Source organism: Andreesenia angusta (assembly GCF_001855385.1).
GTDB lineage: Bacteria > Bacillota > Clostridia > Tissierellales > Gottschalkiaceae > Andreesenia > Andreesenia angusta.
The window spans coordinates 57,672-115,202 of sequence record NZ_MKIE01000006.1 but is presented as its reverse complement, the minus strand read 5'-3'; the positions used below and the strand labels follow the sequence as shown (position 1 = coordinate 115,202).

Sequence of the window (57,531 nt, the reverse complement as noted above, 5' to 3'; positions counted from 1 at the left end):
TTTTCACCTCCTCTATCGACTTTCTTACGCAAAATAAGACTTCCATATAGAAAGCCTTATTTTTTAGTTTGCTATACGATTTTTTTCTTCAGTGTTCTTATCTCTATTTCATGCTCTCCGACCATTTCAGCTATGCTTATCTCTCTTTCTTCCAAATAGCTAAGCTTGCTTTCTGTCTTTGATTTGAATTCCGTAAGACAGGCAGTCTGGTCCAGTAGCATATTTATATCGCCCTTCATTTCTATTATTTCATGCTTTATACTGCCCATATCTTCTTTTAGCGTTCCTATTTCGACTTTCATACTACCTATCTCATTTTTCATCGTGACTATATCGTCCTTGATGCCACTTATCTCGTCTTTCATCGTGACTATATCGTCCTTGATGCCACTTATCTCGTCTTTCATCGTGACTATATCGTCCTTGATGCCACTTATCTCGCCTTTCATCGTGACCATATCGTCCTTGATACCACTTATCTCGTCTTTGATCCCACCTAGCGCTTCCAGCACAAGCATTTGAAACTCTTCGTTATTCACTGTGTTCCCCTCCATTTGATTTAAAAACCTCGCCATTTAACTAACAACATTATATCATGTAAGCACTTGCATTTGTGCATAAAAAAAGCTACCCATATGATGAGTAGCTTTCTGTGTATTCTTATTTAGTTTTTACGTCTAGGAAAAGCTCTAGCAGGTTTTCCATAAGCATTGCGTTTGTAGTAGTTCCAACTCCACCTGGCACTGGAGTTATAAGCGAAGCTTTTTCTGAAACCGCGTCGAACTCTGCGTCTCCAACTATACTTCCGTCTTCCAGCACGTTTATAGCGGCATCTATTACCACTACACCCTCTTTCACTGCAGCTCCAGGTATAAGTCCAGCACGTCCTGCAGCTCCTACAACTACATCTGCGTTTGAAAGATGCGCCGCAAGATCTTTTGTCTTAGAGTGGCAAACTGTAACTGTAGCATTTTGCTGAAGCAGAAGCTGAGTTATCGGTCTTCCAACTGTACGGCCATTTCCTACAACGACTACATCTTTTCCAACTAGGTCCACGCCTGACTCTTTAAGTATTCTCATCATTCCCTTTGGAGTGCAAGGCACCATTCCCTTGATTCCCATAAGCAGTTTCCCAAGGTTCTCGGAAGTCACACAGTCTACGTCTTTCGCTGGCGAAAGCACGTTTGCTATCCTGTCTGAGTCTATATGAGCTGGAAGCGGATACTGAACTATAACTCCGTGAACAGAGCTGTCTGCATTCAGCTTCTCTATTTCAGCCACTAGCTCGTCTTCAGTTATGTTTTCATCGTACTGCGAGAACTTGTGGTTTACATTCATATTGTCACAAGTCTTTATTATGCTTTTAACATACGATACAGACGAAGGGTGAGCCCCCACCTGAACTATCTCAAGAAAAGGTTTTTCTCCATACTTTTCTGTCGCCTTTTCTATATCCACCTTTATCTCTTCTCTTAACTTTTTAGCTATTGCTTTACAATCTATCGTTGCCATTTGTTCCCCTCCTTAAAAGTCATTCCGTAATATATTATATATCAAATTATGCTTTTTTGTAATTAATTTAGGGTATACATTCCATACACTTCTATAGAAAAATAAGGCCAAAATCTTCACAGCGCATTTGCACTTAGAGATTTTGGCCTTACCTTAGGTTCTTTCAATTTGCAGAAAATGAAAATGTCATAAGCACGACACAGAATCATGGAGATTTGATTGAAATACAGAACAAGTGAAAGCACGCTGGAATCCGGTGTCTAAGCGACAGCGAGTTCCGGATTTTGTGCTTGAACGGTTCTAGTTTATTTCCCAAATCGTAGTGTACTGTGGAGTTTATGATTTTTCATCTATTTATTTTCCAAAAGCTTCTTTTCTTAGTATCTCAGCCTTGTCTGTCTTCTCCCAGCTTACGTCTAGGTCTTCTCTTCCGAAATGTCCGTATGCAGCTGTAGCCTTGTATATAGGTTTTCTAAGGTCAAGGTCTCTTATTATAGCCGCTGGTCTTAGGTCGAAATGCTTAGCTACAAGTTCTTCTATCTTCTCTTCTTCTATCTTAGCTGTTCCAAAAGTCTGAACAAGTATAGAAACTGGCTTCGCAACTCCTATAGCATACGCAAGCTGAACTTCACATTTATCTGCAAGTCCTGCCGCAACTATGTTCTTTGCAACGTATCTTGCAGCGTAAGCTCCAGATCTGTCGACTTTAGTCGCGTCTTTTCCAGAGAAAGCTCCACCGCCGTGTCTAGAGTATCCACCGTAAGTGTCTACTATTATCTTTCTTCCAGTAAGTCCCGCATCTCCCTGAGGTCCTCCAACTACGAATCTTCCAGTAGGGTTGATGTAGTACTTTGTCTTGTCGTCTAGAAGCTCTGCAGGCACTACATTTCCTATTACCTTCTCTTTAAGGTCTCTTTCGATCTCCTCTAGAGTCGCATCCGGGCTGTGCTGTGTAGATATTACTATAGCGTCCACTCTGGCTGGCTTGTCGTCGTGGTACTCTATAGTCACCTGAGTTTTCCCATCCGGTCTTAGGTATGGAAGTGTTCCGTTCTTTCTAACTTCTGTAAGCCTTCTTGCAAGCTTATGCGCAAGCGAGATCGGAAGAGGCATTAGCTCCTTAGTCTCGTTGCAGGCAAATCCGAACATTATACCTTGGTCTCCTGCACCTATCTGGTCTAGCTCGTCTCCACTGTTTTCTCTCTTCTCGGTAGCTTCGTCAACTCCCTGAGCTATGTCTCTCGACTGCTCTCCTATTGAAGTTATAACTCCGCAAGTCTCTCCGTCAAATCCGTACTTGGCTCTGTTGTAGCCTATGTCTAGTATAGTGTTTCTAACTACTCTAGGTATGTCCACATAGCAATTTGTAGTTATCTCTCCAGCTACAAGCACTAGTCCTGTAGTTACTGAAGTCTCGCAGGCAACTCTTGCAAGTGGATCTTTTTCAAGTATCGCATCTAGTATAGAGTCTGATATTTGGTCGCATATTTTATCTGGGTGACCTTCTGTAACCGACTCTGAAGTAAAGAACCATTTTTTCATTTTATTTCATTTCTCCTTTCAATTTCAAATCTATAAAAAAAGCCCTCTCAATAAGAGGGCTGTATCTTCTTTTGCACCCTCATCTTCCGGACATAGCTATCCGTAGGAATTAGCACCGCTTTTAACGGTTGCTGGGCTTCATCGGGCCTGTCCCTCCACCTCTCTTGATAAGGCAATTCTGTAAACTTAACGAACTTATGTTATCATATATGGTTTTGCTAGTCAACGATTTCTTAGCTTATCTTCGACTTAATGTCTACTATGTCGCTCCAGTTGTCGGCAGTGGCCTTCTCTATTCTAGAGATGCTTTTTTTCAGGCTCGCTATTTCGCCTTGAGAGTCCACTAGCTTTTCTTCTATATTTTTCAACACAGCTGAATTGGTGGTCGATCTGTCTTCCAATGCACTAAGCAGCTCCCTCTGTCCTTCTACTCTGGATTCCAGGCTGTCGAATCTAGTATCTAGTCCATCAAACCTACCCTCCAGAATATCGAATCTTGTCTCTAGTCCGTCGAATCTAGACTCTAAGCTGTCCAGCCTTGTACCAATTTTGCTTACTTCGTCTCTGATTGGGTCAAGCTTAGAGTCTATCATATCCGATATGGCTTTCAACAGTTCCTTATTGTCCATCTCAATCACTCCCTTTCTGTCATTGTACCACTATTGTACCTGCAATTCCACTTGTACGCTCTGCAGTATTTTACCTTTGTCTAATACTGAGATATATGAATTTATTTAAGTCTAAACTCTGTTTAAGCCTGTTTTTCAGCCTTAACCACCTTTTTAGAGCTTTGAACTTATGCCATCTGTTTTATATAATGTGGTAGTTGAGTTTTTACGGGGTGTAGCGCAGTTTGGTAGCGCACATGGTTTGGGACCATGGGGCCGGGGGTTCGAGTCCCTCCACCCCGACCACATAGACAAAGCCTGATTCTTTTGAATCAGGCTTTTTTCTATTTATATATGGCAACTATAGGATCTAGCTTGGCCGCCTTAGAAGCTGGGATTATTCCGAATATCAGGCCTGTGAGGACAGATATAGAAGAAGCTCCCAAGAAGTTCTTGAGCGTCATGACCGGCGGAAACGGAAGGAATGCTCCGACTGCCATTGAAAACAGATATCCGAAAGCTATGCCTATTATCCCCCCAAGTCCAGTTATGAATATGGACTCTATCAGAAACTGGACAAGTATGTCCTTCGGCTTTGCGCCTATGGCCCTTCTTATGCCTATCTCCCTTTTTCTCTCGGTGACCGAAACGTACATTATGTTCATTACGCCTATCCCTCCAACAAGAAGAGAAATGCCTGTCACAAAAGCCACAAACAGCGTTATATTTCCGATTACGCTCTGCATAGACTCTATTATCTTCTCCATGTCAAACTCCATATACTCTCCCTGTATATCTGGATGGAGCTCGTATAACTTGTCCTTCACCTCGGTCAAGACCATGTCCTTATCTCCCCCAGGCTCTAGAGCCACACTTATATTCCATATCTGGTCTGTCTCTTCTTCGCCGAAGTCAACCTTGCTTGGTATGGTGCTTGCATTTGGATCAGAAAACTCCATGCTGAAGTTTAGGCCCATGTCCATTGCGACCTCCTCTTTGACTCCGACCACTTCGAAAACCTCGCCTTTTACAGTTACACCTTTACCTATGGCCTTTTCCGGGTCATCAAACAGCTGCTTTGCCATCTCGTAGCCTAGAATTATAACTCTGCTGTCACTCTCGGCTTCTGCTTTTGAAAATCCCCTGCCGAATCCAACATTGTTTTTTGCATCCTTTTCGCTGTAGTTGTTGACCTCTCCAGCTGTAGACTTGTCAAAGTAGCTCATATCCTGGTATGTTCCCATCAGAAAGTTGTTCTGGTTGTCGTTCATGGTGACATCCTTCACGCCTTCTATCTTCTTTATCTCGCTTATGTCGCTTTCCTCAAAAGGAGTGGCGCTTGCGTCCTCCTGTCCGCTTGGAGGCATGTACTCTATTGTCACCTTGTTCAAGTTGGCAGATTCCATCGAAGAAGACGCCTCGGCTTTAAGCCCCTCTCCTATAGCCAGTATGGCCGATACCGAGGATATACCTATGATTATGCCTATCATGGTGAGGAATATCCTGAGCTTGTAGGCCCTTATGCTGTACCATGCGGTTCTTATGAAGTTGTAGAAATTCATATGGCATCCTCCCCTGCAAACTCACCATCTTTGAGAAATACGTCTCTGGTGGTGTACCTTCTGAGGTCGCTGTCGTGGGTGACCATAACTATAGTCTTCCCAGAGTCGTTCAGCTCCTTCAGCAGCGCCATTATGTCTTTGCTGGTCTCCGAGTCAAGCGCCCCTGTAGGTTCGTCTGCCAGTATTATATATGGGTCTGTCACAAGGGCTCTGGCTATGGCTATCCTCTGCTGCTGTCCCCCTGACAGTTCAAACGGCTTGTTCATTCGCTTTTCGTAAAGCCCCACCTGTCTGAGTTTCTCCTCTATGGCCTTTTTTCTAGACTCTTTGGATCCGCTCTTCCTGTAGAGAAGTGGGATTTCTATGTTTTGGTAGACCGTGAGCGACTCTATAAGGTGAAACTGCTGAAATATAAATCCCATATTGTCGTTCCTGAACTCAGACTTCCTGTTTTCGCTGAAAGTGGTTATGTTCTCTCCACGAAATACGTACTCTCCTCCGTCAAACCGGTCAAGCAAGCCTATCAAGTTGAGAAGCGTCGTCTTTCCGCTTCCAGACTTGCCCATTATGGATATGAACTCCCCTTCCGAAATATCCAGGTTTAAGCCTTTCAACACTGGGAACTCTCCAGCTGGAGTCCTGTAGCTCTTCTTTATGCATTCCAAGCTTATTAGATTATTCTCCAACTATATCACCATCCTTCAGCTCCTCCGGTGGATTCACCACAATTTCGTCTCCTTGCTTCAGCCCCTTTTTCACAACCATATTGGACTTCTGTCCTTCCTGCACATCTGCTTGGATCTCTTTCCTCTTGGCTGCGTTGTCCTCTATCAAAAATACATACTGCTTTCCGTTTTCCTTCACCAGTGATTCTGCCGGGATTATAGTTCTGTCCTCACCGTACACTATTTTAGCTTGCACATGGAAACCCTGCTTTACACCTTCTATGCTCTCAAGCTTTATTATAACCTCGTACTCTGAAAGCGATTGACCGCTGCTCATTCCCATGCCTTGAGTATCTATCTGCCCTGCGCCGTCGCTTGGTCTTGTACTTATAGACTCCAGTGTTCCGCTTAGCTTCTTGTCATTTGAGACCGCCGTTATCTCAGCCTCCAGACCCTCGCTCAGCTTCAGCACGTCCTTCTCGCTCACAGTTCCCCTGACGACATAGTCGCCGCTCTGCACAGTTATTCGCTCTGTCTTTACTCCCTCTGGCGAGTCTATCTCCTCAATATATACTCTGCCGCCTATGCTGGCATTTTCAGTTACATACTCATTGTCCTTAAGGTCTTTTATCTGGCTTTCCAGCCTCTTTATCTGAGAGTCGTAGTTGGTTGAGGCTGCCATGTCAGCTACAGCTTCAAGGCCGGAATCGTCAGACGGCTGGCTGTTCTTTGCAGCCTTTGCGTCATCTATCTGGTACTGCAGCTCCTTTATCTGGCTCTCCACCTCTTCTCTCCTGTAGGTCACAATCGGAGCTCCAGACTCTATGCTCTGTCCATCTACTACATGTATCTTATGTACCTTTCCTTTAGATAAATCTACTCCAAAAGATTCACTGTTCCTTGGCTCTATCTTCCCATTTACAAACACATGCTCCCTCGGGGGAATCGTATGCCTTTCAACCTGCACCACGCTTTCTTCAGCCTCACCGCTCCCTTTTATGGCGTATATAGACATACCCACCACTAGAATCGCCACTAGTCCTATCATTCCAAAACCTATCTTCTTCTTTCTGCTCATGTAAATTCCTCCCTAGAAAAGAGACAGCGCCCCGAACACAGCCATATTTGGCACCATCCTGTTGTCCTCACCGTCAAGCAAAATAAAATTCAACCCCGTTATCAGAAAAAGCTTTACCGCTATGCCTATAGTAAGCGGCAGAACTGTCTGGTCTTTGAATACAAAAGAGCTCAAGAACAGCGCTATAATGCTCCCTATGTATAGCATCGCCATATTGCTGAAATATATGCCTTGGAACCTGTCAACCATGATCTGGTTGTCGCTGTTTATCTTCTTGTAGACAGCTCTGTAGATAAAGTAAGTGGCTACGACAAACACCACAGTGCCGATTATGCTGAACCCAAGAGTAACACCTCTTATCATGCCTATTCCTTCAGCGATTCCACCTGTATCGGACTGCATCAGCTCATTAGCTATATTCATTGACATATAGAGCTTGAAAGCCAAATACCCAATAAGCCCCATAAAAAATACTAGCTTCGAGTTTTTTTCAAAAGATTTCATTTTATTCCTCCTCATTTTGTATGTTGTATATTACCTACACAATACACTTATGGGAATATATTGTCAACGCAAATTAAAAAAGAACCCTTTCCGGGTCCCTTTAGACACTCCCAAAAAACTTGAGCGTATTGTATATAACAGTCGCAGCTTCCGCCCTTGTGCTTGAGTCGTTCGGCAGAAATCTGTTTCCAGTCCCACCCTTCATTATGCCGTTTTCAAGCGTATAAGCCATATCGTCTTTAGACCAGTTCGGCATGCTCCACCTGTCTGCAAATACGTTCGCTATCATATGCCTTCCATTTGCAGGGTCCTGGCTTCTGCTCTTAACTATCCTACCCATTATAGCCGCCATTTCGGCTCTGCTTATCTTGTCGTTTGGCCTAAATTTTCCGTCACTCCCCTTTATCCAGCCCTTGTCGTAGGCCGTCTGTATAAACACAGAGTGCCATTCGCCATCCTTTATATCGCTGAAAGTGCCTCTGTAGCTGTTTCTGTCGAAAGTTCCAGACCTCACAAGTATGGCAGCAAACTCCGACCTTGTGATGGAGTTGTTGGGCTTGAATGTCCCGTCCTTGTACCCAGTCACAAAACTTTTCTCTACCATCCACTCTATGTTCTGTTTGGCCCAGTGGCCAGAGATATCGCTTAAAGTCGTCGCACTGGCCATCGACCCTCCCAGCATAGAAAACGCTATGACCGCTGACGCAAGGCGCTTCGCTAACTTTTTAAATCTCATGCTCTCACTCCTCTCTTTAGGTATTATCGACAAAGAAAAAGCCTTCTTTGAGTATAAGCGGATTGTTTCTAGACAAAGTCATAAACTCCAAGGCACACTCCGATTCAGAAAATACATTAGAACCGTTCAGATTCAAAATCTGGAACTCGCTTGCGCTCAGACACCAGATTAAAACGAATTTTCACTTGTTCTGTATTTTCATCAAATCTCTATGATGCTTGTCATCCTTATGACTTTACTAGAACTTATTTCTTATCCCAGTTTTTAAAAAACAAAGCCCCCTTAAGGGGACTTTATCTATAATCTATAATCTATATGCTCTTTGCAAGCTCATCTATTTTGTCTTTTATATCCTTTACCCTCTGCTCTGCCACTTCTTTTCTTGTATCCGTTGCATATACGTAGAACTTTATCTTAGGCTCTGTTCCAGAAGGCCTTACAGCGTACCATGCACGGTCTTCAAAGATGTACTTGAGCACATTTTCCCTTGGAAGCTCTATGTCTATGCTTCCGCCGTCCAGCTTCTTGGTCTTTCCTTCCTTGAAGTCCATGACCTCTGTAAGTCTAAGCTCTCCTATTCTCATAGGGTAGTCGTCTCTGAAGAGCTCCATAAGCTTTGCTATCTTCTCCCTGCCCTCTTCTCCAGGCATGGATATGGAGTAGAGGCTCTCTGCAAAGTAGCCAAACTCCTGGTATATCTCGTCTAGTTTTTCAAGCACAGCCTTGCCTTCACTCTTGTAGTATCCTGCCATCTCTGCGATCAGCATAGCTGTAGAGACTGCGTCCTTGTCTCTTACGAAAGTCTCTGGAAGGTAGCCTATGCTCTCCTCATATCCAAACACATAAGAGTAATCGCCTTCATTCTCTAAGTCCCTCATGGCCTCAGCTATATTCTTGAAGCCTGTAAGCGTATCTATGACTTTAAGGCCGTATTTCTCGGCTATTCTGTCAGCAAACCTGTTGGACACTATTGTCTTTATGAGCACTCCCTTTTCAGGAATCTCACCTCGCCTGTCTTTCTCTCTCAGTATATAGTCCATAAGAAGTGCCCCGACTTCGTTTCCTGTGAGCTGCACATAGCCAGTTTCGCTTTTTGCCATGACACCTACCCTGTCCGAGTCCGGGTCAGTGGCCATCAGTATGTCGGCCTTGACTTCAGTGCCCTTGGCTATGGAGTATTCAAAGGCGTCTGCCGCCTCCGGGTTTGGGTATCTGCTTGTAGGAAAGTTCCCGTCTGGCTCAAGCTGCTCTACAACAGGGTGTACATTTGTAAACCCTCTCTCGCCAAGCACTCTCATAACGCTCTTTCCGCCTACGCCGTGCATGGCGGAGTAGACTATGCACACGTCCTTGTCTATATCGTCTCTCAGCGCTAGAGAAAGCACATTCTCTATATACTCTTCGTCCACTTCGTTTGGACCCGAGATTATGAGTCCCTTCCCTCTGGCTTCATCTTCAGACATCATCTTCACATTAGAGTATCTTCCTACAGCGTGCGCCTTGTCTATTATACGGCTTGCATCGTCTGTAGTGTACTGGCTTCCATCGTTTCCATACGCCTTGTACCCGTTGTACTCAGGCGGATTGTGGCTAGCCGTTATCATCACCCCTGTATCAGCTTTAAAATGTCTGACTGCGAAAGAAGCAAAAGGTGTAGGCCTTACGCCTTCAAATAGATATGTCTTTATCCCGTTGGCTGCAAACACCCTTGCAGTTATAAGGGCGAACTCGTCCGACTTTATCCTGGAGTCGTATGTCACTACAGCCGAAGGCTCAGAACTCTCTGTAGTCTCTAGCACGTAGTCTGCAAGCCCCTGCGACGCCTTGGCCACAGTGTAGTTGTTCATCCTGTTGGTGCCAGCTCCTATTATGCCCCTAAGCCCTCCTGTACCGAATTTAAGCTCCTGATAGAATCTCTCTTTTATCTCCGTCTCGTCATCTTTTATAAGCGCAAGCTCCTGCCTTGTCTTCTCGTCAAAGTAGCTGTCTGTCATCCATTCCTGATATATCTCCATGTAGTCCATATTCAGTCCCCCGTTTCTAAACAGTAATTTTTTCTAACTCTTTTTTCCCTATTATATTGTTTACCCAGTCTAGCCCCTCTGAAAAATATTCTTCCCCGCTGTAGTCAAAATTGGGCTCGAATATTATGGGTATTTCCCTCTTCTGCTCTTTTATGATCTCAATGCTCTTCTCTATGTCTATCCAGCCCTCTTCTGGACTTTGAGAAGGGTTCACCGGTATATAGCCAAATTTGTCCAGGTCGCTTTCGTCCCTTGTATTCCAGATATGAACCGCATTTGTATACGGCAGTATATCTCTTAGCTTTTCATGGAAGTCCAGCTTAAGCGCCTTGCAGTTTGTAAAAAGCTGACCTATATCAAGACATATCCCCACGTCACTCTGGTCTTTTACAAGCTCTATCCACTCGTCTGGATCCCTGAACTTCTCGTCATAGCTTGCATACTCTATATTCACCTTCAAGCTGTACTTTTCAGCCAGTTTTCCCAGCCTCTTTACGCTCCTTCTGGCTATCTTCATCATTTCCTCGTAGGAATCGTAGCTCTCATCTTTCATAGTCTTAGACGTGAAGTGTATTACGACGTATTCAGACGGAAGGCACTGGGCCATCTTCATATTTATCTCGAGTATCTCGAAAGTGGCCTCTCTAAGCCTGAAGTTCTTGCTCAAATAGTAAGTGGCTGCATGGTCCACCTGGTGAAAAATAGGCGCGTGAAAGCTTATCTTTATCCCCTTTTCCCTAGACAGCTTAAGTAGAGAAGTCACGTCCTCTGTTTTAGAAAACTTCTGGCATATCTGTACTCTCTTAAATCCCCTTTTTCTTACGTATTCCGTATCTACACCGTGAATACTTATTCCAAGCTGTGAATGCATGTCTCAAAAGTCCCCCTTGCTGTTTCCTGTTCTGTATATAGTTTTTTTCTATATCTATATACCCAGATTCGCTAGCTCTTAATTAATTATTTCTTTCTGATCTTTCGCTTGCCCTTGTCCAATATCTTGTCTTTGTAGCCTTTTGCAGCTCCGCTGACTCTGAGTAAATAGCAAAGGTTTACGTATATTATCACGGCTATCAAGACTATCGCACCCAGTACAGCAGCACTCATCATAAAGCTGTCTCCCATGACTATATGTCTAGTATATCTATATGCTCCGTATACAAAAGCGCCCATTACGCTAGACGCAAAGAGTATCTTTAAAAATCCCACTCCGTAAGACCTAAGCTCGAAGCCCTCAACTCTGCTTCTAAGCCCTGCAAGCAACATGGCCGAACTGAGTATGCTTGAGATGCTTGTGGCAAGCGCAAGTCCTCTATGCTGAAGGGGCACTATAAGCGCTAGGTTTAGAACCACGTTTAAGATCATGGCGAATAGTCCGTTTACAGTCGGAGATTTGGTGTCCTGTATAGAGTAGTACACCCTTGTAACCATAAGCCTCATGGCCATTCCCACCATTCCCAATGAGTAGAAGAAAAGAGCCTGATAAGTCATCTTTGTAGCTTCGCTGTCGAAAGCTCCTCTCTCGAAGAAAAGCTTCACCACAGGCTCTGCAAGTATCATAAGCCCTATAGTCGAAGGTATGGTTATAAGGAATATAAGCATACTCCCTTTTTTAGTTATTCTCACAAGCGACTTTATGTCTTTCTGTGTAGCGGCCTTAGACAGCACTGGAAATACAGCTGTAGTTATTGCCGTTACAAATATCCCGAGTATTATCTCGTTTACTCTGGCCGCATAGCTGAGCGAGGATATACTTCCCTCGACCAGTCTTGAAGCAAGCGCTCTGTCAACTATTATATTCACCTGCTGTATGGCCGTTCCAAGCATTACAGGTAGCGTCAAGTATAGCATCTTTCTTACATACTTGTCTTTTGTGTCGAATACCCACCTGTACTTGAATCCCTCTTTTATCGCAGGAGGTATCTGTATTACAACCTGTCCGAATATGGCTAGCACAAGTGCCACCATAAGCCCTTCTATTCCGAAGACTGAAGACAGTGTCAGCAGGAATAGTATTTGGACTATGTTAAACGGAAATCCCGTGGCGGACGGTGCAAAAAACCTCTCTCTGCTCTGGAGAAATCCTGAGAATATAAAAGAGAAGCTCATCCCAAGCACTATCGGAAGCCCTATTCTGTTAAGCTTCACGGCCAGTTCAAACTGCTTGCCTTCAAAACCGTTTCCAAGAATAGATATAGCAACTGGAGACAGGAAGTAGAATAAAACCATGGCCCCAATCGAGATAAAAAACATTATATTTAGTGTGTTGTTCAGAAATTTTACGCTTCTCTCTTTTCCATGTACCTCATCTATCTCTGAGAAAATAGGCACGAGCACTGTGTTGAAAGCTCCCGCCACCATTCCCATTATGAGATATGTGGCCGTCATCGCCACTATGTAGGTGTCGGTCTCATACCCCGACCCAAACTTTGAAGCTATGAATATCTCTCTGAAAAAACCTAGAAATTTACTAAGCAGTGTGACTATAGCCATCATTGAAGCTGATTTAAACAACTTACCTGTAGTACTCAAATTCCATCAGTCCCATCTTTTTAAATTAGTCCAAACATTATAGTGCCCTTGCAAGCCAGCTCGTCTCCGACGTATGCTGACCCTTCAGCTACGCCTATCCCTCTTTTTATCTTTACAAGTTCCACTTCTATTCTAAGCGTATCTCCAGGCACAACCTGCTTTTTAAACCTCACTCCGTCTATCCCTGCGAACACGCCAAGCTTGTCCTTGTACTCGTCCATACTCTTTAGCGCTATAAGCCCGACCTGCGCCATAGCCTCCACTATGAGAACTCCTGGCATTATGGGGTTCCCCGGGAAATGCCCTTGGAAGAAAGGTTCGTTTATAGTCACATTCTTTATCCCTACAGCTCTCTTACCCTCTTCCACCTCAACTACCTTGTCTACCAGCAAAAATGGATATCTGTGCGGTAGAAGCTCCTGAATCTTTATATTGTCTAACATATCTTTTCCTCCTCTGAACTCTGTTCATTTTTAGTCATACTCCCTCATTATACCTTGAAAAGCATAGAAAATAAATAAAGGATAAACGGAATAGTGATCACATTTAAAAGCGTAGACAGAAAAACGCCCTGCGATGCCAGTTCGTAGTCAGAATCGTACCTTCTGGCAAATATAGCTATGCTTGAAGCCGCCGGCATACTCTCCAGTATAAGCAGTATTCCCGTAAGTATAGGCGGTATCTTTAGCATGAATAGTATAGCCATAAATATAATCGGAAAAACCAGTATCCTCATCATAGAGGCAAGTGCCAGCTTCTTGTTTTTAAAAAGCGTCTTTATGCTTGTGTTCACCAAAAGCATACCTATCGTCATCATTGCGAGAGGTGTCGTGCTCTCACCTATCATCTGAAGTGGTCCTTTTATGACTTCTGGAATCTCCACCGGCGCTACAAAGAGCACAGCCCCTATAATCACGCTGGCTATCCCTGGATTTTTAAGAAGAGTCTTTGCGCTCGGCTTAGTCTGCTTGCCGTTATGCCTTGAGATTATATTGACCCCAAGGGTCCAGATGAAGATATTGAAGCTGACGTTTATTATGGCGGCGTAGAAGACGCCCTCCTCTCCGTAGAGCGCCTTTACAACTGGAAAACCCATGAATCCAGAGTTAGAGAAGAGTATCATCATCTCGTAGATTGCGCTCTCTGGCCCCTCTACTTTAAAGACTTTTGTAAACCACTTGGCTATTATGTTCTTGAATATGTAGCTTAAACTGCTTATTCCAAACATTATGGCGCTGAACACAAGCTTCTCTCTTGAAAACTCCCTAGACATGGAAACCACTATCATTATAGGCATTGTGACCTTCACTATGAGCTCTGAAATTCCCTTTACGTCACTGTCCCTGACTACATCTAGCTTTTTGACTATATATCCTATTATTATAAGCAAGAAAAGAGCCACCGTCTGTGTAAGCACGTTCTGTATTGCCAAAAAATCACCTCCATAAAAAATAATCCCACACAGTTGTGTGGGACTTTGTATTCTGCTATCTATAGGCTTTTGACGCCTTCATCTGGCTGTAGAGCGTGTCTGCCAGCCCGAAGCCCGAGTTCGTCTTGCCCATAGTCATCTGCTTGGCCAGCTCCTCGTCTCTCATGCTCTCAAACATCTCTGTTCCAGCGCTTTTAGGTATAAGTGAGTCTTCGTCGTTCACCGACTCTCTCATGGTTTTGAGCATCATATTTACAAATATGGACTCAAACTCCTGGCACACTTCTAGGAGCTTTTTGTCTTCTGCATTTGCAGTGTCCACTTTGCTCAAGCTCTCAGCCTTGTTCTGCGTATAGTCTGAATATGAATTTGAAATCAGGCCGTTAATAGGCATTCTATATCATCCCCTATCTCTTGAGGTTGTTGGCCGTCTGGAGCATGTCGTCTCCAGTCTGTATAGCCTTTGAGTTTATCTCGTACGCCCTCTGGGCTGTTATCATCTTTACCATCTCGTCTACTACCTGTACATTGGAGCTCTCAAGATATCCCTGTATTATGCTGGCGTCCATCTCCTCGCCGTCCACGTCTACAGCTTCTCCTGAGGCGTCCGTAGCCGCATATAGGTTTCTTCCTTCAGCCGAAAGACCCTGATTGTTCACAAACTGCACAAACCTAAGCCTTCCAAGCTCCACTACTTCTCCTGCTTCGTCTCTTACAGTCACAGTCCCGTTTTGAGCTACAGTAAAGTCGGTCGTTCCCTCCGGAATAACTATGTTGTCTCCGTCTTCTGTCAAAAGATAATACCCATCCGAAGTCACAAGCGTAGACTCTCCGTCTTCTACGCTCAGCTTGAAGCTTCCGTCTCTTGTGTATCTCTCCTGTCCGTTTGGAAGCTGGACTGCAAAGAACCCATCTCCGTCTATAGCCACGTCGAAAGGATTCTGCGTGTCTAGAGGCGTTCCATTTTGGAATTCCTTAGTCGTTGCAATCATCATGGCTCCATGACCAAACTGAAGGTTCACAGGCGATTCCTCGTTCGGCTTCTTTATGCTGCTGTAGAGCAGGTCCTTGAACTCCGCTCTCTGCTTTTTATACGAAGTTGTATTTACATTCGCAAGGTTGTTTGAAATTACATCTATATTCCCCTGCTGCGTCTTCATTCCAGTCGCAGCTGTCCACATTCCTCTAATCATCTATCTCTCTCCTTTACACTCTTCCAAGCTCGTTCACCACTTTTGAAAGCAGCTCGTCTTGATTAGTGATTACTTTTTGGTTTGCCTCGTAGTTTCTATAGGCCGTTATAAGCTGAACCATCTCTTTTACTGCGCTTACGTTCGACCCTTCTAAGTATCCTGACATAACTTCGCCCTGAAAAGGAGCTTCTTCTGCTTCAAAGCCCTCTTCCATGGTGAAAAGATTGTCCCCGTGCTTTCTCATTTCGTGCTTGTTCTCTACAGTCACTATGTTCAGCTGGCCAACCTGCTGATTGTCCACGTATATAGTTCCGTTTCCGCTCAGCTCGAAAGTGCCGCCGCTTGGGATGGTTATCGGGCCGTTCGTTCCAACTACAGTGTAGCCATCTTTTGTGATGAGAACACCCTGCTGGTTTAAGGTGAACGATCCGTCTCTTGTGTAGAATTCATTTCCCTCTGCGTCGACTACTTTGAAGAACCCCTCTCCTTTTATGGCAAAGTCAAGGTCATTCTCCGTATTTATATAGGTCCCGTCAGTGAAATCGCTTGCCACCCTTGAAAGCCTGACTCCTCCGCTCGTAGTTCCGATTACGTGGTTTGCCGGAAAATGAACTATATTTCCAGCCACCTGGCCTCCCGAGACTATATTTCCATTGGCTGTAATCTGAATATCTCCTGGATTTCCCACTCTTATAGGCTGTCCCGACCTGTCCAGCACAAAGTTCTCTCCCACCGTCTGGCGCTCTAAGTCTGTGTCCCTGCTGAAAGTCCTTAAGTATCCGTCTTCGTTGACTACAAACTTAAGCTCTCTGTTATGGCTTATGCCAGCCGGTGTTCCAACTTTAAAGTACCCCGAATTTATGGAAAGAGAGTAAACTCCCTCTTCATTAACTTCGTTCTGCACCACTCCCCTGAATGGCTGATGGTTTATAGTAGTTCTCTCGCTGTCGTTTATCTTGCTCAAGAGAACTTCGGGAAACGACTCTGCAACTGTGACATCACGCTTGAATCCTGTTGTATTTGCATTCGCAATATTGTTCGATATAGCGTCTACAGCCCTCTGATTGTATATCATTCCGGTCGTGGCCGTATAAATCCCTCTATTCAAAGAAAAACCCCTCCTGTCTTATGTACATAGTTATACTATAACATTTATCGACACGAAAGGGGTCCCATTTTAAACAAATCTACATATTCTGCTCTAAAACTTCTATATTCTCCAGCGACTTTCCTGTTCCTATTGCAACACAAGATATAGGCTCTTCTGCTATTCTGACGTTTATACCTGTTCTGTCCTGTATAAGCTTGTTCAGCCCGTTTAAGAGTGATCCTCCGCCTGTCATGACCATTCCCTGGTCACTTATATCTGCCGCAAGCTCCGGTGGAGTGTTCTCAAGCACCGAGTGCACTGCCTCCGCTATCGCAGTCACAGGCTCTTCAAGCGCCTCGAGCATCTCTGTGGAGTTCACCTTTATGACTTTAGGAAGCCCTGTCATAAGACATCTTCCCCTGATTTCAGTGGACTGTTCCTTTACCCTAGGATATGCAGATCCTATCTCTATCTTCAGCTGCTCTGCACTTCTCTCTCCTATTATCACATTGTATTTCTTTCTTATATACTTGGATATGGCCTCGTCGAAAGTATCTCCAGCCACTTTTATGGACTTGCTTACAACTATCCCTCCAAGAGATATAACTGCAACGTCTGTAGTTCCTCCACCGATGTCTATTATCATGTTTCCATTAGGCTCTGTTATGTCTATCCCAGCTCCTATTGCAGCCGCTATAGGTTCTTCTATCACATAGGCTCTTCTTCCACCAGCCTGAGTGCTCGCCTGAATTACAGCTCTCTTCTCTACCTCGGTAACTCCCGAAGGCACGCATACAACTATTCTAGGTCTGAGTATAGACTTTCCAGAAGCCTTCTCTATAAAGTACTTCAGCATTCTCTGTGTAACCTCGTAGTCTGATATTACTCCGTCCTTAAGAGGTCTTATAGCCACTATGTTTCCTGGAGTTCTACCGAGCATCCTTCTGGCCTCTTCGCCTACTGCAAGCAGCTTGTTTGTGTTTTTATCTATGGCCACAACTGAAGGCTCCTGGAGCACTACACCTTGCCCTTTTATATATACAAGAACACTTGCAGTTCCAAGATCGATTCCTACGTCCGATTTAAAAAACAAAATTGATCCTCTCCTTTTTAATCTCTATCCGATGTATATGTATTTTCTGATTTTCCAATCTTTATTATATATTATAATCTAATAAGTGTCTATTTTATTTATTCGTTTTTAGTTATGAAAATAGAAGAGCCTTTCGGCTCCTCTATTTTACTTTCTATATATAATAGCTCCAAGCGACCTGAACTTCTCCTCTATATCGCTGTATCCTCTGTCTATATGGTATATGTCCTTTATCTCGGTCTTTCCCTCTGCTACAAGCCCAGCAAGTATTAGAGACGCCCCGCCTCGCAAGTCTGTCGCCCTTACAGGCGCACCCTGTAGCCTTGACTTTCCCTCGAGTATTGCAGACCTTCCGTCGATCCTTATGTTTGCGCCCATCCTGAGTAGTTCGTCTACATGCATAAACCTGTTTTCAAAGACTGTCTCGACCATGACGCTTGTGCCCTCTGCCACAGACATAAGCGTCATAAACTGCGACTGCATATCTGTAGGGAACCCTGGATATGGGAGAGTCTTTATGTCTACAGCTTTTATGTCTTTTGAACCTATTACTCTTACGTAGTCGTCTCCCTCTATGACCTCTATTCCAGCCTCATGAAGCTTGGCTATAACAGGCTTTATGTGGTTTGTAAGTACGTTTTTGACCGTTACATCACCTTTGGTCACAGCCGCTGCCACCATAAAAGTCCCAGCCTCTATTCTGTCCGGAATTATCTGGTGCTTGGCTCCACCAAGGCTCTCCACGCCTTTTATCTTTATCGTGTTGGTGCCGGCACCTTTCACATTCCCCCCCATCTTGTTTATAAAGTTGGAAAGATCCACGATCTCAGGCTCCATGGCCGCATTCTCTATTATGGTCTCTCCCTCTGCGAGGGCGGCCGCCATCATTATGTTCTCTGTAGCTCCAACGCTTGGAAAATCTAAGTATATTTCTGCACCTCTGAGCCTGTCTGCCGAAGCCTCCACATAGCCCTGTCCTATATCTATGGTGGCACCGAGCGCTTTAAACCCCTTTAAGTGAAGGTCTATAGGCCTTGTACCTATGGCGCATCCGCCTGGCATGGATATCTTCGCTTTCCCAAGCCTCGCCAGAAGCGGCCCCATCACTAGGAAAGACGCTCTCATCTTGGCCATAAGCTCATATGGCGCTTCGTATCTCTCCAGTCTTGATGCATCTATCATAAGCTCTTCTCTGCCTATCTTCTCTACTTTGGCTCCAAGTATTTCAAGCACCTCCGAGATTATAGATACATCGTTAAGCCTAGGTACGTCTTCCAGCATGCAGCTCTCTGAAGACAGAAGCGACGCCGCTATTATCGGAAGCGCCGAGTTTTTAGCTCCGCTCGTTCTTACAGTACCCCTAAGTGGTGGACTCTGCTCCACTATTATTCTATTCAAATTAAATACCCCCTCCAACTGTTCTAGCTTTTGCATATAAGATCATTCTATATCTTTTCCGAATATAATGCTAGTCTTTGTTAACTTTTATTTGTCTTTTAAAGTTACCCTCTATATCATTATCGGAAACTCTCACTTTTTATTTATACCCAAATCGCTATGTACTAAATTAAAAACATAAATAAAAAAGCTAGTAAGCTAGTGCTGCCACTAACCTACTAACTTTTTAATTGTCTTTTGCTTCTATTCTGTTTATAGCCCTTCTAAGCGCCATTTCAGCTCTTGCAACGTCTGATGAGTCTTTCTCAGCTTTAAGACGTTTTTCAGCTCTTTCTCTGGCTTTCTTAGCTCTTTCGAGATCTATCTCGTCTGGCCACTCTGCCGCATCCACTATAATAGTGGTCTTACCTTTAGTGACTTCCATATATCCAGAGGAAATAGAGGCTTTCTTAGTATCTCCATCTATCTTCAACTTTATTATGCTTATCTCAAGCGGTGTTACAAGAGGTATATGGTTGTTAAGTATGGCTATGTCTCCAGTCACACTTCTAGCCACAACCATTTCCACTTCACCTTCGAAGAATTTACGTTCAGGAGTAACTATCTCTAAATTAAATTTAGACATTATTCCTCACCTCCATTTTCACGAAACAGTTTCTAGTTTTCGCCCATCTTCTTAGCTTTTTCTATAGCCTCTTCTATCGTTCCAACGAATAGGAAAGCTGACTCTGGAAGGTCGTCGTGCTTTCCGTCAAGGATCTCTTGGAATCCTCTTATAGTCTCTTTTATTGGAACGTAAGCTCCTGGCATTCCTGTAAACTGCTCAGCAACGCTGAATGGCTGTGAAAGGAAACGCTGTATTCTTCTTGCACGAGCAACTGTAAGTTTGTCTTCCTCAGAAAGCTCGTCCATACCAAGTATAGCTATGATATCTTGAAGCTCTTTGTATCTCTGAAGTATTTCCTGAACTCTACGAGCTACATCGTAATGCTCTTGTCCAACTATAAGCGGGTCAAGTATTCTAGATGTAGAGTCTAGCGGGTCAACGGCTGGGTATATACCAAGCTCTGATATCTGACGCGAAAGAACTGTAGTAGCATCCAGGTGACTGAATGTAGTCGCTGGCGCTGGGTCAGTAAGGTCGTCCGCAGGTACGTATACGGCCTGAACCGATGTGATAGATCCCTTCTTAGTTGAAGTGATTCTCTCCTGAAGCGCACCCATCTCTGTAGCCAGTGTAGGCTGGTAACCAACAGCACTAGGCATACGTCCAAGTAGTGCAGAAACCTCAGATCCTGCCTGAGTAAATCTGAATATATTGTCTATGAACAGAAGTACGTCCTGTCCTTCTTGATCTCTAAAGTGCTCAGCCATAGTAAGTCCAGTAAGGGCAACCCTCATCCTCGCTCCTGGTGGCTCATTCATCTGACCGAATACTAGAGCTGTCTTGTCGATAACTCCTGAGTCCTTCATCTCATAGTAAAGGTCATTTCCTTCTCTAGTTCTCTCTCCAACTCCGGCGAAAACTGAAAGTCCACCGTGCTCTGTAGCTATGTTGTTTATAAGCTCCTGGATAAGAACCGTCTTACCAACTCCGGCTCCTCCGAATAGACCTATCTTTCCACCTTTAGCGTAAGGTCCTATAAGGTCTATTACCTTTATTCCAGTCTCGAATATCTCAGTCGCTGGCTCCTGCTCTTCGTACGAAGGCGCTTCTCTGTGTATAGGCGCTGTACTTGAGTCAGTTATCTGAGGCTCGTTGTCTATAGTCTCTCCAAGTACGTTGAAAAGTCTTCCTAGAACTTTCTCTCCAACCGGTATAGTTATAGCCGCTCCAGTGTCTACAGCGTCCATTCCTCTTACAAGGCCGTCTGTTGAAGACATAGAGATACATCTAACTGTATCGTCTCCTGTATGCTGAGCAACCTCTGCAATTATTACCTCTTCTCCGTTTTCTATGCGTATAGCATTTAAGAGTTCAGGTAGATTGTCTTCGCTAAATCTTATATCCAACACAGGTCCAATTATTTGAACGAGTTTACCTATGTTTTCTTTAGCCATTTACTTCACTCCTCTACTTAAGTCTGTCTATCTTACTTAAGAGCTTCCGCTCCACCAACTATCTCTGAAATCTCTTGAGTTATAGATGCCTGACGTGCTCTGTTGTATACAAGTCCAAGCGAATCTATTATGTCCTCTGCATTGCTTGTAGCAGATTCCATCGCCGTCATCCTGGCACCTTGCTGACTCGCTGCCGATTCAACAAGCGCCCCGAATATAGCTCCGTTTATATACTTCGGTACAAGGTAGTCTAGCACTACCTCTGGAGAAGGCTCGTACTCGGTAAGTGTATTCATTCCCTTGTCGTCAACTGCTTCCTCTTTTTTCTCAACCTGTACAGGCAGAAGAGTCAACACAGCTGGCTCCTGTGCAATCATGCTCACAAACTTGGTGAACACAAGCTTTACCTCGTCTATCTCTCCATTTTTGTACTTCTCTATAACTGAATCTCCAGACTGTCTAGCGTCTACATACTCAGGCTCTTCAGTGACTCCCGTAAGGAAGTTGCTCACTTCGTAGCCCCTCTTTGTAAAGTAGTCTCTACTCTTAGATCCGTATGCTATTATCTCCGCCTTAGACTTGTCCTCTATTATGCTTTCCGCCAGTTTAAGTACGTTTGAGTTGTATCCTCCTGCAAGCCCTCTGTCAGCAGATATGACGATGTACGCCGTCTTCTTGACTTCACGCTTTTCAAGGAATGGATGGCTAACTCCCTTCGCACTTCCCAGCACTCTCTGTATACTGTCTACTATAGTCTCAGAGTAAGGTCTAGTTGTATCGACTCTTTCACGAGCTTTTCTCAGCTTTGCAGATGAAACAAGGTACATGGCCTTGGTGATCTGCATAGTACTGTTGACACTCTTGATCCTTCTCTTGATATCTCCCATTTGAGCCATAAGTTCACCTCCCTAAACCAGTTTTTCAGCTTTAAGCAAAGCTCTTCTTGAATTCCTCTAGGGCCTTCTTAAGCTCAGCTTCTGTCTCATCCGAGAATTCCTTAGTTTCTATTATAGCCTTACCTACGTTAGGGTAGTTCTGCTCCATAAAGCTTAGGAATTCAGATTCGAATTGGCTAACCTTGTCCACTGGTACGTCAGAAAGGTATTTCTTACTTACAGCGTATATTATCATAACTTGCTTCTCTACTGAAAGCGGGCTGTACTGTGGCTGCTTCAGTATTTGAAGTATTCTCTCTCCCTGAGAAAGCTTTTCTTGAGTGTCCTTGTCCAGGTCAGATCCAAACTGCGCAAACGCAGCAAGCTCTCTGTACTGTGCAAGCTCAAGCTTAAGTCCTCCAGAAACTTTCTTCATGGCCTTTATCTGTGCAGATCCACCAACACGAGATACTGAAAGTCCAGGGTTAACCGCTGGTCTCTGTCCAGAGAAGAAAAGCTCTGACTCTAGGAATATCTGTCCGTCTGTTATAGATATAACGTTTGTAGGGATATATGCAGAGATGTCTCCCGCAAGTGTCTCTATTATTGGAAGCGCTGTTATAGACCCGCCACCGTAGTCTTTGTTGACTCTAGCCGCTCTCTCAAGAAGTCTTGAGTGAAGGTAGAATACGTCTCCAGGGTAAGCCTCACGTCCTGGTGGTCTTCTAAGAAGTAGTGACATTGAACGATATGCAACCGCGTGCTTAGACAGGTCATCGTATATTATCAGTACGTCTTTTCCGTTGTACATGAACTCCTCTCCCATTGCAACTCCCGCATATGGCGCAAGGAATTGAAGTGGCGCAAGCTCACTTGCTGTAGCTGAAACTACTATAGTGTAGTCCATAGCTCCCTTAGACTCAAGAGTGTTAACTATACCTGCAACTGTAGATCTCTTCTGACCTATAGCTACATATATACAGATAACGTCTTGTCCCTTTTGGTTAAGGATGGTGTCGATTGCTATGGCAGTCTTACCAGTCTGTCTGTCTCCGATGATAAGCTCTCTCTGCCCTCTTCCGATTGGCACCATCGAGTCTATCGCCTTTATCCCTGTTTGAAGAGGCTGTGAAACTGACTCTCTAGCTATAACTCCTGACGCAACAGCCTCAACTGGTCTGTACTTGTCAGTAACTATAGGTCCCTTTCCGTCTATAGCCTGTCCTAGGGCGTTTACAACCCTTCCTATCATAGGCTCTCCAACTGGAACTTCAACTATCTTTCCAGTTCTCTTAACTGTGTCGCCCTCTTTTATGTTTGCATCCGAACCTAGAAGAACACATCCTACGTTGTCTTCCTCGAGGTTAAGTGCCATTCCGTAAACCTCTCCTGGGAACTCTAGAAGCTCTCCAGCCATACATTTTTCCAGTCCGTGGATTCTCGAAATACCGTCTCCAACTTGGATAACTGTACCTACGTCCACGACATCTATCTTGCTTTCGTATCTTTTTATCTGCTCTTTAATCACTGAACTTATTTCTTCAGGTCTTAGATTCATTTATCCTCTCACCTCTATTCTACAGTTACTTTTATATTCTTAAGTTCTCTTTCGATACTGTCAAGTCTACCCTTCAAGCTTCCATCTATGACTTTATCGCCTACTTTAAGCAGAACTCCTCCGATTACGCTTTCATCCACTTGGTTTGAAAGCTGAATTCTTTTATTGAATTTCTCGGAAAGCTTTGCCTCTAGTGTGCTTAGTTCCTCTTCTGACATAGGCACTGCAGTCAGCGCCACAGCTTCAACTATTCCCTGCTCAGCGTTTGAAAGCACTGTGTACTCCTCGCTTATCTCCAGCAGGTATCCTTCTCTTCCCTTGTCTACTGTTATATAGCAAAGGTTCAGGACTGGTTCTGAAACTTTTCCTTTGAAGAGTTCCTCAAGCATGCTTTTCTTCTCGCTTTTAGAAAGTCTAGGATGCGTGAATATAGTGTTTAGCTCAGGGTTAGATTCAAATACCTCTGCTACAAATTGAATTTCTTCTTTCACCTGCTCTAAGTTTTGAGATTCAGCTGCAACCTCGAACAGGGCCTCAGCATATCTCTTTGCAACTAGCTTTGCCATTTCGTTTCCCCTACCTCATTGATAAAATTATCTATCATGTCTTTGTGGGTTGACTCATCTAGGTTCTTGTTTACTACTTTATTTGCAACTAGCATTGCCATGCTCGCAACTTCTGATTTAAGAGAGTCAAGCGCTTTCTCTTTTTCTCTCTCTATTTCATTCTTAGCTCTATTTCTTTCAACACTGGCTTCCGCCCTAGCCTCAGAAATGATCTCTTCCTTAAGCTGATCTCCTCTTTTCTTAGCAGATTCAACTATTTCTCTACCTTCTTCTTTAGCCTTTTCTAAGCTTATTTCATACTTAGTCTTAAGATCTTCAGCTTCTGCCTTTTGATCTTTAGCAACCTTTATATCTTTCTCTATACCGCTAGCTCTCTTCTCGAGCATCGCCTTAAGAGGTTCAGTTACTTTTGCCCTGAGTACCAAGAATATTATAAGAGTCGCTACAAGCTGAAGTCCGAGATTAATTGGATCAGGTAGTATGTTAACTTGAAAATCCATAACTCATCCTCCCTTCCTAAACAAATAGGAATAGTTTTCTTTTATCTTTTATCGATATGCAAACGAGAGATGAGATATCCCATCTCTCTCATACAGTATTCTAAAGTGCTGACATTAGTGGTCTAACGAATAGTAGTATTATACCTACAACTAGTCCGTAGATACCAGTTGACTCGGCAATCGCCTGTCCAAGGATCATAGTCTGAACTATGTCTGCCTTAGCTTCTGGCTGTCTTCCAACTGCTGCTGCTGCTGCACCTGCTGCATATCCCTGTCCAATTCCAGGTCCTATACCTGCTATTAGTGCTAATCCTGCTCCTACTGCTGACATTCCTAATACAAAAGCTTCACTTGAAATTCCTTGCATTTTAATTTCCTCCTTAATTTTAAATACTTTATTTTTGTTTTTTGCTTATCTTTAAATACTAAATTCCATCTTCGTCAGGCAAGTTTCCGCCAACAAATACCATAGTCAACATCATGAATATGAAAGTCTGAACTAGTCCTGAGAATAGGTCAAAGTACAAATGAAGTGGTGCAGCTATTGGCGCTAGATATCCTAGTGCTCCATAAACCAGCCCCATTATTATTCCACCACTCAGTATATTTCCGAATAGACGGAAAGAAAGAGATATTGGGTTCGAAAGCTCTCCTACTATGTTAAGTGGCAATAGGAAAGGCAGTGGCTCGAAGTATCCCTTTATATAGCCTCCTAGTCCATTTGTCTTTAATCCATAGTACTGAGTCATAAAGAACGTTATCAGTGCCAACGCCAGTGTTACATTGTAATCTGAAGTAGGCGGTGCAAGTCCAAGAAGACCTATAAGATTGGCTGGTGCTATAAACATAACTAAGGTGAAGATGTAAGGAAGTAGCCTTTCTCTCGTAGGGCCTGTTCCCATAACATCGTATAGCTGTTTTCTAATAGCAGTATATCCTATCTCCAAAATGTTCACTAATCCTTTAGGCTTTTCCAACGGATCTGTCTCCAATATCTTCTTATTCGCTATAAAGGCGAATATCACTATTCCTATTACTATCAGATAAGAGTGAACTATGGTGTTGTGGATTAAGAACTCTTGTCCCATGGCGGTGAATTTAATGCCCATTTCTTCCATTTATTTTCCTCCTTTCATTAAAATTATATTTATTTTTAAGTAAAAACTTTGTTAACGTTTTCTCCTATGATTGAAATCTAGCCACGCCTGCCTATTATAGTATCATACACCGCATCGCTCACTATGACAAGCTTGATTAAAAACAGTGCGATTATAGCGGTGAAAAGGTTGATGTAGTCTGCTTTTGCTGAGACCACAAGCATGACTCCATATATGGCATACCTTATAAAGTAGGTAATAGTCATATAGTTTTTGGCTCCAGACTCATTCATATTTGCCGCTTTCTTGGCGCTCTGTTCAAGCAGCTTAAATCCCAATATGCTTATGCTGCCACCGAATATAAACCCATATATATATGGCATAGGCTCCTTGGCCAGAAAAAAGCTAAGTCCTATTCCGAACAGCAACAGTGCTGTCGTCCTCTTTATTATGGTAGCTACGTAATTCTTTCCTAATGCCAAACTGCTCACTTCCTTTTTTTCCTGCCGTTTAGCCCTTGTACGCCCATCTTGTATATGTAGTAAAAAGCCGATGCTACTCCCAAGACCGTAAATCCGACTAGAAAAACTAAATTTGTACCGAAAAGCTTGTCCAGGAAGTTGCCAAGAAGCACACCTCCACCTATCATTACAACTATGCTCGTTCCTATCTGTGATACAAGCGCTAGGTTTGTCAGTATCTTCGAAAGGTTCTTGTCATCTTTTTTCAATATATCACTCCCTGAGTGCCACTATATCCTATATTATAATAAAACCAGAGAATAAATATATAGTTTTTGAAATGTATACAAAGTTTTTTTGCAAACATAACCATATATTTATTACCCTCAGCTTTACCTGTCTAACATTTATTTTGTGTTTAATTGCTCCGCTATTATCTCGACTATCCTCTCGGCTGCCTTTCCATCTCCATAGGGATTTACGGCGTTGGCCATCTTCTGATACTCCTCGCTGTTGTTGAGCAGAAGGCTCACCTCTCTGTAGACATCTTCTCTGCATACGCCTATGAGCTTTGCAGTCCCAGCCTCTATACCCTCGGGTCTCTCTGTCTCTTTTCTTATTACAAGGATAGGCTTCCCAAGTGTAGGAGCCTCCTCCTGCACTCCGCCCGAGTCTGTAACTATCATATAGGACTTCTTCTGTAAATTCGCAAACGGAAGGTAGTCCAGCGGCTCTATAAGGTGGATCCTCTCGTGACGGCCAAGTTTCTCCTCCGCTATGGCTTTTACTTTAGGGTTGAGATGGACTGGGTATACAAGCTCTACATCTGGATTTTCCTCGACCACATCTCTAAGAGCTGAGAATATGTCCTCCATAGGCTGCCCTATGTTCTCTCTTCTATGCGAAGTCATAAGTATCACTTTTCTGTTTTCGTAGTCCAAACTGTTCAGAAGCTCGCTTTCAAACTCATATTCTCTTGAAGTTATATCCAAAAGTGCGTCTATTGAAGTGTTCCCCGTTATATAGATGTCGCCCTCTGCATATCCTTCCCTCAGGAGGTTCTCCTTGCTTGTCTCTGTAGGCGCGAAGTGGTAGTTTGTAACTATCCCGGTCAGCTTTCTGTTAGCTTCTTCAGGATAAGGCGAGTAGAGATTCCCACTTCTAAGACCTGCCTCCACGTGGCCTATCTTCACTCCGTTGTAGAACGCCGCAAGCGCTCCAGCAAAAACAGTTGTCGTGTCACCTTGGACAAGTATAAGGTCTGGACCAAAGTCCACTATGACCTTTTCAAGCCCTTTAAGCGATTTCACGGTTATATCCGAAAGCGTCTGTCCATCTGTGAATATATCCAGATCGTAGTCTGGGACTATTCCGAATATGTTCAGCACTTGGTCCAGCATCTCCCTGTGCTGAGCCGTGACGCACGACCTATGCTCTATATCAGGATTCTCATTTAGCTTCTTTATTATAGGAGCCATCTTCACCGCCTCTGGCCTCGTCCCAAATACGGTCATAACTTTTTTCATTTATATCTCTCCCTATCTATTTCTTATTTTTCTTCCGAGCTCCCTCAGCTTGAGCATAGAGCCCACTACTATAACCATTATAACTGCAAGGAATACAGCCCCCTGGAAAAAGTCCATTTTGGACATGAGTATGGCCGATATCCCAAATACAATACTTACGACATAGAGTATGATCACTGTCCGCCTCTGGCCAAAACCTAAGTCCAGCAGCCTGTGGTGAAGGTGACCCCTGTCCGCCTCCATTATAGGCCTCTTGTTCTTGTATCTTCTGAGTATCGCAAACGTGGTGTCGAAAACCGGAAGCCCAAGTGTAAGTATAGGTATGACCATGGCAACTGCCGCCGCACCCTTCACAGCTCCCTCTATCGCTATGGCCGAAAGCATAAACCCAAGGTAGAGCGCACCCGTATCTCCCATGAAGATGCTCGCCGGGTTGAAATTGTAAGGCAGAAAACCTATAGCTGCCCCTGCAAGTATTAAAGACATGATCGCCACATTGGAGTCCCCTACTATGTACGATATGACCGCAAACGAAAGTGCAGATATGGCACTCGCCCCAGCCGAAAGCCCGTCAAGCCCGTCTATAAGGTTTACAGTGTTCGTTATCCCAACTACCCAGAAAAGCGTGAGCGGTATTCCAAGTACCCCAAGCGATATATACCCACCTTCTTGAAACGGATTCGTAAGTATCTGTATGCTTACCCCTCCGTATACTAGTATTCCAGCCGCGACTATCTGAAAAAGCATCTTCAGCTTTGGAGTCATCGGCTTTATGTCGTCTATTATCCCTGAAATGGCTATGACTATTCCGCCTACGAGTATTGCGTACACGCTCTTGTCAAGCTCTACAAAGAGCAGTATTGAAAGCACAGTGGACACAAGTATGGCAAGCCCTCCAAGCCTCGGTATAGGAGCCTTGTGTATTCTCCTGTCGTCTTTAGGGACATCTATCGCCCCAGCCATATGAGCAAACCGCTTAGCCAGTGGCGTCATCAAAAAAGAAATCAGCATGGCCACAGCAGCGGCCAAAATATACTCTCCCATATCTCTAACAACCTTCCTTCATATCTAGTTTCATAACCTCGACACCAGCTTCATCTAGAAGCTCTTTCGCCAGTTCATCCGGATAGCCGTGGCTATATACGACTCTGACTATTCCAGCGTTTATTATCATCTTGGCGCATAGTATACACGGCTGGTTTGTGACGTATATCGTAGAGCCGTCTATGCTCACTCCTGAATTGGCCGCATGGACTATGGCATTCTGCTCTGCATGAAGACCCCTACAGAGCTCATGTCTCTCTCCTGAAGGTATGCCAAGCTTGTCCCTTAGGCATCCCACCTCGTCGCAGTGCCTTAGGCCGCTAGGCGCCCCGTTGTATCCTGTGGAAAGTATCTTCTTATTCTTGACTATAAGAGCCCCGACCTGTCTTCTGCAACAAGTGGACCTCTTTTTCACAGTATGGACTATCTCCATAAAATATTCATCCCAAGTAGGTCTCATTTTCACTTCTCCCATTCTTTTTAAGTGCAACTCTAAATAATCTTATAATATCTACCTAGATACTACAAGAGTTTATATTATTTTTGTTTTATGCCGCCGTTGTGCTATAATTTAATTGCAATACAAAACACATTGTAACTGTAGGTGAATTATATATGGAAAACAACAGATTAAGAATGGTCACTTCCAAGTACAAGGACATACGCGAGATGGCCTTGAGGACTTTAATATCCTACTTAAGTCTTGGCACGCTGTGGTTTATATACTCTGAACCCATAGGTAGCCTTTTGGGGAACGCGGACTCCTCGGGCCCCGAGAACATAGCAGGGATAATTTTTATATTTTTATCGGCGTTCACTGTCCACTCTATCTTCATAAAGAAGCTGAGTGCCCTTGAAAATCTGGAGCTTTCAAGCTCAGACGAGCTGATGGAGTTTGAAGACTACAAGAAGCTCAAGAGAGACTCGAGCATATACGAGCAGTATGACATCTTGAAAAAGAAAGTCTATTCACTCTCTAAGTATGACCAGCTGACCGGAATGCTGAACAGATACACTTTCGCCGAAAAAGTCGACGACTACATAATAAGCAATATGGGGAGGAACTCCAAGTTCGCCCTTATATATGTGGATATAGACAATTTCAACCTCATAAACGACGCTCTAGGACATGACTGCGGAGACATGCTCCTCAAGAAAATGTCCCGCTCGCTCGAGGACTCGATGGGAAACACCTCCAACATAGGCAGGCTTGGTGGAGATGAATTCCTGATACTGCTCGAGGATGCCTCTACCGAGAGGATCAAGGAAAAAGCCTCTGAGATTTTAGAGAGTGTCAGAAGGCCATGGAACTGCGGCCAGCACGAAATATATATAACGGCCAGCATAGGAATAGCGAAGTATCCTGATGACGGCAAGAACTTCGTAACTCTTCTGAAAAACTCCGACACGGCCAATTTCCATGCCAAGGAAACAGGAAAAGACAAGTTCTGCTTTTACAGCACCAGCATCAGAGAGAACACTATGAAAAACGCCCATATGGTCAACCAGATAAGATATGCCATAGACAACAATGAGTTTCTGCTCTACTACCAGCCTCAGATAAACCTGTCTACAGGGGAGATAGATGGCGTTGAAGCCCTTATAAGGTGGCTTCACCCTAAAAAAGGCTTCGTGCCTCCTATGGACTTTATTCCCTTTGCGGAGGAGACGGGCTATATATACAATATAGAGCGCTGGGTGCTTCAGAAGGCCTTCAAACAGAGAAACCTTTGGGCAGACAAGTACAACAAAGACATAAAGATGTCGGTGAATCTGTCTGGGAAAAGCGTTATGCAGCCAGAAGCCGTAGAGGTGATATCTGAAATAGTCAAGAAGCGACCTTCCGCTCTCAAGTATTTCTCTTTGGAGATAACAGAAACGGCTGTAATGGCAAATCTAAAAAACGCAGTAGAGAATCTGGAAAAGATAAAGGAATTGGGAATAGAGATTGCCCTAGACGACTTCGGAACAGGCTATTCGTCTTTGACTTACCTGAAGAAGCTCCCAATAGAGGTACTCAAGATAGACAAGTCCTTTACTGACTTTGTCTCGAACAAGAAAGGCGATGAGATAATAGTGGAGTCCGTCATAACGCTCGCACAGAACCTGGGGCTCGACATAGTTGTAGAGGGAATCGAGACAAAAGAACAGCTGGGCTTCTTTAAAAGCCGCGGCTGCAATATAGGACAGGGTTATCTTTTCAGCAAACCACTCCCTCCATCGGAAATCGAGGAACTGCTGCTTGCAAATAAGATCTTCTCCCTTTCTTAAGCCTATCATCTGAAATTTAAAAAGCCCTTTCGAAAAACTCGAAAGGGCTTTACTGCGTTCTATTTTGTGCCGAAAAGTCTGTCTCCTGCGTCTCCTAGCCCCGGAAGTATATATCCGTGGTCGTTCAGCTTAGGGTCCATCTGAGCAAGGTATACGTCTACGTCAGGGTGCGCCTCGTGGATCGCCTCCACACCTTCAGGGCATCCCAGTATACATACAAGCTTTATCCTAGATACGTTTCTGTCTTTCAGGAACTGTATAGCCGCTTTTGCAGACCCTCCAGTTGCAAGCATAGGGTCTACAACTATCAGCTCCCTCTCGCTTATATCTACAGGAAGCTTGCAGTAGTACTCCACAGGCTCTAGTGTCTCTTCATCTCTGTAAAGACCTATGTGACCAACCTTGGCCGTCGGAATAACTTGAAGCATCCCGTCCACCATTCCAAGTCCTGCTCTGAGTATCGGAACTATTACAGGGTTCTTGTAGTCTCTCTGCTGAACTACCGTGTCCTGAAGCGGAGTCTTTATGTCCACTTCTTTCAGCATCATATCTTTAGTGGCTTCATAGGCCATCATCATTGAAATCTCGTTTACAAGCTCTCTAAACTGTTTTGTCTCTGTTCTCTCGTCTTTAAGGTAGCCCATCTTGTGCTTTACAAGCGGGTGATCCATAACTATAAGTTTTTTCATAACTAAGCCCTCTCTATCTCCATTATCTTGTCCACTCTTCTTTCATGTCTTCCACCTTCGAATTTAGCCTTAAGCCAAACGTCAACTATCTCAAGCGCAAGGTCTATACCTGTAACTCTAGCTCCAAGCGAAAGCATGTTGGAGTTATTGTGCTCCATGGCCATTCTAGCCGAGTATGTTTCCGAGCAAAGTGCGCATCTTATGCCCTCTACTTTGTTGGCAGCTATTGAAATGCCTATTCCTGTTCCGCAGCAAACTATCGCTCTTTCGCACTCTCCAGACACAACTCCCTCTGCAGTCTTTCTCCCGTAGTCAGGATAGTCTACAGAGTCAGTAGAGTCAGTCCCGTAGTCCACAACCTCTATTCCCTTTTCAGTCAAATGAGACTTTATCTTTTCCTTTAGCTCGTAACCGCCGTGGTCACTTCCCAGTCCTATCTTCAAGTGTATCTCCTCCATAAGCTTATTTTTGCCTGATTTTTTCTAAAAGCATCTCTAGACTCTTGATCATATCCAGAATAGTCTGCTCGTATATCTCCACCGAATGTCCAAACGGGTCTATTATCTCTCCCGACCTTCCTACATATCCATTCAGGGTATGCACTTTTCGGCCGTCTGATGTAAGACCCAGTATAGCCTCTCTATGGGATCCAGTCATAGTGAGTATGAGGTCGTATTCCTCTATATGCTTTTTCGTCATTCTTCTAGCCTTGTGACTCCTTAAGTCCATTCCCCTAGGCTCAGTCACAGCTATGGCGTTTTCAGACGCCGGTTGATTTTCAAAGGCAAATATCCCAGCAGAAGCTACATTTAAGTCCTCTATGCCTTCCTCTTCAACCATCTGCCTTAAAACAGCCTCTGCCATTGGGCTTCTGCAAGTGTTTCCAGTACATACAAATAGTATTTTCACTTTTTCACCTCCAGACTACAGACAGGTTACACTGCCTCCCGAGGCCTTGTACAGTCTGTTCATGATGGCTTTTCCAATCCCCGTATCTTCGATTCCTTCTCCGACTATAACATCTATGTCAAGGCTGTCGAAGACCCTGAGCGAGTCGAATAGATTTCTAGCTATTTCCTCTGAGTCCGAATTGCTGCCCATAGAGAGCTTTGCATCTGACTCATACATGTCCATATGCTCGTCTACAGTCAGTATTCCTACCTTGTGTCCATCGCTTTCAAGCTCCGTCGCCCTTGCCCTTACAGCCTCTACAACCTTCTCTGCTTCTCCAGTGTAAAGCTCAAGCTTTGCCTTCGGCGAGTAGTGTCTATACTTCTGTCCAGGCGACTTAGGCGCCACACTTTCGTCTTCCAGTGCAGTGTCATATCTAACATCCGGGAGTACCTCCAAGAGCTGCTCTATAGTCACTCCGCCTGGCCTAAGTATCACAGCGACTCCCTCCGACACGTCTACAACTGTGGATTCAAGCCCGACACCTGTAGCTCCTCCGTCGAGTATGGCATCCACCTTGCCGTAAAGGTCCTCTATGACGTGTTCAGCCTTTGTAGGGCTCGGCTTTCCAGAGGTGTTGGCAGAAGGGGCGGCTACGGGCCTTCCGCTGTACTCTATAAGCTTTTGAGCCAGAGGGTGGTTCGGCATTCTCACGGCCACCGTGTTTAGACCTGCCGTAGTTTCATACGGCACAGCGTCGCTCTTTGCAAATAGTATAGTAAGTGGTCCCGGCCAAAAAGCTCCCATAAGCGCTTCTGCCTCTTCTGGAATCTCTAAAGCAATCTCCTCTAGCTGCTCTCTGCTCGAGATATGGACTATGAGCGGATTGTCCTGAGGCCTTCCCTTGGCCAAAAATATGTCATTTACAGCCTCAGCATTCAGCGCATCGGCCCCTAGGCCGTAAACTGTCTCTGTCGGAAATGCCACAAGACCTCCACGGGCCAATATCTCCCCGGCCTCTCGAAGCTCGCACTCTAAAGTCTCAGGATTCCTACCCATAACTCTAGTCTGCTTCATGACTACCCCTGTACTTCCTGTAGCTTTTCTGCCTGGTGAGTCGTTATAAGCGACTCTACCATCTCTGTTATATCCCCGTCAAGGAAAGCGTCTAGCTTGTAGACAGTCAGGTTTATCCTGTGGTCCGTTATCCTTCCCTGTGGGAAGTTGTAAGTCCTTATCTTGGCACTTCTGTCTCCTGTACCTACCTGGCTCTTTCTCTCCTGAGCTATCTCAGCGTTCTGAGCTTCCATCATCTTGTCGTATATTCTGGCCTTCAGTATCTTGAACGCCTTGTCCTTGTTCTTAAGCTGGGACTTCTCGTCCTGGCATGCCACCACTATTCCAGTTGGAACGTGAGTAAGTCTTACAGCCGAGTCAGTGGTGTTGACACTCTGTCCTCCGTTTCCAGAAGAACGGTATACGTCCACCCTTACGTCCGCTGGATTTACATCTACGTCTACATCGTCCACCTCTGGAAGCACTGCGACTGTAGCTGTAGATGTGTGGATTCTACCGCTTGACTCAGTGTCCGGAACTCTCTGCACTCTGTGAACCCCGCTCTCGAACTTAAGCTTGCTGTAGGCTCCATTTCCCTTTATGAGGAATATGACTTCCTTGAATCCGCCTATCCCCTGATCCGAAGAGCTCATGACCTCGTATTTCCATCCTTGACGCTCGGCGAACCTCGCATACATCCTGAACAGGTTTCCTGCAAATATTCCTGCCTCGTCCCCACCTGCACCTGCACGGATTTCCACTATTACGTTCTTGTCGTCGTTAGGGTCCTTGGGTATAAGCAGCAGCTTAAGGTCCTCTTCCAGCTTTTCGACTCTCTCTGTAAGCTCGTCTAGCTCCAGCTTCACCATTTCCTTGAAGTCGTCATCTAACTTCTCTTTGAGCATCTCTTTGGCGTCTGAAAGTTGTCCATTTGCCTCTTTAAGCTCTCTGTATTTTGTAACGATCCCTTCAAGGTCGGAATGCTCTTTCACAAGTTTCTGCCATTCCTTCATATCCGCCATCACTTCTGGGTCGCTTATCTTTTCATTTAACTCTGCATATCTCTTTTCCAGAAATTCCAGTTTATCTAACATCTTTACACCTCTTCTATTGTATTAACTCTCTCAATTATATCATGAATCTATCTTATCAGAATATCCCTAGTAAAAAAATACCCCGAGCAACCCTGACAAAATTAAAAGCATCACCATATTCAGTTTTTTGTACCTGAGAGCCAAAAACCCAAGTACTGCTATGGCTGCTGTTGAAATTCCAGTTATGCTCTCTCTACCTATGGACACAAGTGCCGAGAGTATAAGCGCAAGCACCACAGGCCTCAACCCCTTGTAAATATAGTCCATCTGCTTCGACTCCCCTATCCTCTTTACCAAGTAGGCAAGAATCAGCACTATCACAAACGAGGGAAACACTACGGCAAACGTGGTCGTAACAGCCCCTGGTATGCCTGCAACTCTCTGACCTACAAAGGTCGCCGTGTTTATGGCTATAGGACCTGGCGTAACTTGAGCTATGGCCAGCATGTCCAAAAACTCAGCCTGCGAAAGCCATGAATTGACCTCTATCACTTCATTCTGTATCAGCGGAATCATGGCGTATCCTCCACCGAAGCTGAACAGCCCTATCTTGAAAAAGCTCAGGAAAAGACCCCAGTATATCATCGCTCAGCCCCTCCCTTTATGCTGTAGTAGATAAGCGAGCCTGCCCCTCCGGCCACGAGCACCCAGAGCGGATTTACGTCAAGCACTACAAGCGCAATAGCTGAAGCTCCGAATACAACATACCCTCTTGGCTTCAGCTTTACAGCTTCTAACAGCTGAACAAGAGACAGCGCTATCATAGAGACAACAGCAGCCCTTATGCCTTTGAACGCCTTCTCCACATAGTCTATCTCCCGCATCCTGAAAAAGAAAAGCGAGATCAGGAGTATTATCAGAAAAGAAGGAAGTGAAGTTCCAAGCGCTGCCACAATCGCTCCTCTGACTCCCTTTAACTTGTAACCTATATACACAGATGAGTTTATGGCAAGCGCCCCAGGTGCCGACTGTGAAAGCGCCAGTGCATCTATGAACTCCTCATCTGTAAGCCAACTATGCTCTTTTACCACGGCATTCTGGATAACAGGGACCATGGCATATCCTCCACCTATCGTCAGCAGACCTATCTTGAAAAATGTAGCAAATAGTTCTCTGTATCGCATATCAACTACTCCTTTTTATAGCCAATCACTACTCTGTCGTTCCCTCCATAGTCCGCTACAGTCTCTATGTCCCTGTAGTCCCTGTCCATAATTTCAATCAGAGACTCCTTTTGGTCATGACCTATCTCAAAGGCCAGCATCCCACCGCTCTTTAAGTAGCGCAGTCCACCGCTTGAAATCTCCCTGTAGAATACGAGGCCATCATCTCCGCCGTCTAGTGCGAGCTTCGGCTCAAAAGTAGATACTTCAAGCTGAAGCTTCTCTATTTCGTCGGACTTTATATAAGGGGGGTTTGAAACTATTATATCGTACTCTATCTCTCCAAGCTGATCCAGTGGCTCGAACAGACTGCCATGTAAGAAATGAGTCCTGCTTTCAACCCCGTGTCGCTTGGCATTTTCAGCTGCCACTCTTACAGGAGTCTCGTCTATGTCCACAGAGTAGACTTCCGCGTCCTCTATATAGTATGCGAGGCTCACGGCTATGGCCCCGCTGCCTGTGCCTATCTCAAGTATCTTAGGTCCAGACTCCGTCTTTTCGGACTTCACAAGCTCTATGATTCGCTCGACCAGCACCTCTGTGTCGGGGCGTGGCACCAAGACTCCTTCCTCTACGTGAAATTCCAGTCCCATAAACTCCTGAGAGCCAAGGATATACTGAAGGGGATAACCTTTAGCCCTTTTCTCTACAAGCTCGTAGAAACGCTTCAGTCTATCCCCAGGTATTTCACTATCTAAATTCAAATAAAGATACGACTTGTCCACTTCCAGTACATGCGAAAGCAGAAGCCTAGCATCCAGCAGGGGCGAAGTGTATTCCCTCTCGCCCATGATTTCTAAGGCCTTCTCAAGTGCAATCTTCACAGTCTCCGCTACCATTTGTCCGCCTCCTCGTCTTCAACCAGCACGAGTTTAAGCGCCTCTATGGCCACCTCTATCTGATCGTCATCAGGCTCTCTTGTAGTCGCATAGTTCTGAATCATAAGTCCAGGGTAAGAGAGGGCGTAGGCCAGCTTGCTGTCGCTCTTTCCTATGATCCTGTTTATCTCGTAAGCTATCCCTCCTACAAGGGGAAAAAGTGCTATTCTAGTTGCAAACCTCATAAGCGGGCTTGGCCATCCGAACAGCGAAAACACCACTATGCTGACTATCATCACGTTGAAGAGAAAGCTTGTTCCGCACCTTGGATGAAGAATCGGATATTTTTTTACGTTTTCCACAGTCAGCTCTTCTCTGTTCTCATAGCAGTGTATGGTCTTGTGCTCTGCCCCGTGGTATTGAAATACTCTCTTTATATCGTCTAGCTTGGACACGCTGAATAGATACACCAGGAATATAGACACCCTTATGAAACCTTCCAGTATGTTTAAAGCTGTTCCACTCTCTATCCACCTTCTGAAAAAGCTGGTCACAAACGTCGGTATCAGCATGAAAACCACCACCGAAAGCACTATCGAGATTGCCACCGCAAGGTATATAGCTATATCCGGGAATCTGTCCCCAAGCTTGCGCTCTAGAAACATCTCAAACTTGCCCTTCTCAGCTTCCTCACCATCTTCGTCTTCGAAAAACTCTGCCGAGTACATAAGCGACTTCATTCCAAGCACCATGGCCTCTAAAAGAGAGACTACTCCCCTTACAAAAGGCAGCTTAAAGAGCTTGTGCTTTGTGGTGAAATTGTCTACAGGTCTCTTCTTCAGTTCTATCTCACCGTCAGGCTTTCGTACGGCTATACCGTACTCTTTCGGACCTCTCATCATCACGCCTTCTATAAGCGCCTGTCCGCCTATCTTGGTCATATGAGCGGGCTTTTTCTTTATCTTTAAACCCATTTTTTTCGCCTCCAAAAAATAAAGACTAGAGGCAGTTTTGCATCTAGTCTGTTTTTGAAAAATTCATTACATACCGTATTTTTTCTTGAACTTGTCAACACGTCCACCTGCATCAACAAACTTCTGACGTCCTGTGAAGAAAGGATGACACTCAGAGCATATCTCAACTCTTAGTTCATCTTTAACTGAACCTGACTCAAAGCTGCTTCCACAAGCGCAATGCACTGTTACTTTCTTGTAGTCTGGATGGATTCCACTTTTCATTATATCTCACCTCTTTCAACATAATTATATCTTAATAGATAGAATTTTTCCAATTTTCAACTAATCCAGTATAACATATAGTCTAGATTATTTCAACTATCCATTGTACTTTTTATTTATGATTTCTATAAATTCATCGTTGGAACGTGTTTTGGAAAGAAGCTCTATTATCTTCTCCGTAACTTCAGAATGGTTTGTGTTGTCCATATACCTTCTGAGTTTCCACATTGCGTCGAGTTCCGTTTTAGAGAGGATGAGGTCCTCTCTTCTAGTTCCAGACTTGTATATGTCTATCGCCGGGAATATCCTCTTTTCAGACAGCTTTCTGTCCAGGTGTATCTCCATATTTCCTGTCCCTTTGAACTCCTCGAATATAACATCGTCCATTCTGCTTCCCGTCTCCACTAGAGATGTAGCCAGTATAGTGAGGCTTCCGCCATGCTCTATATTTCTGGCCGCCCCGAAGAAGCGCTTCGGCTTGTGGAGAGCTCCAGGGTCCAGCCCTCCGGAAAGTGTCCTTCCCGTCGGCGGTATTGTCAGATTATAAGCCCTTGCAAGCCTAGTTATACTGTCCAGTAACACTACCACGTCTTTCCCGTGCTCTACAAGCCTCTTCGCCCTCTCAAGCACTATCTCAGCGACTTTCGCGTGATGCTTTGGAAGCTCGTCGAAAGTCGAGTAGACTATGTCAGCGTCCACAGACCTCTGCATATCCGTAACTTCCTCCGGCCTTTCATCTATCAGGAGTATTATTATCTCCACTTCTGGATGGTTTTTGGAGATGCTGTTGGCTATCTTTTTAAGCAGCGTAGTCTTTCCAGTCTTAGGCGGAGCCACTATCATACCTCTCTGTCCCTTTCCTATAGGGGATATCAGGTCTATTATCCTGGTGCACAGCTCTTTGGAGTCTATTTCAAGTTTCAGCCTCTCTTCTGGATATATGGGAACGAGGCTGTCAAAATTAGGCCTTTTGACCGCCGTTTCCGGATTTTCTCCGTTTACGCTCTTCACATATAGGAGGGCTTTGTACTTTTCCCCCGCTTTGGGCATCCTGGTTATTCCGCCGATTTTATCCCCTGTCCTCAAGTTAAACCTTCTTATCTGAGATGGAGACACATATATGTCTTCCGTGCCTGAAAGGTAGTTTTCACACCTGAGGAAGCCGTAGCCTTCCACAACCTCCAAAATTCCCTCTGCAGCCGCATTGCCTAGCTCTTTGCTTTCCTGTGCGCTCTCCTCTACAGCCTCGCGCTTTTCCGTGATCTCTTCTGAAGTCTTTTCCTGAAGTATTATATCTATAAGCTCCGGCTTTCTGTACTTGCTTACGCTCTTCACTCCCATTTCCTTTGCTACATCCCTTAGTTCTTCTAGTTTCTTGTCTTCATAGAAGCTTCTGTCCAAAACCGAATCCTCCTCAATCTAATAAGCGTAGTCTGGCTTCTTGTCAAGCTTGTGTATAGCCTCTATAAATCTGACCGTTCCAGTCTCGCTTCTAGTTACCATAGAGTGTGTCTTAGCCACGTTTTTCTCTATAAAAGTCACACCTTTTAGCAGGTCTCCGTCCGATATCCCAGTGGCAGCAAAGTATACGTCATTTCCCTTTACGAGGTCATCCATTGTAAGCTTTATAGAGCAGTCGCTTATGCCCATCTTGCTACATCTCTCCTGCTCTTCTCCGTTTTCTGGTAGAAGCCTGCCCTGGAAGTCTCCTCCAAGACATTTAAGCGCAGCCGCCGCTATAACTCCCTCAGGCGCTCCTCCGCTTCCGACCATTATGTCTATGCCCGAGTCTTCAAAGCATGTGGCTATTGCAGCTGCCACGTCTCCGTCTGAAAACATCTTTATTCTCGCCCCGGCTTCCCTTGTCTCAGTTATGAGCTTGCTGTGTCTGTCTCTGTCAAGCATCGCCACAGTAAGCTCGGATATGTCCTTGTTAAGGGCTTTTGAAAGCGCCTCTAAGTTTTCTGACATCGATTTATCCAGGTCCACTTTCCCTTTAGCTTTAGGCCCTACAGCTATCTTGTCCATGTACATATCTGGAGCGTGAAGAAGGCATCCTCTAGGTGCCATGGCAAGTATCGCTATGGCGTTAGATAGACCTTTTGCTGTAGCCGTAGTTCCGTCTATAGGGTCTACCGCTATATCCACTTCAGGGCTGTCAGGCTTTCTAAGGCCAACTTCCTCTCCTATGTAGAGCATAGGTGCTTCGTCCATCTCTCCCTCGCCGATTACAACCACTCCGTTTATGTCCATGGTGTCAAACATCTTTCTCATGCTGTCTACAGCAGCCCCGTCAGCCACGTTCTTGTCGCCTCTTCCGTAGTGCTTTGCAGCTCCAAGCGCAGCGGCCTCCGTCACTCTGGCCAGGTTAAGTCCTAAATTTCTATCCATCTGTATTCCTCCTCGTTAGCTACTTTCTCTTCTCCCAGTCGCTTAAGAACGCATCTATGCCCTTGTCTGTCATAGGATGCTTTGTCATGACCTCAAACACCTTGTATGGAACTGTAGCTATATGCGCTCCAGCTTTTGCAGACTCAGTCACATGCATTGGGTGTCTTATGCTTGCAGATATTATCTCTGTGTCTATAGCATGTATGTCGAATATTTCAGCTATGTCAGCTATTATATCCATACCTGTGTTGCCTATATCGTCCATTCTGCCTACAAAAGGGCTTACATAAGTCGCCCCTGCTCTTGCAGCCAAGAGCGCCTGATTAGCCGAAAATACAAGCGTCACATTTGTATTTATGCCTTTCGATGAAAGCTGCTTCACAGCTTTGAGCCCCTCTGGAACCATGGGCACTTTTATAACTATATTCGGATGTATGTTTGCAAGCTCTATAGCTTCTTCTACCATCTTCTCAGCTTCTAGTGATATCACCTCAGCACTTATAGGTCCATCCACTATAGAAGCTATTTCCTCTATCACAGTCTTGAAGTCCACGTTTCCCTCTTTAGCTATAAGAGAAGGGTTTGTGGTCACCCCGCATATTACTCCCCACTCATTTATCGCTCTTATTTCCTCTATATTGGCAGTGTCTATAAAAAGTTTCACAGCGCTTCCCCCTTATGAGTTTTTACTTCCAAGCCTTCCCTACTGATCCGAAGATCTCCATCTTCTCTTTTATAGCCCTTTTCATCTCTTCTTTAGCTGGCCCAAGTATCTTTCTAGGGTCGTACTCGCTTGGCTTCTCGTCTAGAAGAGCTTTTACACCTTTGGCGAAAGCCATTCTGACATCTGTATCTATGTTTATCTTGCTCACTCCCATGGATATAGCCTTTCTAAGCGCTTCCTCTGGCACTCCAGAAGATCCGTGAAGCACTATGCAAGTGTCTATAGTCTTCCTGATAGTCTCTAGCCTGTCGAAATCAAGCTTAGGCTCTCCCTTGTAAGGTCCATGAGCAGTTCCTATGGCTATAGCCAGAGAGTCAACCCCTGTCTCCTCTACAAAACGCTTTGCCTCTTCTGGATCTGTAAAAGTGGCATCCCTGTCTGAAACAGTTATATCGTCCTCTGTTCCGCCTATTTTTCCAAGCTCAGCTTCTACAGAAACTCCCACTGAGTGAGCGACTTCTATGACTTTCTTTGTCATGGCTATATTCTCGTCAAGCGGATATTTGGATGCATCTATCATAACAGAAGTGAATCCATGTCTTATGCACTGCATTATCTGCTCGAAATCCGTTCCATGGTCTAGGTGAATTGCAACGGGAACAGATGCGTTCTGTGCGGCTATCTTTCCAAGCCCTGCTATATACTCAACCCCAGCGTACTTTAGTCCACCCTGGCTAGCCTGAAGTATTACAGGTGACTGAGTTTCTTCGGCCGCTTCTATTATGGCCTGAACTATCTCCATATTGTTTACGTTGAATGCTCCCACTGCATATTTATTTTGCTGAGCATGTTCTAAAAGCTCTTTAGTTGTAACTAACATATTTTATCCTCTCCTCTGCTTTTAAGTCGTCCATTACAAGACAATTATACCCTCGTTTATCTTACATCAACATTATACCATAAAAAAGCCCCCTGATTAAATCAGAGAGCCTCTAAGGGGTCTTTTAAAGTATAAATCTCTTTTCGTTGAACACTTCTTCATTTACAGTTATTCTGACTCTGTCGCCCTTCTTGAGCTTCGAGATGTCCTTTGAAGACTGAACTCTAAGCGACTTCTCCTTGTTTACAAGGAAGTCTAGAACAGTCCTTATGTCGGCTATCTTCACCTTAGTCATATTTGTAATATGTTCAACTGTGCAGTCTAGCAGCTTTCCATTTGTAAGTACAAGACTTAGTATCATGTTTATAGCTCTGTCATGTTTCACTTCAAACTTTATATCTTCAAGAGCAGATTTCTCTTCCTCGTCGAGGTCGAGTACCTCCTCTGGTCTCTTTATCTCTTCGACGTACTTGTACTTGCCTCCGTCTACGGCCTCTATAAGCCCAAACTGCTTTAGGAGAGCTACGTCTTCGGTTCTGTTCTCAGGATACTCTATGCCAAGCTTCTCAAGCACTTTTCTCTTTTCAGCGACCACTTTCTCAAGCGTCTTATCTTCTCCAAGACCTACATTCATTAGCTCTTCGCTGTAGTCTTCAGCGCTCAGCTCCCTGTTGTTCAAATACCCTATCAATACATAAGTCTTGTATGTAGATTCCGGAAGATATCTAGTCCACAGATAGTCTCCTATTTGTCTTGGTATTTCAATTTTCATATCTTATCACCTCTAGGTTAATATCGTATTATACAACTGCCTTCTCTACTTTAATTCCGTCTATAGCTTTCAAGTCAAGCTCTATCGGATATGCCAACTTCTCCCCTATGGCGTTGTAAGCAAGCCTGATTACAGGGCGCCTCTGCTCTCCCCTGTTCTGCTTTACCACATAGCCAATCATTCCCCCTGTCACCTCTACCTGAGTTCCTATAGGGTAAACTGAAAATTCTCTTTTAAAGACCTCCACTACCTTAGGGTCAAAATAGATTCCCGTGTTCTTGACTATTATATCATAAGCTTCATCAGTTGGTAATGCATTTCTGTAAACTCTGTTGTTGGACAGCGCGTCATAGACATCGCTAAGCGCAGCAATCTTGGAGTACATCGTTATTTCATTGTCTAGAAGTCCATTGGGATAGCCCGTGCCGTCAAGCCTCTCGTGGTGCTGAAGTGATATCATCCTGGCCATAGGGCTGACAGATGGCATCCTGAATATTACATCATGTCCGTGCAGAGGATGCTTTTTCATTACCTCAAACTCCTCTGAGCTTAGCTTGCCTGTCTTGTTGAGTATGGCTTTCGGTATCTTGGTCTTCCCTATGTCATGAAGCAGAGACCCCAGCGTTATCTCCACCAAGCTCTCTCTAGAAAACCCCATGTGCTTACCTATGAAAAGCGCTGTAAGCGATGTGTTGAGCGAATGTATAAATGTATAGTTGTCAAAAGTCTTAAGGTCTGAAAGATAGACTAGGTTTATGTCTTTGCTAGACACTATGAAGTCCACCAGTGACCTTACGTTGTTGTTTATTCCCTCTATTTGGCTTAAATCTTCATTCTGAACTCTATTATACATATTGTTGAACGACTTTACAACCTCCGCCTTCAACTTTACGAGCTCTGGATTTATCGGAGCTATGTCCTCTAGCAGCTCGTCTTTTATATAGATGTAGTTTATGCCCATATATTTTATTTTCTTTATATAGTCAGAACTCAGCACCATTCCGTCTCTCAACATTATCTGCCCTGTTTCAGTCATTATATTGTAAGAGAGAATATCCCCCGGTCTTGCCTTCCTTATGTTTATAAGCTTCATGCTCTGTTCCCCCAAATAAATCTGAAAATTTTAATTTGCGCTTCTCCAAGTCTCTTTCAATTCCCTTTTTCCGTCAAGCTCGTAGAGAAAAATATGATCTACTGAAGCTTCTAAGATGTCGTAGTAAGCCCAGTGTTTCGAGTTCCTTGTGACTATATCCTCGTACTGAACACCCTCTATCCTGTCTATAAAGCCCTTGTCTCCGACTCGCTCTTTTACCCTGTTGAGTATCACAACCGCCTCAGCTCTCGAAACGTAGTCGTCAGGCCTAAAACTTCCATCCGGGTAGCCGTTTATAAGCCCCATAGTCCCCAGTGTATTTACCCGCCTGGTGCTCCACATGTCCAAGCTGTCGTAGAAGTACTTGGTTATCAAGTAGTCCCCGCCTTTCGGTATGCTCTGCCCCATGCTTCCATATACAATTGTCGCAAACTCAGCTCTTGTGACGGGCACGTCAGGCCTGAAACTTCCGTCTGGGTAACCTGATATATAGCCCTTTTGAAAAGCCGTATATATCTCGCCACTTGCCCAGTGGCTTTCCCCTACATCGTTAAACTGATCTCCCGACTGGACTTCATCTCCAGAGGAAGAGACTATGAGCTTCACCGTCTCTGACCTTGTTATAAATCGGTCTGGCTTGAAAGTCCCGTCTACATACCCGCTGACATATGGGATATGCTCATTTTCCACATAGAACCTCTCTAGGTCTGTATATGCCACCCCGCTTATGGTGTCTTCAGCCATAGCTTCATAGCTGACATATGAATATCCTCCGCTTCCCCATTCGGTGCCCCATGAGTTCAGCACTTTGAACGCCCCGGTTCCATCCGGCGTCGGAAACTCATCGTCATATCCCACCACTACAACGGCATGGCCCCCTATATATGATTCGTCTGAAAGCACTATATGGTTTCCATTTTCATCTAGGTGGGGCTGCTCCCAGCTGTAGCCTGCATCTATCCCAACTACCGGCAGATCCCCTGTGAGCAGATACTCCTTGAGATTTCCCAGCTTTGTTTCAGCAGCGTCGTTCCGTCCAAATAGATTGTAGTAGTCTTTTATTCTGTACTTGTATCCCTTTCTGACTACGTCGTAACTTGGCTTGACTTCAAAGCCCTCAGGATCTGAAAAATCAGATACAGTGGCAGCTCCTACATTTTTCAAAAGCTTGCCCGCGTCTTGGAGCGTAGATCCATTGTCTGTTCCACCGTTTATCTGGTTGTATATAAAGTAGGGAGAGAATATCCTGTCGTTGTCCACTTTACCGTCTTTGACTATATCCCAGCCTTGCTCTTTCCCTTCTTGGAAGGTTCTCAAGTAGTAGCCCACAGCCCATCCGACACAGCTATTCCCAAGCTGCTCTCCAGTCGGAGGTATATGTTTCGAGTCAGAGTAATCTACTCTGGATGGGAGGTCCTTTAAGTCGTAGCCTTTGCTCTCAAGGTAGTTTTTGACCAGAGATCCAAGCTCCGAAGACTTCTCCAGCTTCTCCGGCTCAAGTAGTCCTTTACTGTGTAATTTGACTCTTTCTTCGCTGTTCAAGGTCCAGAGGCCGTCAGCTTTATCGTATCTTCTAAAGTAGACCGTGCCATCCACTTCTACAAAAACCTCAAGCTGGCTGTCAGAAACCTCTATCTCACTCTCTACAGTCTCTCCCGCTTCCAGCTGAAGCTGAGGCTCCGCAGCCACAGGACTCCCCATGAGCAGTATGCCTAAAGCCAAACCTGAAAACGCCCAAACTCCCTTTGCCATATGTCCACCTCGCACCGGAGTCTAGAAGTAAAACTTGGTCCAAAACTCCCTCTGATTTTTTTCGCTGTCTCCGATTACATAAAATTCATGATCTACAGAAGCCTCCATTATGTCGTGATACCCCCAATGTTTGGAGATGTCCTTGTCTCTGTAAAGCGGCTTTACCATCTTGTCTATCTTCTCATTGTCCGGAAGCCTTCCTTGAACCCTGTTTATTATAGTCACAGCTTCCGCCCTTGTAATAAGATCATCTGGGCTGAACTTTCCGTCTCCAGCTCCTCTTATGACCCCAAGCTTTCCAAGCACGTTTATATGCACCTTCCCCCAATGATTTTTTATGTCGCTAAAGGCCAAGTTCTTGTCTTTTTTGAGGTCTTCTGGAACATACCATTCTATGCTTCTGTACACTATAGAGGCGAATTCAGCCCTAGTTATGTTCGAATCAGGTCTGTAACTCCCGTCATCGTTCCCGTTTATATAGCCTCTTAGCTTGGCCGTACTTATATACGGGCTTGCCCAGTGGCCATCCTCTACATCGTAAAAGCCGCTCCCAAGAGCCAGCTCCAGCTCGTTTGAAGTCACCATTATCTTTGCCACCTCAGCTCTCGTAAGCCCATTGTCGGGTCCAAAAGTGCCGTCAGGGTATCCGCTTATATAAGAGCTGTGGTAGAAGACATCTCCAGCATACGAACTTGAAGATGCAATTAAAGCCGTTATTCCGATAAGCAGGACCGCTTTTTTCATGATTTCACTCCTCTCACCTTAAGACCTCTCTTCTCTTTAAAAATATATCCAGATATATCTTTATAGTGGCCATCACAGGGGTAGCTAAAAGCATCCCTATCGGCCCGTAGAGCCCTCCCCCTATAGTGACTGCGAAAATAACTAGAAACGGGTTCAGCCCAACTTTGTTTCCGATCATCTTAGGATCAAGAAACCAGGCGTCGAACTGCTGCACAAGAAATAGAAACACAAGTGAAGTCACCGCAAGCTCTACGCTGTAAAACAAGTGTACAGTTGAAGTTACAGCCATTCCCACAAAAGGCCCAAAGTAAGGCACCATGTTGGTTACGAAGACTATAAAGGAAAGCAGGAACGCAAACGGCGAATCCATAATCAAAAGCCCAACTAATGCTATCCCGCCTATTATCATCGAGTCCAGCGCCTTAGTGCCTATATACATGCCTATCATCTTGTGTATAGTCCTCGAGAGCCTGAAAAACTTTCTGCTCTTTCTCTTGCCGAAAAACTTGAGCATTATCTTTATAAAGAAGGCCTTGTAGTACTCCTTGTATACAAGTACGTATATAGAGACTATCAGCCCAAATATCCACTTCCCAAACTTCACCGTTGTGGAAACAGTAGCCTTTATCATATAAGCGGAGTATGACTGTATATACTCCGACAGCTTCAGAAATATCGCATCGGCCCTTAGGTCATCTATTCCTCCGAGAGCCAGCACTGTCCTGACTTTCTCGTTGTTCCCTATCCCTATGCTCCACTCCCGCACCTCTCGCACTATCATTGGGAAGTTGATGTAGAGGTCGTATATGTTTCCCCATATCTTGGGAAAAACGTATACAGCTACCATGACGACTAGCAGCCCCAAGGCTAAATAAGTCGAAAGTACACTCGCAACCCGTTTCCCTCCGTAAACTCTTTCAAACAGCTTCACTATAGGGTTGAGCACATAAGCTATTATAAAAGAGTAGATAAAAGGCTCGACTATGGAAACTAGCCCCAGAATTTTTTCCGACACAAGCTGAAAGTTCCTGAGCAGCTCTATAGATAAAAGCGTAAAGATTATAAGCCCCATTACAGGGAAGTAACGCTTGATTGAGTTTGATATTTTCAAATTTCTCTCCTGCTCTTTCATTTTATTTGTTTTAATTCTATTCTAATACTTGCACCCCTTATATACAATCAAAATAATATGTTATAATATCAAATATCATACAAGAGAGGTGATTTAATTTGGACGTAAAGAAACTGGCCGAATCGCTTTTGAAAACCGGACTAGAGCAAAAGAGAAAGGGAAATCTAGACCAGGCAGCCGAAGACTTCACTGAAGGAGTTGCAAACGACCCGACTAATGCGAGCATCCACTATGAGCTGGGGAAAATACAGTTTTTAAGAGGTGACTACGGCATCTCGCTAAGCGCTTACCTTGCATATACGCACCTTCAGCTTAAAAAGAGGGAATCCCAGTTGTCTGGAGAACTGGACTTTCCCGAAGAGGAGAAAGCTCTCTCTGAGGATTTCTACAACAGCCTTCCAGAAGAGGTGAAGAAATCTCTTCCTAGAAAGTCCGCTTCATATATACTCGAGGATGGAGACATCTGCAACCACGTCGCACACTCCTACTTTGGCAGCCAAAAAATAGAAGATCCTGATATTGTGGAGAACTTCAAACTATACTATTCAACTCTAGTTGGATCTAATCTAGTGCAGATGACTATAGAACAGTTTGGCTTTTCCATGGAGAAGTTCAATCAGATGAATCTAGACATATTCATTCCAAACGGGCGTATGATACTCCTAGACAATATCGCCTGGGACAGACTTGACGAAGATGACGTCGTACGCATATATTTCTAAATTCAAAGGAGCTCTTACATCTAAAAGCAGATGTAGAAGCTCCTTTTTTTGTCTAGTCTACAACTTTCGAATAGGTAACGTACGATCTGTCGTACTCCCCATCTAGCACTACATTTCCAAGCTCTGGACTTTCTTCGCCATTCCTAGTGAACTTCACCTTTTCAACTGTTGGAAACTTGGTAAGCGAAAGTATCACCGACTCTATAAACATGCTCTCGCCTGCCGACCCCATTCCAACTCCATTGTCGTCGAAGTCCACAACAGCTATGCCATCTTTTATTACAAGCTTGTTGAATTCAATATTGTCGGGCACTGAAGGAGAGTATCCCTCTTCTTTCGGCTCCTCTTTAAGTGCATTCAGCACTGCCCATCCTACTCTCATATCCTCCACCTTTAGAGGTCTCACTTCCCTCTTGAGAGTAGTTGCGTCATCAGACGAAACGTAGACAGATAAGTTGACTGTCTTGTACTCGCCATCTCCCTTGGAGTTTTTCTCGTAGCTGCTCTCTTCCTCTATGTCTTCCACTTCTATTTCTCCGTTTTCTATGTCGTCTTCTTCTGGCTTCTCTTCAGGCTCTTTTCCAGGCTCTTGCACCTGCTCATTCCCTGAGTCTGGAGCTGTTCCATTTTGCACCTCAGCGTCACATCCCGTAAGCACTACTAGCCCTAAAGCCAGTCCTATAGTTAAAATCTTAAGTCTTTTCATCAAAACACCTCCCTATCTACCTTGGCTTGCAATCACGAACTGGTCGTTGCTAGGAAAAACCCGAACACTGCTCTCCCTTACATTTAAGCTGGTATAACTGTATATCTCTGAAAGAGTCACTTCTCCATCTTTGTCGATGTCAGACAGCAGCGATTTATATCCGGCCCCGTCTGTGAACTTCCTTGTGAACTCTCCTCCCCATCCGTCTGGATACCTTATCTCGTAGGACGATTCATCTGAGCTCGAGGCTGTTATAACCTTGTATCCGTTGCTATTTAGGTATCCGAGTCTGCTTCTGAATACCTCTATGACACCTTCATTGAAGTCATCTAGATTTTTAGCCCCAAGCATATCTCCCTTGGCGATAAATCCCCCAGAGTTGCAGGCATCAAGTATAACCACCTTCTGGCCTGGAACTTTGTTCAGGGCCTTTTCAAGCTCGTCTACCGAAAGAAATCCCCTGTCTACTCCAACTAGAGAAGATCTGTTCAAATGGTCCTTGCCTCCATGGCCTGAGTAGTAAAAGTAAGTTATGTCTCCTTCTTTCACATCGCTAAGATGCTCTTCTATAGATGAGATCATCTCCTTGGAGGTAAGGTCTTTTTCTTTTACTATCGACTCGAATGTACTGCTGTTCTCTCCAAATCTCGACTTTCTGAGAGTGGACTCCATTCTGTCCAAGTCGTTGAAACTCCCCTCGAGGCTCTCGTATCCCGACTGGTAGTTTTTATTTCCAATCAGAAGCGCCCTGTATACAGGGTTTCCGTACTCCTTGTCGCCTATATTCCCTATATACCTGTCCACTATCCTCGTGTACACAACAAGACTAGCCTCTCTTGTGGAGTTTCCCTTAGGGTCTATCCTTCCATCTCCTAGCCCCTGTATTATGCCCATCTTGCTGCTTATCTTCACGCTTGCCATGGCCCAGCTGGATATGTCGTATATGTCCTTGAACTTCACATTTTCCACGTTTCTGTCTATATAGACATTTGCCTTCTCAAGCGTCTTCACATACATCATGGCCATCTGTTCTCTTGTTATCTTGTCGTACGGACCGTATCTTCCATCCCCATAGCCGTTTATTATTCCAGACCTTGCCACTTCCAGCACATACCTGTCTGAAGTATCCGAAAAGCTTATGTTCGGATTCTTATACTCTATGCTTGAAAAGCTGTCTCCTGTCAGCTCTTCGTACAGATTGTATATAAGGTAAGCAAAGTCTTTTCTGTTTATGTTTTCTCCATAGCCTGAAAACATAGTGCTCGCAAGTTTTTCCTCGGCCTTCAGCCTCTCTATGCTGTCTGATGCCCAGAAACTTGGCTCCTCGGCGGCCACCACTCCTGTGGAAATCACAAGCCCAAGGACTAGAGAAGCCACCGTCGCAATAAAGCTCTTCTTCAATTTTCTCACTCTCCCGAATTAGGTGTAGATGCGCTCCGCTATCTTATAGCTTCAACTTTGTAGCCTTTCGACTCTAGCTCCTTCACTACAGAAGTCTCTCCCACAAGGTGTCCAGCACCTACCACCACAAAATAATCTTCATCTGAATCTGAAAGGTATTCTTCCACCTTGTTCGCCATCTCTCTGTTTCTATTGTGCCATAGCGCCTGATTGTACTCTTCAGGCATTGAGTCCATAGACATCTCTATTATGCTCTCAAATGAAGCATAGTCTCCCGCTCTCCAGTACGCTATCATCGTATCCAGCGTCACTTGATCGTCCACTCCTGTCACAAGCTGGGAGACTGTCGTTCTCAGTATCTCCTCCTGAGTGCTCTTGCTCATTCCAGACAGCATGTCTATCTGGTACGAAGCGCCTTCTATCTCGACTATATCCACACTGTTCTGCTCTGCTTTTTCCAGGAAGTACTTGTCTATTCCCGGGGTGTACTGATACGGAAGGTTCTCCAGCTCCTCTATCTCCTCCGGCGTCATGTTGTCGTAGTCTATATCTTCTCCAATCCCTGTGTCCTCCAGGTCTTCAAGCCCCACAAGCATAGGAAGTACCATATTTATATACCACGGCTTGTACCCCTCTATGTCCTCTATGCTGAGCACTTTATGCTCTTCCAGCAGCTTCGATATCTCCTCGTATAGAGCTGGCGATATGTCGTCTTTCAAGCTCTGCCCTTCAGGGTATGTGGCCTTAGACATGATGTAGTCCGTCAGCTGAGCTTCCTCCAGTATATTTACCTCTACAGCTATGTTCTCAACATCCTTGAATGTCTCTCTTATTTTTTTCGATATCGGATAAGCATTCTCGGTTCCAAGGTGAATAGACCCTAGCAAGTAGATGTCTTTTTTCCCGTCTGAGACTCTGTAGAATAGACCCTTTGCCGTTTTGTCATATGATTCATTCATAAGCTCGTATATCCTCTTGGCCACTATAAGTGTCTCCTGCTTGCTTATGTTAGACTTGGGATCTAGAATCGTCTCAGTCTTCCCCTTTACTATGCCGTTGGAGAGCATGTACTTCATAGAAGGTTGTGCATAGCCAGAGACATCTCCCCAGTCCGAGAAGTTTGAGGTCATATCTCCCTTGGCAAGCGCAGGGTTGGACCTCCATATGGAGTTATACATTATTACAGCCAAATCCTGTCTCGTCACATTTGCATCTGGATTGAACTTGGACTTCCCAACGCCCTTTATGATCCCAAGCTTATAGGCTTTCAGCACATTTCTGTCGTCTGTGTCTGTAAACGGGTCCTCTAGCTTTCCTCCTATCTTGTCCCCTGTGAGCCTTTCATACAGCCTCACTCCAGCTTCCGCTGCGTCAGCCCTGCTTATCTCGCCTCTCACCTCTTTAGCCAGATCATAGGTCACAAGCCCATATACCCTGGCGTCGTAAACCTCTTTTTCCGCCCAAGGGGAGTTATCTATAACCGGAGGAGCCCAGTCCTCTGTTGCTTCCTTTGACTTTGTCCCCTGAGACATATCTATCGCATTTTCCACAGTCGACTCTATGACATCCTGATCTATGCCTTCTCCCGCGCCGTACACAGAACCGATTGGAGCCGCCGTAAGCACTAGTGCAGCAGATAAAAACATAGCTTTAGCTTTTAGAAATTTCACAATTTTGTCCTCCTTAAGTAAAACATGTCGTATATTATATCGACAAAACACATTAAATTCTCATGTCTTTTCTCTCATATAGGTAGTATGTCACAGTTATACCTAATAATATAATTATACCACCTAGAGATAAATTAACAAGTTCCACTCCATTTCTGATCACTTCGGAAGGCGAAGCGTACTCGAAAGGAGAAAGGTATTTGAAAAACCCCAGATTTTCTTTTAGCTTCCCCAACACCCCCATTATAAAAGTCACGAAAAACACAGACATGGCCATGGGTACAGCCCCCTTAGAGCTTCGGACCACAGTTGACAGCGCAAAGCCTACAGCCATGAACACATAACCTGTGAAGCCCATCCCCAAGATTATATATGAAACATCCTTTAGCACCTCAGCTAGCGCCGTATCATCCGGCTTTACAGCTGCGCAGGATAGCGCCGTTATAGCCCAGAGTATTACCAAGTACAACGCATATATAGTTGCATTTGAAGCCAGCTTATTCGTGACTATAGTCCTTCTTCTTATCGGCTGTGCGTAGAGGAACTCTATGCTCCCTTCCGTCTCTTCTTTTATGAGCGAGTTCACTCCCAGGATTATAGCGTATACGCCGCTTGCCATAGCTATATACTGTATTACATAGGCCAGATACTCTGATATATTAGTGAAATCTATTCCCATATCTATCCCAAACGCCTCCATAAGCCCTTCTGGAAACGATTTTAGCTCAGCTTCAAACACTTTCTGAAGCCCGGACTTCTCCATGCTAGGGAAGAAAAGCATAAACAGCAGTACCAGCAGTCCATTTACAACGCCCCAGACTATTCCAGACTTCAAAAGCCTCTTGATTTCAAATTTAAACACGTTCATATCCCTCTCCCTCCCCGAGATAGTATTTCATGAACTCGCTCTCTAGGTTCTGCTCTTCCACCAGCAGCTTTTTCAAGCTGTAGTCCTTGGCCCAGTCCACAAGGCTGTTTACATCGCCCGAGTAGGTGAATATGTAGTGTGATTCGCTCTCTAGCATCATTTCTTTCGATATCTTCAGTACATCCTCTTTGGTCAGATCGCCGCTTACCTCCACTACAAGGCCAAACTGCTCTTTTAAAACGCTAAGGTCCACAGTGTCCACTATCCTGCCCTGCTTTATGATCGCAACCCTGTCGCAGAGACTCTCCACCTCTGTTAAGTTATGGGACGACAGAAAAACAGTATTTCCCTTCTCTTTTTCCTTTCTCAATACCTCGAAAAGCTTCTTCTGAATAAGCGGATCAAGTCCATTTGTGGGCTCGTCCAGTATCAGCAGCTTAGGACTGCCCATAAGGGCCTGGACTATGGCCACCTTCTTCTTGTTCCCATAGCTAAGCTCTCCTATCTTCTTGTCCAAATCCACCTTCAGATCCTGCACTATCATATCTATGTAACACTCATCTACTTCAGAGTAAAAGCTCTTGGCATACTCTATCAAGTCCACCACTTTAGTCTCTTCGTAGTACTTCACTTCGCTTGGCACATAGCCCACTTTTTCCTTAAGCTTATGGCTTTCGCGCTCTATGTCGAAACCGAGCACGTTGCCGCTTCCTGAAGTCGGGTAGAGAAAGTTGAGCAAGGTCCTTATAAACGTTGACTTTCCGGAACCATTAGGCCCTATAAAGCCGAATATCTCTCCTTCTTTCACTTCTATGCTTACATCCTCTATCCCCCTGCTTTTTCCGTACCTTTTAGTCAGGTTTTTCACCTCTATTACAGCCATATAAATCACCCCTATAGGCATGCTTATACCCTAAAAAACAGTTTTTCCATAAAAAATAATAAAAAAAGAGTGAATTCTTAGAACTCACTCCTTTAAACAGCTCCTGCTAGTTCATGCTAACTATTCTGTCAGACGTGCCTTCAGCGTCCTCTAGATCATGTGTAACTATTATACTTGTTATGCCTTCAGATTTTATTATATCTCTGAGCTCTTCCCTTATCTTTTTTTTAAGCCCAGCATCCAGATTGCTGAAAGGCTCATCCATTAAAAGCAGCTTCGGCTTCGGAGCAATAGCCCTAGCAAGGGCTATTCTCTGCTGCTGGCCTCCTGAAAGCTCATGCGGATACCGCTTCTCAACACCTTCTAGTTTCACAAGCTTCAGCACTTCACAGAGTCTCTCTTTTTTTTCTGCCTTGCTCATGCCCTTGAGTCCATAGACTATATTCTGCTCCACAGTCATATGAGGAAAGAGCCCGTAGTCTTGAAAGACCAGTCCTACATTTCTGTGTTCAGGCTCTACAAACACACTTTCAGACAGCACTGCTCTTCCACCTATCTCTATTCTTCCACTGACTCTGTCTTCTAGCCCTGAAAGAATCCTAAGTATAGTGCTCTTTCCACATCCGCTGTCTCCAAGAAGAGCTATTATCTCCCCTTCTTCTATCTCGAGGGAAAATCCGTCTATTGTATAGCTCTGCGCTCCATCGTATTTGAACTTCAGATCTTCAAGCTTTACATGCATCATCTCTTCCTCCTCCCTGCGTTTTGAATAATATATACAGACAAGAGGCCTATAGCCACTATCATGAGTGACGGCACTGCCGACTCTGGAAGCATCTCGTCGTTTGCATACTGGTAAGACCTAGTCGCCAGTGTATGGAAGTTAAAAGGTCGCAAGATAAGCGTAAGTGGCAACTCCTTTATTATCTCCAGAAACACAAGCGATATAGCCGTCATTATCGAGCCCTTTAATATTGGGACATCCACCTTGAAGAAAGTCTCTACGGTATTCATGCCCAGAGTTCTAGATGCCTCTAAATACCTATTTCCCATTCTGTCATATCCAGACTCTATAGGTCCAAAGCCAACTCCTAGAAACCTAACTACATATGCAAAACCCAGCATAACAACCGATGAACTGAGCACCAGCTTCTTGCTATCTGGGTCAAACCACTTGTACGCAGGATATAGCAGCCCGTCAAGCGCTATAAAGCTGACAATGACTCCGACCGCTATTACAGCTCCCGGTATGGAATACCCCAGTATAGTGACCTTTGAATAGATTTTAGAGATACTGCTGTTAGCCATCCTGTTGTAATTGCCTATCACAAGTGCTATGACCGCTATTATTGCCGCTCCAGAAAGCGCCATTGCAACTGTACTCAGCGTATACCCCATAAACTCTGCGTTCAGCACATTGGAGTAGCTCTTTGCAGCCCAATACACCATCTGCATCACAGGTATCCCGAACCCAAGCGCAAACACCAGAAGTCCATATGCTGAAGCCAGAATCCCTGCTTTAGAGCCTAGCTTCTTTCTCTTGGCTCTCCTGCCTCTGCTGTTTGTCTCGCTGTAGCGCCTTCTGCCTCTGAGCAGCTTCTCCAAAAGCACAAGAGAGAGCGCTATGCTCATGAGTATGGACGCAAGCCTTACAGCTGTGTTGAGGTCTCCCATCGAGAACCAGGTTGTGAAGATCGCTGTACTGAAAGCTGGAATTCCAAAGTACTGCACAACTCCATAGTCGTTTAAGAGCTCTAGCACTACCAAAGTCACTCCTGAGACTATAGCTCCTCTTGAAATTGGAACTGCCACTTTGAAAAAGGTGTAAATCGAACCTCTTCCCAGCACCCGGCTGTTCTCTATAAGAGAGTACACATTTTTCTCAAAAAAAGACTTCGTTATCATGTAGATATATGGGAATAGAAAGATTGCAAATATAAACACGGCCCCACCTAGACTCGCTATATTCATAGCACCTGGTTCTACAGATATGCCAAACTGGTTTCTAAGAGTAGTTTGGATTATTCCCGTATAGCCAAGCATTCCATAGTACGTGTATGCACCTATATTGGGTGGGATTGTAAGGGGTAGTACAAGCCCCCACTTGAGAAATTTTCTAAACGGAAACTCGTACATAGTCACAAGCCAGGCAAGCGACACTCCTACAAGCAGTGAGAATAGCCCTGTCCACAAAGCTAGCCAAAGCGAATTCGCCACATAGCTAGCAAGCATATTGTCCACTATATGGTTCCAGTTTTGATTCCCCTTCCCAAATAGATTTGCAAATATGCTCAAGCTAGGCACCACTATGAGCAGAGTAAACAAAGTGGACAGAACAGTCCATAGATCTATTTTTTTCTTTCCTATCTTTAACTTAGCCATTCTGTCACACCCCTTAAATCCACATTTGAAATTCTGCTTACTTCCAACCCACTTCGTTCATTATCTTTACAGCTTCGCTGTTTCTTTCCCCAAGTATGGCCAAATTTATATCCTGCTCTTTGAACTCACCCCAAGCCTTTAGAGTCTCTGAAGGCTCCACTGAAGGGTTCCCAGGATACTCAGAGTTAGAGTCTGCAAATAGCCTCTGGGCTTTCTCTCCGCTTAAGAACTCCAGAAACGCCAACGCGTTTTCCGCATTCTTGGATGTCTTTATGATCCCTGCACCAGTTACGTTTACATGAGTCCCTGTAGTCTCCTGATTAGGGAAGAATACGCCTACACTCTCTCCCACTTTTACTTCCTCTGGGTCAGATGAGTTTATAAGTTTTCCCACGTAGTAGGTGTTTGCAACTGCTATCTTGCCTTCCCCAGCTGCTACAGCTTTCACCTGGTCTGTATCCCCGCCTTGAGGCTCTCTGGCCATATTGGAAACTATGCCTGACGCCCAGTTCTTAGCAGCTTCTTCTCCGTTCAGCTCCAGGAAAGATGCCATTATCGACTGATTGTATATATTCTCAGAAGACCTTATAAGTATCTCGTTTTTCCACTTTTCGCTTGCAAGATCCTCGTAAGTCGAAAGCTCTGATGGGTCCACACTGTTCTTGTCGTAGACTATAACCCTTGCTCTCTTTGTAAGCCCTACCCACTCCCTGTCAGGATCTAACAGCTTTTCCTCTATGTTTTTCTCTATCGTTTCGCTCTCTATGCTCTGGAAAAGCCCTTCTGTCTTGGCCTTGTGCAGCATTCCAGCATCTGCAGTTACAAGCAGATCGGCCTCTGTGTCCTTCCCTTCTCTCTTTAATCTCTCTATAAGCTCGTCGCCTTTTCCCTCTACTACGTTGATCTTTACTCCTGTCTCTTGTTCGAATATCTTGTATAGCTCTTGATCTGTGTCATAGTGTCTGCTTGAGTATATATTCAGCACTCCAGCTTCCTTTTTCTCAGTTGAACTGCTTTCACTCTCGCTTCCGCTTCCTCCTGTACATCCTGCAAGCACCATCGAGCCTATCGCCGCTGTTGCGGCTAGAAGCCCTAGCTTTTTCTTAAATAAATTCATCCTGTATTCCTCCTTATTTGTATTGATAATTATTATCAGTTCACTCCTATTAATATAACATAGCCTTTTTCAAAAATCCACATTATTTTAATAGGAATAGTGTAGATTATTTTTCCCAGATATCACGATGGCTTTTCAGACATTAAAAAATACCCATCTCAAAGCGATATGGGTATTTTGTTCTATATTCAAATATATTGTCTACATAAGTGGCGCTAGCACCCTCATCACAGACCTCCCTACAATCTTGTAGATCGGAGTCTTTTCCACATCTTCTAAAGTGTACTCTCTGCACAGCTTTAATGTATCTAAAAAATCACTCTTTATGTCATCCACCGAACTAGTCTTGTAAAGCCATACACCGCACTCATAGTGAAGGTAGAGACTTCTGTAGTCCATATTTATAGTTCCCACCACGCCGTATTCGTCGTCTACCACAAAAGACTTGGCATGTATAAAACCTGGTGTATACTCGTATAT

62 protein-coding genes, 1 tRNA gene and 1 riboswitch (1 of these 64 cut by a window edge) are annotated in these 57,531 nt (G+C 44.5%); of the genes, 3 read left to right on the top strand and 60 right to left on the bottom strand.

From position 1 onward, the window contains the following. Positions 1-71 precede the first annotated feature (71 nt). The 4 genes from EUAN_RS08440 to EUAN_RS08425 form a co-directional block, all read right to left on the bottom strand. Positions 72-539, bottom strand: a complete 468-nt coding sequence (locus tag EUAN_RS08440) for a coiled-coil domain-containing protein (RefSeq protein ID WP_071063647.1) — start codon at positions 537-539, stop codon at positions 72-74. Between the two features lie 121 nt (positions 540-660). Beyond that, positions 661-1,512, bottom strand: a complete 852-nt coding sequence (locus EUAN_RS08435; RefSeq protein ID WP_071063645.1) for a bifunctional 5,10-methylenetetrahydrofolate dehydrogenase/5,10-methenyltetrahydrofolate cyclohydrolase — start codon at positions 1,510-1,512, stop codon at positions 661-663. Between the two features lie 354 nt (positions 1,513-1,866). Continuing rightward, entirely contained in the window at positions 1,867-3,054 is a 1,188-nt protein-coding gene (metK, locus tag EUAN_RS08430) for a methionine adenosyltransferase (protein ID WP_071063643.1), read from the bottom strand. Between the two features lie 76 nt (positions 3,055-3,130). Then, positions 3,131-3,228: riboswitch (SAM riboswitch) on the bottom strand. 59 nt (positions 3,229-3,287) lie between these two features. Beyond that, a complete protein-coding gene (locus EUAN_RS08425; RefSeq protein ID WP_071063641.1) occupies positions 3,288-3,683 on the bottom strand; it encodes a hypothetical protein in 396 nt (131 codons plus the stop codon). A gap of 208 nt (positions 3,684-3,891) precedes the next feature. On the opposite strand from EUAN_RS08425, the gene EUAN_RS08420 reads away from it, so the two are divergent. Beyond that, positions 3,892-3,968, top strand: a tRNA-Pro gene (locus tag EUAN_RS08420). 38 nt (positions 3,969-4,006) lie between these two features. Here EUAN_RS08420 and EUAN_RS08415 read toward each other — a convergent pair. The 28 genes from EUAN_RS08415 to EUAN_RS08280 all read right to left on the bottom strand — a co-directional run bounded on the left by EUAN_RS08415 (position 4,007) and on the right by EUAN_RS08280 (position 29,114). Further along, positions 4,007-5,224 (bottom strand): ABC transporter permease, encoded by a 1,218-nt coding sequence (locus EUAN_RS08415; protein WP_071063639.1) that lies wholly within the window; start codon positions 5,222-5,224, stop codon positions 4,007-4,009. Further along, a complete protein-coding gene (locus tag EUAN_RS08410; protein ID WP_071063637.1) occupies positions 5,221-5,910 on the bottom strand; it encodes an ABC transporter ATP-binding protein in 690 nt (229 codons plus the stop codon). The genes EUAN_RS08415 and EUAN_RS08410 overlap by 4 nt, the downstream gene beginning before the upstream one ends. Beyond that, positions 5,900-6,967, bottom strand: coding sequence for an efflux RND transporter periplasmic adaptor subunit (locus EUAN_RS08405; protein WP_071063636.1), 1,068 nt, complete (start codon positions 6,965-6,967; stop codon positions 5,900-5,902). The genes EUAN_RS08410 and EUAN_RS08405 overlap by 11 nt, the downstream gene beginning before the upstream one ends. A 12-nt stretch (positions 6,968-6,979) precedes the next feature. Continuing rightward, a complete protein-coding gene (locus EUAN_RS08400; protein WP_071063634.1) occupies positions 6,980-7,471 on the bottom strand; it encodes a hypothetical protein in 492 nt (163 codons plus the stop codon). Positions 7,472-7,571: 100 nt separating this feature from the next. After that, complete coding sequence (locus EUAN_RS08395) at positions 7,572-8,207, bottom strand: S-layer homology domain-containing protein (RefSeq protein WP_071063632.1); 636 nt, start codon at positions 8,205-8,207, stop codon at positions 7,572-7,574. A 311-nt stretch (positions 8,208-8,518) separates the two neighbouring features. Then, the gene (locus EUAN_RS08390) at positions 8,519-10,231 is read right to left on the bottom strand and encodes a phospho-sugar mutase (RefSeq protein WP_071063630.1); all 1,713 of its coding nucleotides are present in this window, start codon (positions 10,229-10,231) and stop codon (positions 8,519-8,521) included. A 16-nt stretch (positions 10,232-10,247) separates the two neighbouring features. After that, positions 10,248-11,102, bottom strand: a complete 855-nt coding sequence (locus tag EUAN_RS08385) for a sugar phosphate isomerase/epimerase family protein (protein WP_071063628.1) — start codon at positions 11,100-11,102, stop codon at positions 10,248-10,250. Between the two features lie 86 nt (positions 11,103-11,188). Further along, positions 11,189-12,760: a murein biosynthesis integral membrane protein MurJ gene (murJ, locus tag EUAN_RS08380; protein WP_084655846.1), complete on the bottom strand. Its 1,572-nt coding sequence runs from the start codon at positions 12,758-12,760 to the stop codon at positions 11,189-11,191. Positions 12,761-12,780: 20 nt separating this feature from the next. Next, positions 12,781-13,203, bottom strand: coding sequence for a 3-hydroxyacyl-ACP dehydratase FabZ (gene fabZ / locus EUAN_RS08375; protein WP_071063625.1), 423 nt, complete (start codon positions 13,201-13,203; stop codon positions 12,781-12,783). A gap of 47 nt (positions 13,204-13,250) precedes the next feature. After that, entirely contained in the window at positions 13,251-14,192 is a 942-nt protein-coding gene (locus tag EUAN_RS08370) for an AEC family transporter (protein ID WP_071063623.1), read from the bottom strand. Positions 14,193-14,247: 55 nt separating this feature from the next. Next, a complete protein-coding gene (locus EUAN_RS08365) occupies positions 14,248-14,586 on the bottom strand; it encodes a rod-binding protein (RefSeq protein ID WP_071063621.1) in 339 nt (112 codons plus the stop codon). 13 nt (positions 14,587-14,599) lie between these two features. After that, entirely contained in the window at positions 14,600-15,385 is a 786-nt protein-coding gene (flgG, locus tag EUAN_RS08360; protein ID WP_071063619.1) for a flagellar basal-body rod protein FlgG, read from the bottom strand. Between the two features lie 13 nt (positions 15,386-15,398). Next, positions 15,399-16,493, bottom strand: a complete 1,095-nt coding sequence (locus EUAN_RS08355) for a flagellar hook-basal body protein (protein ID WP_071063617.1) — start codon at positions 16,491-16,493, stop codon at positions 15,399-15,401. Between the two features lie 79 nt (positions 16,494-16,572). Then, positions 16,573-17,568, bottom strand: coding sequence for a rod shape-determining protein (mreB, locus tag EUAN_RS08350; protein ID WP_071063615.1), 996 nt, complete (start codon positions 17,566-17,568; stop codon positions 16,573-16,575). 147 nt (positions 17,569-17,715) lie between these two features. Then, on the bottom strand, positions 17,716-18,966 hold the full coding sequence (murA, locus tag EUAN_RS08345; protein ID WP_211266330.1) for a UDP-N-acetylglucosamine 1-carboxyvinyltransferase: 1,251 nt from the start codon (positions 18,964-18,966) through the stop codon (positions 17,716-17,718). Positions 18,967-19,192: 226 nt separating this feature from the next. Then, positions 19,193-19,591 carry a F0F1 ATP synthase subunit epsilon gene (locus EUAN_RS08340; RefSeq protein ID WP_071063611.1) on the bottom strand — a complete coding sequence of 133 codons (399 nt, stop codon included), beginning with the start codon at positions 19,589-19,591 and terminating at the stop codon, positions 19,193-19,195. Positions 19,592-19,623: 32 nt separating this feature from the next. Next, a complete protein-coding gene (gene atpD / locus EUAN_RS08335) occupies positions 19,624-21,027 on the bottom strand; it encodes a F0F1 ATP synthase subunit beta (protein ID WP_071063609.1) in 1,404 nt (467 codons plus the stop codon). A gap of 32 nt (positions 21,028-21,059) precedes the next feature. Further along, entirely contained in the window at positions 21,060-21,923 is an 864-nt protein-coding gene (atpG, locus tag EUAN_RS08330; protein WP_071063607.1) for an ATP synthase F1 subunit gamma, read from the bottom strand. Positions 21,924-21,954: 31 nt separating this feature from the next. Further along, positions 21,955-23,460 carry a F0F1 ATP synthase subunit alpha gene (gene atpA / locus EUAN_RS08325; protein ID WP_071063606.1) on the bottom strand — a complete coding sequence of 502 codons (1,506 nt, stop codon included), beginning with the start codon at positions 23,458-23,460 and terminating at the stop codon, positions 21,955-21,957. A gap of 14 nt (positions 23,461-23,474) precedes the next feature. Next, positions 23,475-24,026, bottom strand: coding sequence for a F0F1 ATP synthase subunit delta (locus EUAN_RS08320; protein ID WP_071063604.1), 552 nt, complete (start codon positions 24,024-24,026; stop codon positions 23,475-23,477). Next, a complete protein-coding gene (atpF, locus tag EUAN_RS08315; RefSeq protein ID WP_071063602.1) occupies positions 24,014-24,526 on the bottom strand; it encodes a F0F1 ATP synthase subunit B in 513 nt (170 codons plus the stop codon). Before atpF ends, EUAN_RS08320 begins: the two co-directional genes overlap by 13 nt. 100 nt (positions 24,527-24,626) lie before the next feature. After that, a complete protein-coding gene (gene atpE, locus EUAN_RS08310) occupies positions 24,627-24,893 on the bottom strand; it encodes an ATP synthase F0 subunit C (protein ID WP_071063600.1) in 267 nt (88 codons plus the stop codon). 58 nt (positions 24,894-24,951) lie between these two features. Further along, positions 24,952-25,644, bottom strand: coding sequence for a F0F1 ATP synthase subunit A (atpB, locus tag EUAN_RS08305; RefSeq protein WP_245674470.1), 693 nt, complete (start codon positions 25,642-25,644; stop codon positions 24,952-24,954). Between the two features lie 77 nt (positions 25,645-25,721). After that, positions 25,722-26,105: an ATP synthase subunit I gene (locus EUAN_RS08300; RefSeq protein ID WP_071063599.1), complete on the bottom strand. Its 384-nt coding sequence runs from the start codon at positions 26,103-26,105 to the stop codon at positions 25,722-25,724. Between the two features lie 5 nt (positions 26,106-26,110). Further along, the gene (locus EUAN_RS08295) at positions 26,111-26,353 is read right to left on the bottom strand and encodes an AtpZ/AtpI family protein (RefSeq protein WP_245674469.1); all 243 of its coding nucleotides are present in this window, start codon (positions 26,351-26,353) and stop codon (positions 26,111-26,113) included. A 138-nt stretch (positions 26,354-26,491) separates the two neighbouring features. Beyond that, on the bottom strand, positions 26,492-27,610 hold the full coding sequence (gene wecB / locus EUAN_RS08290; protein ID WP_071063595.1) for a non-hydrolyzing UDP-N-acetylglucosamine 2-epimerase: 1,119 nt from the start codon (positions 27,608-27,610) through the stop codon (positions 26,492-26,494). A gap of 12 nt (positions 27,611-27,622) precedes the next feature. Next, the gene (locus EUAN_RS08285; protein ID WP_071063593.1) at positions 27,623-28,654 is read right to left on the bottom strand and encodes a glycosyltransferase family 4 protein; all 1,032 of its coding nucleotides are present in this window, start codon (positions 28,652-28,654) and stop codon (positions 27,623-27,625) included. A 4-nt stretch (positions 28,655-28,658) separates the two neighbouring features. Further along, on the bottom strand, positions 28,659-29,114 hold the full coding sequence (locus EUAN_RS08280) for a deoxycytidylate deaminase (RefSeq protein ID WP_071063591.1): 456 nt from the start codon (positions 29,112-29,114) through the stop codon (positions 28,659-28,661). 155 nt (positions 29,115-29,269) lie between these two features. Between EUAN_RS08280 and EUAN_RS08275 the strand changes: the two genes are divergently transcribed. Further along, positions 29,270-30,925: a putative bifunctional diguanylate cyclase/phosphodiesterase gene (locus EUAN_RS08275; protein ID WP_071063589.1), complete on the top strand. Its 1,656-nt coding sequence runs from the start codon at positions 29,270-29,272 to the stop codon at positions 30,923-30,925. A 59-nt stretch (positions 30,926-30,984) separates the two neighbouring features. Here EUAN_RS08275 and upp read toward each other — a convergent pair whose 3' ends face one another. The 19 genes from upp to EUAN_RS08180 form a co-directional block, all read right to left on the bottom strand. Then, complete coding sequence (gene upp, locus EUAN_RS08270) at positions 30,985-31,614, bottom strand: uracil phosphoribosyltransferase (RefSeq protein WP_071063587.1); 630 nt, start codon at positions 31,612-31,614, stop codon at positions 30,985-30,987. A gap of 2 nt (positions 31,615-31,616) precedes the next feature. Further along, entirely contained in the window at positions 31,617-32,057 is a 441-nt protein-coding gene (gene rpiB / locus EUAN_RS08265) for a ribose 5-phosphate isomerase B (RefSeq protein WP_071063585.1), read from the bottom strand. A gap of 19 nt (positions 32,058-32,076) precedes the next feature. Continuing rightward, positions 32,077-32,523, bottom strand: a complete 447-nt coding sequence (locus EUAN_RS08260; RefSeq protein WP_084655843.1) for a low molecular weight protein arginine phosphatase — start codon at positions 32,521-32,523, stop codon at positions 32,077-32,079. Between the two features lie 15 nt (positions 32,524-32,538). Beyond that, positions 32,539-33,582 (bottom strand): L-threonylcarbamoyladenylate synthase, encoded by a 1,044-nt coding sequence (locus tag EUAN_RS08255; RefSeq protein ID WP_071063583.1) that lies wholly within the window; start codon positions 33,580-33,582, stop codon positions 32,539-32,541. A 2-nt stretch (positions 33,583-33,584) separates the two neighbouring features. Next, the gene (prfA, locus tag EUAN_RS08250; protein WP_071063580.1) at positions 33,585-34,655 is read right to left on the bottom strand and encodes a peptide chain release factor 1; all 1,071 of its coding nucleotides are present in this window, start codon (positions 34,653-34,655) and stop codon (positions 33,585-33,587) included. A gap of 66 nt (positions 34,656-34,721) precedes the next feature. Then, positions 34,722-35,240, bottom strand: coding sequence for a chromate transporter (locus tag EUAN_RS08245; protein WP_071063578.1), 519 nt, complete (start codon positions 35,238-35,240; stop codon positions 34,722-34,724). After that, entirely contained in the window at positions 35,237-35,779 is a 543-nt protein-coding gene (locus EUAN_RS08240) for a chromate transporter (protein ID WP_071063576.1), read from the bottom strand. Before EUAN_RS08240 ends, EUAN_RS08245 begins: the two co-directional genes overlap by 4 nt. Before the next feature lie 5 nt (positions 35,780-35,784). After that, on the bottom strand, positions 35,785-36,657 hold the full coding sequence (prmC, locus tag EUAN_RS08235; protein WP_071063575.1) for a peptide chain release factor N(5)-glutamine methyltransferase: 873 nt from the start codon (positions 36,655-36,657) through the stop codon (positions 35,785-35,787). After that, entirely contained in the window at positions 36,651-37,610 is a 960-nt protein-coding gene (locus EUAN_RS08230; RefSeq protein ID WP_071063573.1) for a DUF1385 domain-containing protein, read from the bottom strand. The genes prmC and EUAN_RS08230 overlap by 7 nt, the downstream gene beginning before the upstream one ends. Positions 37,611-37,676: 66 nt before the next feature. After that, complete coding sequence (gene rpmE / locus EUAN_RS08225; RefSeq protein WP_071063571.1) at positions 37,677-37,874, bottom strand: 50S ribosomal protein L31; 198 nt, start codon at positions 37,872-37,874, stop codon at positions 37,677-37,679. A 96-nt stretch (positions 37,875-37,970) separates the two neighbouring features. Beyond that, entirely contained in the window at positions 37,971-39,275 is a 1,305-nt protein-coding gene (gene rho / locus EUAN_RS08220; RefSeq protein WP_071063569.1) for a transcription termination factor Rho, read from the bottom strand. An 18-nt stretch (positions 39,276-39,293) separates the two neighbouring features. Beyond that, positions 39,294-40,265, bottom strand: coding sequence for a class II fructose-bisphosphatase (gene glpX, locus EUAN_RS08215; RefSeq protein ID WP_071063567.1), 972 nt, complete (start codon positions 40,263-40,265; stop codon positions 39,294-39,296). 19 nt (positions 40,266-40,284) lie between these two features. Continuing rightward, on the bottom strand, positions 40,285-40,929 hold the full coding sequence (gene fsa, locus EUAN_RS08210; RefSeq protein WP_071063565.1) for a fructose-6-phosphate aldolase: 645 nt from the start codon (positions 40,927-40,929) through the stop codon (positions 40,285-40,287). 22 nt (positions 40,930-40,951) lie between these two features. Beyond that, the gene (locus EUAN_RS08205; RefSeq protein WP_071063563.1) at positions 40,952-41,809 is read right to left on the bottom strand and encodes a class II fructose-1,6-bisphosphate aldolase; all 858 of its coding nucleotides are present in this window, start codon (positions 41,807-41,809) and stop codon (positions 40,952-40,954) included. 124 nt (positions 41,810-41,933) lie between these two features. Continuing rightward, positions 41,934-42,581: a DUF6042 family protein gene (locus EUAN_RS08200; RefSeq protein WP_071063561.1), complete on the bottom strand. Its 648-nt coding sequence runs from the start codon at positions 42,579-42,581 to the stop codon at positions 41,934-41,936. A 28-nt stretch (positions 42,582-42,609) separates the two neighbouring features. Next, the gene (locus EUAN_RS08195; RefSeq protein ID WP_071063559.1) at positions 42,610-43,674 is read right to left on the bottom strand and encodes an HD-GYP domain-containing protein; all 1,065 of its coding nucleotides are present in this window, start codon (positions 43,672-43,674) and stop codon (positions 42,610-42,612) included. Between the two features lie 30 nt (positions 43,675-43,704). Further along, a complete protein-coding gene (locus EUAN_RS08190; protein WP_071063557.1) occupies positions 43,705-45,426 on the bottom strand; it encodes a C1 family peptidase in 1,722 nt (573 codons plus the stop codon). Between the two features lie 21 nt (positions 45,427-45,447). Next, complete coding sequence (locus EUAN_RS08185) at positions 45,448-46,170, bottom strand: S-layer homology domain-containing protein (RefSeq protein ID WP_071063555.1); 723 nt, start codon at positions 46,168-46,170, stop codon at positions 45,448-45,450. Positions 46,171-46,183: 13 nt separating this feature from the next. Beyond that, positions 46,184-47,281, bottom strand: a complete 1,098-nt coding sequence (locus tag EUAN_RS08180; protein WP_169817367.1) for an AI-2E family transporter — start codon at positions 47,279-47,281, stop codon at positions 46,184-46,186. Between the two features lie 119 nt (positions 47,282-47,400). Here EUAN_RS08180 and EUAN_RS08175 point away from each other — a divergent pair, with 119 nt between their 5' ends. Then, positions 47,401-48,024 (top strand): tetratricopeptide repeat protein, encoded by a 624-nt coding sequence (locus EUAN_RS08175; protein WP_071063550.1) that lies wholly within the window; start codon positions 47,401-47,403, stop codon positions 48,022-48,024. A 52-nt stretch (positions 48,025-48,076) separates the two neighbouring features. Here the strand turns inward: EUAN_RS08175 and EUAN_RS08170 are convergent, their stop codons facing one another. From EUAN_RS08170 to cls, 9 genes are all read right to left on the bottom strand, one after another. Then, entirely contained in the window at positions 48,077-48,730 is a 654-nt protein-coding gene (locus tag EUAN_RS08170; RefSeq protein WP_071063548.1) for a GerMN domain-containing protein, read from the bottom strand. A gap of 12 nt (positions 48,731-48,742) precedes the next feature. Beyond that, the gene (locus EUAN_RS08165) at positions 48,743-50,131 is read right to left on the bottom strand and encodes a caspase family protein (RefSeq protein WP_071063546.1); all 1,389 of its coding nucleotides are present in this window, start codon (positions 50,129-50,131) and stop codon (positions 48,743-48,745) included. 38 nt (positions 50,132-50,169) lie between these two features. Next, a complete protein-coding gene (locus EUAN_RS08160) occupies positions 50,170-51,801 on the bottom strand; it encodes a TraB/GumN family protein (protein WP_071063544.1) in 1,632 nt (543 codons plus the stop codon). Between the two features lie 52 nt (positions 51,802-51,853). Further along, positions 51,854-52,669, bottom strand: a complete 816-nt coding sequence (locus EUAN_RS08155) for an ABC transporter permease subunit (protein ID WP_071063542.1) — start codon at positions 52,667-52,669, stop codon at positions 51,854-51,856. Then, on the bottom strand, positions 52,656-53,552 hold the full coding sequence (locus tag EUAN_RS08150; protein ID WP_071063540.1) for an ABC transporter ATP-binding protein: 897 nt from the start codon (positions 53,550-53,552) through the stop codon (positions 52,656-52,658). The genes EUAN_RS08155 and EUAN_RS08150 overlap by 14 nt, the downstream gene beginning before the upstream one ends. Before the next feature lie 106 nt (positions 53,553-53,658). Next, positions 53,659-54,297: an ABC transporter ATP-binding protein gene (locus tag EUAN_RS08145; protein ID WP_071063538.1), complete on the bottom strand. Its 639-nt coding sequence runs from the start codon at positions 54,295-54,297 to the stop codon at positions 53,659-53,661. After that, positions 54,294-55,934, bottom strand: coding sequence for an ABC transporter permease (locus EUAN_RS08140; RefSeq protein ID WP_084655842.1), 1,641 nt, complete (start codon positions 55,932-55,934; stop codon positions 54,294-54,296). Before EUAN_RS08140 ends, EUAN_RS08145 begins: the two co-directional genes overlap by 4 nt. A 37-nt stretch (positions 55,935-55,971) precedes the next feature. Continuing rightward, the gene (locus EUAN_RS08135; protein ID WP_071063536.1) at positions 55,972-57,051 is read right to left on the bottom strand and encodes a Fe(3+) ABC transporter substrate-binding protein; all 1,080 of its coding nucleotides are present in this window, start codon (positions 57,049-57,051) and stop codon (positions 55,972-55,974) included. A 201-nt stretch (positions 57,052-57,252) separates the two neighbouring features. Next, on the bottom strand, positions 57,253-57,531 hold the final stretch of the coding sequence (gene cls, locus EUAN_RS08130) for a cardiolipin synthase (RefSeq protein ID WP_071063701.1). It continues 1,233 nt past the right edge of the window; 279 of the gene's 1,512 nt are visible here — the last part of the coding sequence; its start codon lies off the right edge, out of view; its stop codon occupies positions 57,253-57,255.

Bases quoted from the DNA above. Each gene is read 5' to 3' on its own strand.
- EUAN_RS08435 (WP_071063645.1), bottom strand. From the start codon at position 1,512: ATGGCAACGATAGATTGTAAAGCAATAGCTAAAAAGTTAAGAGAAGAG.
- metK (WP_071063643.1), bottom strand. From the start codon at position 3,054: ATGAAAAAATGGTTCTTTACTTCAGAGTCGGTTACAGAAGGTCACCCA.
- EUAN_RS08425 (WP_071063641.1), bottom strand. From the start codon at position 3,683: ATGGACAATAAGGAACTGTTGAAAGCCATATCGGATATGATAGACTCT.
- EUAN_RS08415 (WP_071063639.1), bottom strand. From the start codon at position 5,224: ATGAATTTCTACAACTTCATAAGAACCGCATGGTACAGCATAAGGGCC.
- EUAN_RS08405 (WP_071063636.1), bottom strand. From the start codon at position 6,967: ATGAGCAGAAAGAAGAAGATAGGTTTTGGAATGATAGGACTAGTGGCG.
- EUAN_RS08400 (WP_071063634.1), bottom strand. From the start codon at position 7,471: ATGAAATCTTTTGAAAAAAACTCGAAGCTAGTATTTTTTATGGGGCTT.
- EUAN_RS08395 (WP_071063632.1), bottom strand. From the start codon at position 8,207: ATGAGATTTAAAAAGTTAGCGAAGCGCCTTGCGTCAGCGGTCATAGCG.
- EUAN_RS08390 (WP_071063630.1), bottom strand. From the start codon at position 10,231: ATGGACTACATGGAGATATATCAGGAATGGATGACAGACAGCTACTTT.
- EUAN_RS08385 (WP_071063628.1), bottom strand. From the start codon at position 11,102: ATGCATTCACAGCTTGGAATAAGTATTCACGGTGTAGATACGGAATAC.
- fabZ (WP_071063625.1), bottom strand. From the start codon at position 13,203: ATGTTAGACAATATAAAGATTCAGGAGCTTCTACCGCACAGATATCCA.
- EUAN_RS08365 (WP_071063621.1), bottom strand. From the start codon at position 14,586: ATGCCTATTAACGGCCTGATTTCAAATTCATATTCAGACTATACGCAG.
- flgG (WP_071063619.1), bottom strand. From the start codon at position 15,385: ATGATTAGAGGAATGTGGACAGCTGCGACTGGAATGAAGACGCAGCAG.
- EUAN_RS08340 (WP_071063611.1), bottom strand. From the start codon at position 19,591: ATGTCTAAATTTAATTTAGAGATAGTTACTCCTGAACGTAAATTCTTC.
- atpD (WP_071063609.1), bottom strand. From the start codon at position 21,027: ATGGCTAAAGAAAACATAGGTAAACTCGTTCAAATAATTGGACCTGTG.
- atpG (WP_071063607.1), bottom strand. From the start codon at position 21,923: ATGGCTCAAATGGGAGATATCAAGAGAAGGATCAAGAGTGTCAACAGT.
- atpA (WP_071063606.1), bottom strand. From the start codon at position 23,460: ATGAATCTAAGACCTGAAGAAATAAGTTCAGTGATTAAAGAGCAGATA.
- EUAN_RS08320 (WP_071063604.1), bottom strand. From the start codon at position 24,026: ATGGCAAAGCTAGTTGCAAAGAGATATGCTGAGGCCCTGTTCGAGGTT.
- atpF (WP_071063602.1), bottom strand. From the start codon at position 24,526: ATGGATTTTCAAGTTAACATACTACCTGATCCAATTAATCTCGGACTT.
- atpE (WP_071063600.1), bottom strand. From the start codon at position 24,893: ATGCAAGGAATTTCAAGTGAAGCTTTTGTATTAGGAATGTCAGCAGTA.
- atpB (WP_245674470.1), bottom strand. From the start codon at position 25,644: ATGGAAGAAATGGGCATTAAATTCACCGCCATGGGACAAGAGTTCTTA.
- wecB (WP_071063595.1), bottom strand. From the start codon at position 27,610: ATGAAAAAAGTTATGACCGTATTTGGGACGAGGCCAGAGGCGGTGAAG.
- EUAN_RS08285 (WP_071063593.1), bottom strand. From the start codon at position 28,654: ATGGGAGAGTATATTTTGGCCGCTGCTGTGGCCATGCTGATTTCTTTT.
- EUAN_RS08280 (WP_071063591.1), bottom strand. From the start codon at position 29,114: ATGAGACCTACTTGGGATGAATATTTTATGGAGATAGTCCATACTGTG.
- EUAN_RS08275 (WP_071063589.1), top strand. From the start codon at position 29,270: ATGGAAAACAACAGATTAAGAATGGTCACTTCCAAGTACAAGGACATA.
- upp (WP_071063587.1), bottom strand. From the start codon at position 31,614: ATGAAAAAACTTATAGTTATGGATCACCCGCTTGTAAAGCACAAGATG.
- EUAN_RS08255 (WP_071063583.1), bottom strand. From the start codon at position 33,582: ATGAAGCAGACTAGAGTTATGGGTAGGAATCCTGAGACTTTAGAGTGC.
- prfA (WP_071063580.1), bottom strand. From the start codon at position 34,655: ATGTTAGATAAACTGGAATTTCTGGAAAAGAGATATGCAGAGTTAAAT.
- EUAN_RS08245 (WP_071063578.1), bottom strand. From the start codon at position 35,240: ATGATATACTGGGGTCTTTTCCTGAGCTTTTTCAAGATAGGGCTGTTC.
- EUAN_RS08240 (WP_071063576.1), bottom strand. From the start codon at position 35,779: ATGCGATACAGAGAACTATTTGCTACATTTTTCAAGATAGGTCTGCTG.
- prmC (WP_071063575.1), bottom strand. From the start codon at position 36,657: ATGGTAGCGGAGACTGTGAAGATTGCACTTGAGAAGGCCTTAGAAATC.
- EUAN_RS08230 (WP_071063573.1), bottom strand. From the start codon at position 37,610: ATGGGTTTAAAGATAAAGAAAAAGCCCGCTCATATGACCAAGATAGGC.
- rpmE (WP_071063571.1), bottom strand. From the start codon at position 37,874: ATGAAAAGTGGAATCCATCCAGACTACAAGAAAGTAACAGTGCATTGC.
- glpX (WP_071063567.1), bottom strand. From the start codon at position 40,265: ATGGATAGAAATTTAGGACTTAACCTGGCCAGAGTGACGGAGGCCGCT.
- EUAN_RS08205 (WP_071063563.1), bottom strand. From the start codon at position 41,809: ATGTTAGTTACAACTAAAGAGCTTTTAGAACATGCTCAGCAAAATAAA.
- EUAN_RS08200 (WP_071063561.1), bottom strand. From the start codon at position 42,581: ATGAAAATTGAAATACCAAGACAAATAGGAGACTATCTGTGGACTAGA.
- EUAN_RS08195 (WP_071063559.1), bottom strand. From the start codon at position 43,674: ATGAAGCTTATAAACATAAGGAAGGCAAGACCGGGGGATATTCTCTCT.
- EUAN_RS08190 (WP_071063557.1), bottom strand. From the start codon at position 45,426: ATGGCAAAGGGAGTTTGGGCGTTTTCAGGTTTGGCTTTAGGCATACTG.
- EUAN_RS08185 (WP_071063555.1), bottom strand. From the start codon at position 46,170: ATGAAAAAAGCGGTCCTGCTTATCGGAATAACGGCTTTAATTGCATCT.
- EUAN_RS08170 (WP_071063548.1), bottom strand. From the start codon at position 48,730: ATGAAAAGACTTAAGATTTTAACTATAGGACTGGCTTTAGGGCTAGTA.
- EUAN_RS08155 (WP_071063542.1), bottom strand. From the start codon at position 52,669: ATGAACGTGTTTAAATTTGAAATCAAGAGGCTTTTGAAGTCTGGAATA.
- EUAN_RS08150 (WP_071063540.1), bottom strand. From the start codon at position 53,552: ATGGCTGTAATAGAGGTGAAAAACCTGACTAAAAGGTACGGAAAAAGC.
- EUAN_RS08145 (WP_071063538.1), bottom strand. From the start codon at position 54,297: ATGATGCATGTAAAGCTTGAAGATCTGAAGTTCAAATACGATGGAGCG.
- EUAN_RS08140 (WP_084655842.1), bottom strand. From the start codon at position 55,934: ATGGCTAAGTTAAAGATAGGAAAGAAAAAAATAGATCTATGGACTGTT.
- EUAN_RS08135 (WP_071063536.1), bottom strand. From the start codon at position 57,051: ATGAATTTATTTAAGAAAAAGCTAGGGCTTCTAGCCGCAACAGCGGCG.